Origin of the sequence: Bradyrhizobium sp. 6(2017) (assembly GCF_011058295.2) — a bacterium.
Taxonomy (GTDB): Bacteria; Pseudomonadota; Alphaproteobacteria; order Rhizobiales; family Xanthobacteraceae; genus Bradyrhizobium; species Bradyrhizobium septentrionale.
Window position 1 is genome coordinate 3249210 of sequence record NZ_CP049289.2, and the last position, 57671, is coordinate 3306880.

Here is a 57671-nt window from a genome sequence, read left to right on the forward strand (position 1 = left end):
GGATCGCTCGCGACCATATCGCAAATCCCGTGAAGGCGCCCGGTGGACAACGGCTCCGGGCTGCTTCCGGGGTTGCACCTCGACCTCTCACAACAACTGCTGCGGCGTATGGGTCCCGGCCTTCGCCGGGACGACGGTGTACATTTTGGCGCGACCGATGGCACCATTCAGATGCAAGCGACACTCACACCGGCAGCGCGGTCGAGTACTTCACCTGGCTCAGCGCAAAGCTCGACTCGATCGAGGCGATGCCGTCGAGCCGGGTCAGCTTGTTCTTCAAAAATGCTTCATAGGAGGAGAGGTCGGCGGCGACGACGCGCAGCAGATAGTCGCGGTTGCCGGTCATCAGGTAGCACTCGAGCACCTCGTCCCATTTCGAGATCGCGCGGGCGAAGCGGTTGAGATCTTCCTCCTTCTGCCGCGCCAGCTTGATTGAGATGAAGACCGAGACATGCAGCCCGATCGATTTCTGATCGACGGTTGCGATGTAGCGAGAGATCACGCCGCGTTGCTCGAGCAGCTTGACCCGGCGGTGGCAGGGCGACACCGACAGCCCGACCTTGTCGGCCAATTCCTGCATGGTCATGCGGCTGTCGGTCTGGAGCAGACTCAGGATCTTGCGGTCGATGGCGTCGAGGGCAGGCATTGAGATGAACTCGTTGGTTGCGGCCGGATCGTGGGAATTTATCCCAATTTTTTCTGTGTTGTCGCGTGGAATTGAGATTTTCGCCGGTCCCCGCGGCAGTAATATCGGAGATATCGCCCGGAGCATCGCCAGGAACATCGTCATGGGAATCGCGCCTGAACGCCTCGATATGCTCACAGCCCTGGCCCGCAAGGTGCTGTGGCTGTCGTCATGGACCATCCACCACGCCAACCATGTCAGGCAAAATAGCGACGGGTTGAAGGTCGGCGGTCACCAGGCGTCGTCGGCTTCGCTCGCCAACATCATGTCGGCGCTGTATTTCTCGGTGCTGCGGCCGCAGGACCGCGTCGCGGTGAAGCCGCATGCGAGCCCGGTGTTCCACGCGATCCAGTATCTGTTCGGCCACCAGACCCGCGACAAGCTGGAGAATTTCCGCGGCTACAAGGGCGCGCAGTCCTATCCGTCGCGCACCAAGGACGTCGACGACGTCGATTTCTCCACCGGCTCGGTCGGCCTCGGCGTGGCGCAGACTTTGTTCGCCTCGCTGGTGCAGGATTACGTCAAGGCGCATGGCTGGATGAAGGACCGGCCTGAGGGCCGCATGATCGCGCTGGTCGGCGACGCCGAGATGGACGAGGGCAATATCTTCGAGGCGCTGCTGGAAGGCTGGAAGCACGGCCTGCGCAACACCTGGTGGGTGGTCGACTATAACCGCCAGTCGCTCGATGCCGTGGTGCGCGAAGGGTTGTGGGCCAAGTTCGAAACCATGTTCCGCAATTTCGGCTGGGACGTGGTGATCGTGAAGTACGGCAGACTGATGCTCGAGGCGTTCGCCGAACCGGGCGGCGAGGCGTTGCGGCGCTGGATCGACAATTGCCCGAACCAGATGTACGCGGCGCTCTGCTTCCAGGGTGGTGCTGCGTTCCGCAAGCATCTGCACGACGATATCGGCGACCAGGGCGAGGTGACGGCCCTGATCGATCGCCGCAGCGACGACCAGTTGCTGGCGCTGATGTCGAACCTCGGCGGCCACGACATGGCGAGCATGATCGAGGCCTTCGAGGCTGTCGATCACGACCGCCCGGTCTGCTTCATCGCCTACACCATCAAGGGCGTCGGCCTGCCGATGCAGGGCCACAAGGACAACCACGCCGGCTTGATGACGGTGGCGCAGATGGAGAGGTGGCGCGCCGCGCAGAACATCCGCACCGGCCATGAGTGGGACAAGTTCGAGGGCCTGTCGCAGGAGCCGACGAAGCTCGAGGCTTTCCTGTCGGAAGCGCCGTTCAACCGCGAGGGGCGCCGCCGGCTGTCGGCACCTGAAATCGACTTGCCGGAGCGGCTGGCGTTCAAGGCCTCGGCGCAGATGTCGACGCAGCAGGGCTTTGGCCTCGTGCTTCACGAACTGGCCCGCGGCGACAGCGAGCTGGCCTCGCGCATCGTCACCGCGTCGCCCGACGTCACGGTGTCGACCAATCTCGGCGGCTGGGTCAACCGCCGCGGCCTGTTCGCGAAGGCGGAGAACCACGACCTGTTCCGGCAGGAGAAGATCCCATCCGCCTTCACCTGGGAATATTCGCCGAAGGGACAACATCTCGAGCTCGGCATCGCCGAGATGAATTTGTTCATCATGCTCTCGGCGCTTGGGTTGTCGCACCAGATCAATGGCGCGCGGCTATTGCCGGTCGGCACGCTGTACGATCCCTTCATCGAGCGCGGCCTCGATGCGTTGAACTATGCTTGCTACCAGGACGCCCGCTTCATGGTGGCGGCGACGCCGTCGGGCATCTCGCTGGCGCCGGAAGGCGGCGCGCATCAGTCGATCAAGACGCCGCTGATCGGTCTAGGGCAGGACGGACTCGCCTCGTTCGATCCGGCCTTTGTCGATGAACTTGCCGTGATCATGGGCTGGGGCTTCGGCCACATGCAGCGCGAGGGCGCCGAGGGCGGTTCGGTTTACTTGCGACTCTCGACGCGAACGCTGGAGCAGCCGCAACGGATCATGACGCCGGACCTGCAGCGCGACATCACCGACGGCGCCTACTGGATGCGCAAGCCGGGTCCGAACTGCGACATCGTCATTGCCTATACCGGCACCGTCGCGCCGGAGGCTATCGAGGCGGTCGGCCTGATCGGCGAGAGCCACCGCGACGTCGGTCTCCTGGCGGTAACCTCGGCCGACCGGCTCTATGGCGGATGGTCCGCCGCACGGAATTTGCGGCGCGACCGCCGCGGCGTGCAGCATTTGAGTCACATCGAGCGGATGCTGGCGCCGCTCGGCCGCGACTGCGGCATTGTGACCGCGATCGACGGCCATCCGGCCTCGCTCGGCTGGCTCGGCAGCGTGCGCGGCCACCGCCTCGAGGCGTTGGGTGTCGAGCAGTTCGGCCAGACCGGCACGATCGGCGACCTCTATCGCCACTACGGCATCGACGCCAACGCCATCATCGACGCGGCGGAAAGCCTCTCCGTCGGTGCGCCGGTGCGGCATCGCAAAATGGCGGTGTGAGGCGTTGCTGGCTCCCCATCGTCGTCCCGGCCTAGTGCGCAATTGCGCACGGGGAGCCGGGACCCATAACCACGAATGGGCGTTGTGAACGCGACTCGTTGCCCCAGCCTTCCACCGCATCAACATCGGTGGTTATGGGCCCCGGCTTTCGCCGGGGCGACGGTTGAAGCCTTGCCAGCCGCTTGCCTCGGACCTTATATCTCGCGGGCGCGCACGAGCCGCGTCCCGCATATGGCGGGTTCAATTCGCCGGGCTTTCGTGCAAGGATGCCTGCCGAACGCTTTCGTTCCCCATTCCATACGCCCCGTACAAGAGGTTTCCGATGGTCAATCGCATGCAATTCTACATCGACGGCGCCTGGGTCGATCCGGTCGTCAAAGGCAAGTCCACCCCTGTCGTCAATCCGGCGACCGAAGAAGCGATGTATGAGATTGCGCTCGGCTCCAAGGCCGATGTCGACAAGGCAGTCGCCGCCGCCAAGCGCGCGTTCGAGACGTTTTCCCAGACCAGCCGCGAAGAGCGCGTCGCGCTGCTCACCAAGGTCATCGAGGTCTACAAGGGCCGCATGAAGGAGATCGGCGCCGCCGTCTCCGACGAGATGGGCGCGCCGCTGCCGATGGCGGAGAAGCTGCAGGCCGGCGCCGGCCTCGGCCATCTCATGAACACCCTCGAAGTGCTCAAGAAGTACGAGTTCGAGGAGACCATGGGCACCGCCGTGATCGTGCGCGAGCCGGTCGGCGTGATCGGCATGATCACCCCCTGGAACTGGCCGCTCAACCAGATCGCCTGCAAGGTCGCGCCTGCGCTCGCCGCCGGCTGCACCATGATCCTCAAGCCGTCGGAGTTCACCCCGACTTCGGCGCTGATCTTCGCGGAAATCCTCCATGAAGCCGGCGTGCCGAAGGGCGTGTTCAACCTCCTCAACGGCCTCGGCCCGGAGGTTGGTGCTGCGATGAGCGAGCACCCGGACATCGACATGATCTCGTTCACCGGCTCGACCCGCGCCGGCGTCGACGTCGCCAAGCGTGCAGCACCGACCGTGAAGCGCGTCAGCCAGGAGCTCGGCGGCAAGTCGCCGAACGTGATCCTCGAGGGCGCCGACCTCGCCAAGGCGGTGACCGGCGGCGTGATGCACATGTTCAACAACTCGGGCCAGTCCTGCAACGCACCGTCGCGCATGATCGTGCCGCTCTCCAAGATGAAGGAAGTGGCCGCGATCGCGAAGGGCGTCGCCGACAAGACCAAGGCCGGCGATCCGCGTGCCGACGGCACCACGATCGGTCCGGTCGTGAACCGCGGCCAGTGGGACAAGATCCAGGCGCTGATCCAGAAGGGCATCGACGAGGGCGCAACGCTCGTCGCCGGCGGCCCGGGCCTGCCTGAGGGCGTCAACAAAGGCTTCTATGTCCGTCCGACCATCTTCGCCGACGTCACCAACGACATGACGATCGCCCGCGAGGAGATCTTCGGACCGGTGCTGACCATCCTCGGCGCCAAGGACGAAGCCGAGGCAGTGAAGATCGCCAACGACACGCCCTATGGTCTCGCCGGTTACGTCTCGGCCGACTCCGTGGAAACCGCGCGCCGCGTCGGCCGCCAGATCCGCGCCGGCAACGTCAACCTGCAGGGCGTGCCGAACGAGCGCTCTGCGCCGTTCGGTGGCTACAAGCAGTCCGGCAACGGCCGCGAGTGGGGCCGCTACGGTCTGGAAGAATATCTCGAGGCCAAGGCCGTCGCCGGCTACAACGCCGCGTAAGCCGATCCACGAGTGACACGATTTCTGGCGCCGGGGCGGATCACCGCTCCGGCGTCAGACGTTTTGGAAGGTAGAAGTTTTTATCGTCGTCCCGGCGAAGGACGGGACCCATTACCACAGGCCTTCGTTTTGCGAAGATTGCGGCCCCACCTGCCAATCCAAGATCCATCGGTGGTTATGGGTCCCGGCTCCGTTCGCAATCGCGCACTCGGCCGGGACGACGAAGGAGACTTAACCGCCGAGCGCGCCTTGGGTGTTGACGTAGAGCGCATAGATCGACTGGCTCGCCGCCATGAACAGGCGGTTGCGCTTGACGCCGCCGAAGCAGAGGTTGGCGCAGCGTTCCGGCAGCGCGATGCGGCCGATCATGACGCCGTCGGGCGCGAACACCACGACGCCGTCGAGCTCGGGATCACCCATGCCCCAGCCGCACCACAGATTGCCGTCGATGTCGCAGCGCATGCCGTCGGGCGTGCCGGGGCCGGCATCGATGAAGACGCGCTTGTTGGAAATCGTCGTGCCGTCGGCGGAGACGTCATAGGCTAGGATCTTGCGGTTCGGCTCGCCGCGGGATTCCACGACGTAGAGGATCTTCTCGTCCGGCGAGAAGCACAGCCCGTTCGGGCCGAGCACTCCCTCGGCGACGATGCTGGCCTTGCCGGTCGCGGGATCGAGCCGGTAGACGTTGGGCGCGATCTCGGGATCGGCCTTGTAGCCCTCGTAATTGCCGAGCAGGCCGAAGATCGGATCGGTAAACCAGATCGCACCGTCGGATTTCACCACGACGTCGTTCGGCGAGTTCAGCCGGTTGCCGCCGAAGGAGTCGATCAGCACCGTAATCGATCCGTCATATTCGGTGCGCACCACGCGGCGGCCGCCATGCTCGCAGGTGATGAGACGGCCCTGGCGGTCGCGGGTGTTGCCGTTGGCGAAGTTCGACGGCTTGCGGAAGATGCTGACCGCGCCGGTCTCTTCCTCCCATTTGAGGATGCGCTGGTTCGGGATGTCGCTGCACAACAGATAGCGGCCGTCGCCGAACCACACCGGGCCTTCGGCCCAGCGCAGGCCGGTGGCGATGCGCTCAATGGCGGAGAGTTTCAGCCAGTATTTCTCGAAGCGCGGATCGAGCGCATGGATCGCGGGATCGGGATAGTAGGTCGCAGGACGCCAGCCGGCGGAATGGACATCGGACATTTGCTGTTCTCGTTGTTGTGTTTCGATGGTGTTTCCTTGAGCGCATGGTTTGCTATCATTGTCGGCCTGCGACCGCAATTCGGTCCAATGAATCACTTGGGCGAACAGGAAAGACGAGGGACGAAATGCCACGCATATTGATGACCGGCGCATCCGGTGGAATCGGCAGGAGCCTGCGCAAGCTGCTGCCGCCGATCTATCCGGATCTGCTGTTGAGCGACATCAAGCCGCCGGCCGATCTCGGCAACAACGAAACATTCAAGGCGGCCGATCTCGCCGACCTCGCGCAGGTCGAGGCGATCTGCGAGGACGTCGACGGCATCCTGCATTTCGGCGGCTATTCGGTCGAAGGCCCCTGGGATGCGATCCTGCAGTCCAACATCATCGGCTGCTACAATCTGTTCGAAGCGGCGCGCAAGAAGGGGGTCAAGCGCGTGATTTTCGCCTCGTCCAATCACGCCGTCGGCTTCTACCCGCGCCATCACCGCATCGGCACCGAGGTCACCGCGCGGCCGGACAGCCGTTACGGGGTGAGCAAGGTGTTCGGCGAAGGCGTCGGTGCGCTTTATGCCGACAAGCACGGCATAAAGGTGACCTGCATCCGGATAGGCAATTTCGGCGAGGTGCCGCTAGATCACCGCAGGCTCTCGATCTGGCTCAAGCCGGAAGATCTGGTACAGCTCTGCCGCATCGGGCTCGAGCATCCCGACATCCATTTCGAGGTGCTGTACGGCGCGTCCTACAATGAGCGCTCCTGGTGGGACAATCACCGCGCCTACGATCTCGGCTATCGCCCGAGCGGTCGTGGCGAAGATTTCCGCGAGCACGCGATGGCCGAGCAGGCCAAGCTGCCGCCGGATCCCGTCGGCGACTATTACCAGGGCGGCGCGTTCTGCAGCATGGAGTTCGACGGCGACAGGGGCAGGGTGATCGACTGGAAGAAGTGATCAGTCCTCGCATTGCGGCAGCTGCTTCACCGCTTCGGTGTGCTCCCGCTGGCTCTCCTTCGAGCCCTGCCCGGATATCTTGGGCAGGCTCCCGGGCCCGTCGAAAGTCTCGGCGAAGTGGGTGAGGGGGAAGTTGAGGCTGATGGTCTGCCCGGTCAGGCTCTTGGCCTCGACGGCGATGGTTTGCGCATGCTTCAGCCGTTCGATCATCTCGCCGTCGGCTTCGAGCGCGCCACCGCAGCCGAGCGTGTAGCAATGCGGCCTGGCGATCTGGATCGGCTCGTCCTGATCGATCCGCAGGCTGATCGTGCCCTCCAGCATGGTCCGCGTTCCGACATTGGCGCTGACGATCGCGCGCTTGCTGGTCTGCGGCGAAACGCTGATGCTGCCACCCGACGGCGAACATTGGCCGCGGGCGGCGGCGCCGACGAAGCAGCTTGCCTGGGTCAGGCAGGTCTTGGTCCAGGGCTCGTAGCTGAGCTGCGTCGCGCGCGGGTCGGCCGCTTCACCGACAGTGCCAAGCGCAAGCAGCGCGGCGAACGATCCAATCAACAAAGCCACATAGCGCATCGCCGTCTCCTTCACGAGGAGGCCGCGTATCTTGCTATTGCGGCTTTTTGTCGTTTGAGATGCGGACGAGATAATCCGCCTTGCTGTATTGCATGTGATCGACGCAGAGCTGCGCCAGCGCCCAGCTGTCGCGGCCTTTCAGCAGCTCGATCATCAACTCGTGCTGGCGGCGCGACAATGCGAGCCCCTCGCTGTCGGCGAGATTCTTCGCGCGCATCGGCAACGTCAGGTTCATGTAGTCCTGCAGCGAGCGGACCAGATAGGGATTGCCGCAGGCGGAGAACAGCGCGAGGTGGAACGCATCGTTGGTTTCATGAATCCCGCGCATGTCCTGCGCGTCGGCCTTGATGCAGTAGTGCCGTTGCAGCTCGCTCAATTGGTCGATCAGGCTTTCCGGCGCGGGCAGCGCGATCATCAGCGCGGCCTGGCGCGTCAGCATCTCGCGCACCTGGTAGATCTGCCGCACTTCTTCGGCCGAATAGAATCGCACCGTGGCGCCGACATTCTTCTCGCGCAGCACGATGCCCTGGCGCTCGAGCTGGAACAGCGCCTGGCGGACGAAATGCCGGCTCGCGCCGTAGCGCTGCATCAGCGTATCCTCTACCAGCCGCAGGCCGGGGGCGAAACGGCCGAAGATGATGTCCTCCTCCAGCCGGCGGATCACCTCCGCCTGCTCCTCCTCGCGCGAGGGGGTCTGGATATCGGGCAATGTGGGCTCGGCTGTCATGCGCTCTGGGCTTCGGATCGATGCCTGAGGTCAGCATGGCGCAATGGTTATTGTCAATAATGGGGGTAATTTTGCCGCAGAGCAGCTAGGCTCGGTCGCCAGATTATCTCATATTGACAATAATTCCTGCCGCTCCTTAAGTGCGGGCGAACAACCACGGGACGAGAAGAAAATGGCCGACGGACTTCGCAAGGGACTGACAAGCTATGGTGACGCCGGCTTCTCGCTGTTCCTGCGCAAGGCCTTCATCAAGGCGATGGGCTATTCGGACGATGCGCTCAACCGCCCGATCGTCGGCATAACCAACACCTACAGCGACTACAATCCCTGCCACGGCAACGTGCCGCAAATCATCGAGGCGGTGAAGCGCGGCGTGATGCTGTCGGGCGCGATGCCGTTCGTGTTCCCGACCATCTCGATCGCCGAGAGCTTTGCGCATCCGACCTCGATGTATCTGCGCAATCTGATGGCGATGGATACCGAGGAGATGATCCGCGCCCAGCCGATGGATGCGGTGATCGTGATCGGCGGTTGCGACAAGACCTTGCCGGCGCAGCTCATGGCCGCCATCAGCGCCGATCTGCCGACGGTGGTGATCCCGGTCGGGCCGATGGTGGTTGGCCATCACAAGGGCGAGGTGCTTGGCGCCTGCACCGATTGCCGCAGGCTGTGGGGCAAATATCGCGCCGGCGAGATCGACGACAACGAGATCGAGGCGGTGAACGGCCGTCTCGCGCCGTCGGTCGGCACCTGCATGGTGATGGGCACGGCTTCCACCATGGCCTGCATCACCGAGGCGCTCGGCCTGTCGCTGCCGATGAGCGCGACGATCCCGGCGCCGCACGCCGAGCGCTTCCGCTCGGCGGAGGCCAGTGGCCGCGTCGCCGCCGAGATGGCGAAGACCAAGGGACCGAAGCCGAGCGAGATCCTGACGCCATCGTCGTTCCGCAACGCCCAGGTCGTGATGCAGGCGATCGGGGGCTCGACCAATGGCCTGATTCACCTCACCGCCATCGCCAACCGCTCGCCCTACAAGATCGACCTCGAGGCGTTCGACAAGCTGGGCCGCGAAGTGCCCGTGCTGGTCGACCTCAAGCCGTCGGGCGAGCATTACATGGAGCATTTCCATCACGCCGGCGGGGTGCCGAAGTTGATGGCGCAGCTCGGTGACCTCATCGACCTCGATGCCAGGACCATCACCGGCCAGACCTTGCGTGAGGTCGTTGCCGGCGCGGAAGAAGTACCCGGACAGGATGCGATCCGCTCCAAGGCGAACCCGATCAAGGCCGAAGGCGCGATGGCGATCCTGCACGGCAATCTCGCGCCGCGCGGCGCCGTGATCAAGCAGTCGGCGGCGAGCCCAAAACTGCTGCAGCACACCGGGCGCGCCGTGGTGTTCGAGTCGGTCGAGGACATGACGCTGCGGATCGACGATCCCGCGCTCGATGTGACCGCCGACGATGTGCTGGTGCTGCGCAATGCCGGCCCGAAGGGCGCCCCGGGCATGCCCGAGGCGGGCTACCTGCCGATCCCGAAGAAGCTCGCGCGCACCGGCGTGAAGGACATGGTGCGCATCTCGGATGCGCGGATGAGCGGCACCGCGTTCGGCACCATCGTGCTGCACATCACGCCGGAGTCCGCCGTCGGCGGTCCGCTTGGACTGGTGCGGAACGGCGACAAGATCCGGCTCGACGTTGCCAAGCGCAGCATCGATCTCCTCGTCGACGAAGCCGAGCTACAGAAGCGTCGCACGGCGCAGGCGCCGGCCGGCACGCCAGATTGGGCCAAGCGCGGCTACGCGCATCTGTTCAATGAGACGATCCTCCAGGCCGACGAAGGCTGCGATTTCGACTTCATGCGCGCCAAGGGGAAGTAACCGGCAAATAGCTGGCGTTGTTCGTCACAGCGGTCGTATTGTCGATAATTCCGGCGATGCGGCGCTCAATGGCGCCGGAAGCTGCCTGATTTCTCCTGTTTTATTGACAATCCCGCGGGACTGGTGGGATGATCGCGTCAATTAAGAACAGGGGGAACGTCACGATGGGCTATCCAGCCAGGATCGTCGGGATCGCCATGGCCGCGGCAGCGTTGCTGCTGCCGGCGAACGCTGGCGCGCAGGAGGTCAAGCACCTCCGCTTCGCCTATGACCAGCCGCGCAACACCGGCTACTCGGTCGCCGGCGATCTGTTCGCCGACAAGCTCAAGGAATTGAGCAAGGGGACGCTGATCGTCGATCAATATCCCGGCGCGCAGCTCGGCCAGGAGCCGCAGCTGCTGCAGCTCGTGAAATCAGGCGACATCGAGTTTGCCATCATCTCCTCCGCCAACACCGCGACGATCTCGCCACAGGCCGGCGTGATGTCGCTGCACTTCCTGTTCCGCAACGACGCCCATGTGATCAAGGCGCTGGCGGATCCGCAGGTGTTCGACGCCATCAGGACGATGATCGACGAGACCGCGCAGGGCCTGCATGTGATCGGTACCGGATCGCAGGGCGTGCGCCACATCTACAGCAAGAAGGAAATCCACAACGTCGGTGACCTCAAGGGGCTGAAGGTGCGGGTGCAGGCGACCGCGACCGAGGACACCATGTTCCCGGCCTACGGCGCGCAGACCGTGCACATGCCGTTCGGCAGCGTCTATACCTCGCTGCAAACCGGCGTGGTCGATGCCGCCGAGAACAGCATCAACGTCTATCTCGTCAACAAGCACTATGAGGTCGCGCCGGTGCTGTCCATCACCGAGCACGAGGCCAACAACGCGCTGCTGTTCGTCTCCGACAAGCTCTGGCAGAGCCTCTCCGCCGAGCAGAAGCAGTGGGTGCAGGCTGCCGCGAACGAGGTCAGCGCCAAGGAGCCGGGCAAAGCATTCGAGCTGGAGCGGAACGCGCTGACCAAGCTGAAATCGTTCGGCGTCAAGGTGGTCGAGGACGTGGACAAGAAGGGCTTCACCGCGATCGCCGATCCCTATCTCGACAAGCTCGCCAAGGACCTCGGCCCGCATGCGGAGAAGATCAAGAACCTGATCCGCGCGATCAACTAGACAAGCGTCGTCCCGGCCTAGTGCGCAATTGCGCACGGGGGCCGGGACCCATACGCCGCGGCCTTTCAGTTGAACGACTAAGGTCGCCGACTTTCTGCACGCAACTCGAGCCGGGGGGGTATGGGTCCTGGCCCCCCGTGCGCAATTGCGCACTAGGCCGTGACGATGAGGAACTTCGAGCCATGGCCATTGCCGACCGACTGGTGCTGCGACGGCAGCGGCATCTGAAGTGGCGGGCGCTGGATCGGCTCGAGCTGATCCTGATGATGCTGTGCGGCCTGTTGTGCCTCGGCTTCTCGCGCTCGGTGACCGCCGACATCGTCACCCGCACCATCGGTCACCCCTGGCTGTGGCTGCAGGAGGTGACCTCAACGCTGTTCATCTACGCGATCTTCATCGGTGCCGCGGTCGCGACAAGGCGCAACGATCATCTGTATCTGACGGCGATTTCGGAGGCGATGCACGGGACGCCGCGGCTGATTGTCGAGATCGTCATCCGCCTTGTCGTGCTGGGCGTCGCCTTCTGCCTGGTCTGGTATGGCTATCAGAACTACCTCCGCGGCTTCGGCAGTTTCCGCCTGCCGTCGGGCACGCCGATCGCGTCCCTCTACGCGGTGATCCCGCTGTCCGGCATCCTGATCGGCCTGTTCACGATCGAGCAGCTCGTCAACGGCGTCCGCAACGGCTTCGATCATCCGGAACCGCCGGATGACGACCTTCCGATTCCGGCGATCAACACCGGCGCGACCACGGGAGCGCAGCCGTGAGCGCACCGGTCGTGCTTGTGCTGATGTCGTCCTGCTTCCTGTTCTTCGGCTATCTCGGCGTGCCCGTGCCGTTCTCGCTGATGGCCGGCGTGTTCGTCGGCGCGCTGCTGTCTGACGTCTCGCTGGCGGCGATCATCCAGAAGATCTTCGACGGCGTCGATTCCGAGGCGCTGCTCGCGATCCCGTTCTTTCTTTTGGTCGGCGAGCTCATGAGCTCAGCGAACGTCGTGGTCCGCATCGCCAATCTGTCGGTCTCGCTGGTCGGCCACATCAGGGGCGGGTTGTCGCAGGTCGTGGTCGTCTTCAGCATGTTCTTCTCGGAGATGTCGGGCTCGACCACCGCCGACGTCGCGGTGATGAGCCGGGCGCTGGCCGGGCCGATGAAGCGGGAGGGTTATGAGCCGGCATTCATCGCCGCGATCATCGCCTCGGCATCGACCATCGCGGCGCTGGTGCCGCCGAGCATCACGGCGGTGGTCTATGGCGCGGTCGGCAACGTCTCGATCGCCGGCCTGTTCATGGCGGGCGTGGTGCCGGGGCTGATGATCGGCTTCGGGCTGATGATCTACTGCTATTTCTTCGGGCCCTCGGGCCTGCGAAAGCCGCGCGCGCCGCTGCGCCAGATCGCCTTCGCCGCCGGCGATGCCGCGCTGCCGCTGATGATTCCGGTGATCCTGCTCGGCGGCATCCTGACCGGCTGGTTCACGCCGACCGAGGCCGGCGTGGTCGCGGTCGTGTACATCATCGTGGTCGTGATCCCGGCGCTGAACCGCGGGCACCTGAAGAAGATCCCATATGACTTCTGCCTCGCCGGCCTGATCTTCTCGCTGCCGCTGATCACGATCGGGGCGGCGAACGCATTCGGCTGGATGCTGGCCTATCTGCGCGGCGCGATCTACATCGCCGACTGGATTACTTCCATCGCCGGCAATGATCCGCACCTCATCATGCTCTTGATGGTGCTGCTGTTCACCGTGGTCGGCGACTTCATCGAGCCGGTGCCGACCATCATCATCTTCATGCCGCTGGTCAACGCACTGACCCAGGCCGGCGACATCAACGGCGTGCATATGGGCGTGGTGCTGATCGCAACCCTCGCCTTCGGCCTGATCACGCCGCCCTACGGGCTGGTGCTGCTGATGGCCTCGAAATTCGTCGGCATCAGCTTTGCAAAAGCGCTGCGGGCGGCGCTGCCGATCTACGTCGTGTTCCTGGTCACGATCTGCTTCACGATCTATTTCCCGAAGGTCGTGCTGTGGCTGCCCAAGCAGGTGATCCCGGAATCGGTCGGCTGCTTCAAGGCACCCGGCGGCACCGGCTACATCTGCCCGAATTAGCCTCTATTTCGACTTGCTGGTGAACTTCTTCACCGCGACTTGGAAGTCCTCGGTATGCATCGCCGTGATGATCTTGTGTTCCTCGGCATCGAGCTGCTGCTTGGTAGGCGTGGTCGCAGCCTGATAGACCAGTGACTTGGTCCCCGCGATCGCGGCGGGCGGATTTTTCGCCAGGCGTTCGGCAAGTTGCCGGGTGGCCGCTTTCAGTTCGGTCGCGGGCACCGTCTTGACGACCAGTCCCCATTCATAGGCTTGCTGCGCGGTGAAGCCATCCTCCGCAAGGAAGATCTGCAGCGCGCGACGGGTACCTACGGTGCCGACGATACCGACCGTGCTGCCGCCATCCGGCGACACGCCGATCTTGGCGTAGGCGGGAGTGAAGCGGGTATCGTCCGCGGCGATGCAGAGGTCGGTCACGAATGCGAGGCCCATGCCGGCGCCGGCCGCCGAACCGTGCACGCTCGACAGCACGACCTTTGGCATCCGCCGAACCGTCTCGATGAAGGCGTGGTAGTGATGAAGCATCTCGCTGACCACGGGGGTGATATTGTTGGCTTCGGCCGCGGCGCCGATGGTCTGCAAATCGCCGCCGGCGCAGAAGGCCCGGCCTTCGCCCTCGATGACCAGCACGCGGACGTCCCTGTTGGCCTCGACCTCGGCACTGAGCTGTTCAAGCTTTTTGGCAATCGTCAGGTCGATCGCATTGAACGCGGCCGGCCGGTTCAGCGTGATGGTCGCGATGGCGCCGTCGATCCGGAGCAAAGCGGGGTCGTTGGGGGAGGTGGGTTCTGGCATATTGAAGACCTCAGGCTTGTTGTTCCCGGCATTTAAGGCCCTGCCGGGAGAGGTGGCAATCCACCCCCTGACGCGAGGAACGTTTCTGCGCCCGGATTCGCCCAGAGACCCCCTTGCATCGGCGCGAGCCATGAGGCCAAATAGCCCCGCCTTCGGTACGCAGACACGAGCGCTGTGGGGACGGAGGCAAGCAAGCTAACATCGACAAGAGGAAACGGCATGGGTCACTCCTGCTCGCGCGCATTTGGGTTGTTCCGATGACAGGTGGGGTCATCATCGTCGGCGCCGGACATGCCGGCTTCCAGCTCGCGGCGTCACTGCGCCAGGCCGGATTTTCCGAGCGCATCGCGCTGCTCAATGACGAAGGCCATTTGCCGTATCAGCGGCCGCCTTTGTCGAAGGCCTATCTGAAGGGGACCGGCGGGCCCGAGACCCTGATGTTCCGGCCCGAGAAATTCTACCAGGACAACAAGATCGAGCTGATCACCGATCGCGCCCATGCGATCGACCGCAATGCGCGGAAGGTGACGCTGGCCTCCGGCGCATCGCTCGACTACGGCCATCTGGTGTTCGCGACCGGCGCGCGGAACCGGCTGCTCGACATCCCCAACGCGAAGCTCGACGCCGTCCGCTACCTGCGCATCCTCGACGAGAGCGAGGCGCTGCGCCATTTGATCGCACCCGGCATGCGCGTCGTGGTGATCGGCGCCGGCTTCATCGGGCTCGAATTCGCGGCGACCGCGCGTGGCAAGGGCCTCGAGGTCGACGTGGTCGAGCTCGCCTCCCGTGTGATGGCGCGGGCGGTGACCGCGGAGATCTCCGAGTTCTCGCAATCCCGCCACAGCGCGGCCGGCATCCGGATTCATCTCGGCGTGCAGGTCACGGCGATCGAGGCCGACGGCGCCAAGGTCACCGGAGTCAGCCTGAGCAATGGCACGCATATCCCGGCCGATCTCGTCGTGGTCGGCGTCGGCGTGCTGCCGAATGTCGAGCTTGCCGCGGAGGCCGGGCTGCCGGTGGCATCCGGCATCATCGTCGACGAGCATCTGTTGACCGCCGATCCTGATATCTCCGCGATCGGCGATTGCGCGCTCTATACCAGCAAGCGCTTCGGCGGGTCGCTGCGGCTTGAGTCGGTGCAGAACGCGACCGATCATGCGCGCTGTGTGGCGGCGCGGCTGACCGGCAAGACCGAGGTCTATGACGGGCTGCCGTGGTTCTGGAGCGACCAGGGCCCCGACAAGCTGCAGATGGCGGGCCTCACCACCGGCTACGATCGCGTCGTGCTGCGTGGCGACCGCGCGCAGGGGGCGTTCTCGGCGTTCTGCTATCGCGGCGACAGACTGCTCGGCATCGAGTCGGTCAACCGCGCCGGTGATCACATGTTCGGCCGCAGGCTGCTCGGCGCCGGCGGTTCAATCAGGCCGGAGCAGGCGGCGGACCCGGGGTTTGATCTCAAGAGCGCGCTGACCTAACAACATCGTCGTCCCTGCGAAAGCAGGGACCCATACTCCGCGGCCTGTGTTGTGAACCGTCGTTCCAGCGCTGCACAACAATTGACATTCGTGGTTATGGGTCCCGGCCTTCGCCGGGACGACGGGTGGAGAGAGCGTCCTCTACGTCCTGCGCCGTCGGCATTGATGGCGCAGCGCCCATCCGTTGCACGCAAATCGAGGCGGCGACGTTGGCGTAGGCCAGCGCGTCGCCGAGCTGCTTGCCGACGGCGAGCTGGGAGGCGAGGACGCCGACGAAGCAGTCGCCGGCGCCGGTGGTGTCGACGGCCTTGACCTCGCGCCCCGGCACCAGCAGCGGCTGGCCCTCGACCAGCGCCAGCACGCCGCGCTTGCCGAGCGTGACGCAGACGATCTTGCCGTGCCCCAAGGTCCGCGCCGCCTCGGAGAAGCGCTCCGGCGTGTCGCTGTCCCGCAGCTCCGCTCCGGTCAGGAAGCCGAGTTCGGTCTCGTTGAGAACAAGGATGTCGACGAGATCGAGCAGCGCCCTGTCGGCCCGTTTCGCCGGCGCCGGATTGAGGATCGTGGTGGCGCCGGCGGCGCGGGCGCGCCGGAAAAACACCGTGATCGTCGGCAGCGGGATCTCGAACTGGCTGACCGCGACGTCACCCTTGGCAAGCACGGGTGCCGCGACATCGTCGGCATCGACCAGCCCGTTGGCGCCCGGCACGACGACGATCGTGTTGTCGGCATTGGCAAGCGTGATGATCGCGGTGCCCGAATGCGTGCCGGCCGTGTCCTTGACGAAAGCGAGATCGACGCCTTGCGCGGCAAGGAAGGTTCGCAGCTCCTTCCCGAACGCATCGGTGCCGAGCCGGCCGATCAGCGTGGTCGGTATGCCCTGCTTGGCCGATGCCACGGCCTGGTTGGCACCCTTGCCGCCGGGAAAATAGAGTACGGCCTCGCCGGCGACGGTTTCGCCGACCCGCGGATGGCGCTCGGCGGTCGCCACCACGTCCATATTGATGCTGCCGGCGACGAAGACCCGCCCCATGGCCTAATCTCGATCGACCCGGTCAGGCCTCGGTGCGAAACTCCTGCTTGACCGCCGCGATATCGGCGAGCGTCGGCAGGCCGGCCTCGTTGCCGAGCTTCTGGATCTTGAAGGTCGAAGCGGCGCGCGCGAACTTGAAATGCTCATGCCAGCCTTTGCTCGGGTTCGAAAGGTAAGAGTAGATGTAGGCGCCGTGGAAGACGTCGCCCGCGCCGTTGGTGTCGATCACGCGCTCGCGTGGGATCGGAAACGCCGGCAGCGTGCGCACCGTGCCCGCCTCGTCATACCAGAGCAGGCCGCGCTCGCCCATGGTGATGCCGCCGACCCGGCAGCCGCGGCTCTTCAGATACTCGAGCATCTGCTCCGGCGTCTTGTCCATCTGCTCGCACAGGCGCTCGGCGACGATCGCAACGTCGATGAATTCGAGCAACTCATGGGTGTTGGTGCGCAGGCCGCCGCCGTCGAGCGAGGTCATGATGCCGTCCTCGCGGCAGAGCTTTGCGTAGTGGATCGCGGCGTCCGGCTGATGGCCGTCGATATGCAGCGCACGGCAGCCCTTGATGTTCAGCAACGGAAAGGGATGGATGTGCTGGTCGTCGCGGCAGCGGACAATTGCGCGCTTGCCATCGTTGGGCATGATGAAGGACAACGAGGAGGAGTTGACCTTACGGGGATGGAACGAGATGCCGTACCTGTCGGCCATGTCCCAGAACATCCGCCCCAGCCAGTCATTGGCCATGGTGGCGATCAGGTCCGGCTGGATGCCGAGCTTGGCGCAGCAGAACGCCGCGGTCACCGCGTTGCCGCCGAACGATACCGCATAGGCGTCGGCGACGTGTTTTTCGTCGCCAACGGGCATGTGGTCGGTGATGAAGGTGACGTCGATATAGGTCTGTCCGATGAAGAGAGCCTGCATTCGCTTTCCGTCGTGGCTTGCTGTGGTCCCGGCCACCATCCAGACTAGAGCATTTTCGGTTCTGATTGAAATCAGAACCGAAGCTCTAGATTCAGGCATTTGCGCGTTTTCTTCACGCGAACCGGTGTCCACTTCGCTCGAAAACGCCTTGGCACCGCTGGTCGGCCGGTATCGCTGAAATTATTCGCATCCCTGCTTGGTTTGCGGGTAGAGATGTGGCGGGCGAGCGGATCGAGGGCCGCTCTGGCATGCGGCATAACGGCCGGTCGCGGTCCACGGTTCCTGGTTGCACAGGGGAGAGCACAATGACGGCAGATTCGGGGAGGCCGCTTCCATGATCACCGGCCTCGATCACGTCGTCGTCCTGACCGGCGACATCGCCTCGGCCAGCGCTGCCTATGAGACGCTGTTCGCGCGGACGCCGGCCTGGCGCAACAGTGGCGACGGCGCGGACCGCGTGCTGTTCACGCTCGACAACACCACGCTGGAATTGATGGCGCCGCATGGCGATGATGCCGCCGCGCAGCGTGTCCGCGGCGCGCTCGTGACCCAGGGCGAGGGGCTCGCGAGCCTCTGCTTCCGCACCAGCGATATCGCGAAAACACACCGCCGGCTCGAGCGGCTGACGCTGAAGCCCGAGCCGGTCGCCGAGGTCGAGAGCCGCGACGAGACCACCGGCGCCACGCTGTCATGGAAGCGCACGCGCGCTGCGACCGATACGACGCGGGGCGTGCGCATGTTCTTCCTGGAACGGGAGCAGGAACGGCCGCTGTCGGTGCGCACCACGCCCGGCTCGATCACCGCGATGGATCATGTGGTGGTCTCGACCGCCGATCCCGAGCGCGCCGCCGCGCTCTATGGCGCGCGGCTCGGGCTCGACATGGCGCTCGACCGATCGCATCCCGAATGGGGCCGGCTGATGTTCTTCCGCTGCGGCGACCTCGTGGTCGAGGTCACGCACCGGCCGGGCAAGGAAAACAACAAGGTGGAGGCGGACGCGCCGGACCGGCTGCGCGGCATCTGCTGGCGCGTTACTGACATCGACGCCACGCGTGCGCGGCTGATTGCCACGGGCGTCGACGTCTCCGAGATTCGCACCGGCCGCAAGCCGGGCACGCGCGTGATGACGGTGCGCAACGGCACGTGCGGCGTGCCGACGCTTCTGGTGCAGCCTTCGCAGGGAAAACCAGACTAGGCCGCATTGCATCCGCGCGTCGTCCCGGCAACGGGCGCGGCGGGCAAAATGAGTTCGTCATTCCGGGGCTCGCGAAGCGAGAGCCCGGAATCCATTCATCAACGGAGCGTGCGGCTCGATGGATTCCGGGCTCGTGCTGCGCACGCCCCGGAATGACGAAAGTCGCAACTGCGAGGTATATTCCCGCACGGCCATCACAACAACATTCGTTCTCAAACGTCGCGTGTCATGCTACATTCATCAACCCAGCATCACGGGCGATCGATTTGGCCAAGGCAAAGCGAATACAGCGATGGCAGCGCGACCCCGCGGGGATGCGGCTGCGGATTCTCGAGGCGGCCAAGCAGGAATTCGCCGCCCATGGCCTCGCCGGCGCGCGGGTCGACCGCATCGCGGCCAATGCCGACGCCAACAAGCGCATGTTGTACTACCACGTCGGCAACAAGGAGGATCTTTATCTCGAGGTGCTGGAAGGCGCCTATGAGAAGATCCGCGCCGAAGAACGCACGCTCGATCTCGAACATCTCGATCCGCCCGAGGCGATCGGGCGCCTGATCGACTTCACGTGGAACTATTTCCTGCGCAATCCCGAGTTCCTGGCGTTGCTCAACACGGAAAACCTTGCCAAGGCAAAGCACCTGAAGCGCTCGACCAAGGTCAAGTCGATGCACTCGCCCTTTGTCGAGATGATCCGCACCGTGGTGACGCGCGGGGTCGAAAGCGGCGATTTCCGCGTCGCGGTCGATCCGGTGCAACTCTATATCTCGATCGCCGGGCTGGCGTTCTTCTATCTCTCCAACAGCGCCACGCTGAGCGTGATCTTCGGCCGCGACCTGCTCAAGAAGGACGCCCGCGACGAGCGCCTCGAGCACATGACCGCGCTGGTGTTGGCGGCGCTGACCGGCAAGTCGACGGCCGCCTTTAGCGGCGCGATGCCGGTGCTGCGCGCGGCGGAACACCGGGTGGTGTGAACGCTGGCAGCCCGCAGCCCGGATGAGCGAAGCGACATCCGGGGAGCTGCATCCGCGGATAATCCGGTCCCGGATTTCGCTTCGCTCATCCGGGCTACAGAGCATTCAAGCCCAAAAAATCTCGCCTGACGAAAGTAACGTGCTTCACCGCGATTTTGCCGCGCGCGAGGGGCTGGACAGTATTTATCCAACGGGTTAATTTCGTCGCGAACAGAAAGACTGCAGGGGAGCGTGACGTGGCGGAGGCAAAAAGCCCTTCGGGCGTGTCGAAGGTGCTGAACGCAGCGTGGCTGCGTCCGTTCCTGTTCCTGGTCGTCATCGTGGCGGCCTGGGATCTCGCGATCCGCCTGTTCCACATACCCGCCTATCAGATCCCGTCGCCCGGCGACGTCGTCGCGGTGCTCTGGAGCGACTGGCCGGAGCTGTTGCGGCAGTCCTGGCCGACCACCTATGCGACGATCTGCGGCTTCCTGCTCTCGGCGCTGTTCGGCATTCCCACAGCGATGCTGATCGCGGGCTCAAAGACGGTCGAGAGCTACGTCTATCCGCTGCTGGTGTTCTCCCAATCGGTACCGAAGATCGCGATCGCGCCGCTGTTCGTGGTGTGGTTCGGCTTCGGCATCATCCCCAAAGTGATCTCCGCCTTCTTGCTCGGCTTCTTCCCGGTCGTGGTCTCGGCGGTGCAGGGCTTCAAGTCGGTCGACCCCGACATGGTCGATCTGGCGCGCGCGATGCAGGGCAGCCGCTTCCAGGTGTTCCGCGCGGTCAACCTGCCGCACGCGATGCCCGCGATCTTCTCCGGCCTGAAGGTTTCGGTGACGCTCGCCGTGGTCGGCGCCGTCGTCGGCGAGTTCGTCGGCTCCAATTCCGGCATCGGCTATGTGATGCAGCGCTCGATCGGGACATTCGACCTGCCGACGATGTTCGCCGCACTGGTGATCCTGGCGCTGCTCGGCGTCATCCTGTTCTGGATCGTCGACCGCATCGAGCGGCTGGTGATCCCCTGGCATGTCAGCCAGCGCGACGACATCAGCTTCGCTTCCTAGCGCAGCAACCGGACAAGCGGCCCACGCAAGGGTCGCGGACAATAAAGGGAGAACAACCATGAAGCGTTTGATTGCGGTCGCTGGCGCCGCATTGGCCTGGACCGCGCTTGCGGTGGCGCCGGCAGCGGCGGCCGACAAGGTCGTGCTGATGCTGAACTGGTACGTCTATGGCGAGCACGCGCCGTTCTATTACGGCAAGGCCAAGGGCATCTATGCCGCCGAAGGCATCGACCTCGAGATCCAGGAAGGCCGCGGCTCGGCCGCGACCACGCAGGCGGTGGCGGCCAAGACCGCGGATTTCGGCTATGTCGACGTGCCGACGATGATGCGCGCGGCGGTGAAGGGCGCGCCTGTCATCGCCACCGGCGTGCTGCTGCAGACCAGCCCGATGTCGGCGATGAGCCTTGCCGACAAGAACATCCGGAAGCCGGAGGACATCAAGGGCAAGACGGTTGCGATCACGCCGGCGGATTCGATGACGCAGATCTGGCCGCTGTTCCTGAAGAAGACCGGCCTGAAGGAGAGCGACTTCCAGACCGTCGCCGGCGACGGCCAGACCAAGCTCAACGCGGTCATCAACGGCCAGGCCGATCTGCTGCTCGGCTACGTCATGGACCAGTCGATGAAGATCAAGGACGCCACGGGCAAGGACGTCTATCCGATCAAGTTCGCCGACTACGGCATCAACATGGTGTCCTCGGGCATCATCGCGAACTCCGACTATGTGAAGGCCCACGCCGATCTGGTCCGCCGCTTCATGTCGGCGACGACAAAGGCGGTGGAAGCCGCGGAGAAGGAGCCGAAGGCCGCCGCGCAGTCGATCCTCGACGCCAATCCGAAGGGCGGCAAGATCGACACGCTGACGCAAGGTTTCGAGCTCACGATCCCGCTCTATCGCACGCCGGAGACCAAGGCCAGGCGGCCGTTCCAGGTCACCGACCAGAACATGACCGAATCGGTCAACCTGATGGTCGAGTATGGCGGCCTCGACGCCAAGGCCAAGGCCAATCCGAAGGCGTTCTACACCAACGACTATCTACCGAAGGGTGACTCGTGAATCACCGCCACCGATTGTCGTCCCTGCCGAGTGCGCTGTTGCGCACGGAGCAGGGACCCATAACCACCGACCTTAATTGTTGCGGAAGGTCTCTACCCGCGTGCCCGAACGCGAGGGCACGGCGTATGGGTCCCTGCTTTCGCAGGGACGACGGGTGGAGAGGACTGCGATGAACCCTGCAACCAAGCCAGCCGATATCACCCAACCGGGGGCGCATCTGCGCCTGGTGTCGGACCGCGCTGCCGGCGCCATGCCGGGCATCAAACTGTCAGGCGTGTCGAAAACCTACCGGTCGCGCGACGGTGATGTGCCGTCGCTGCGGCCGCTCGACTTCACCATCAATGACGGCGAGTTCTTTGTCGTGGTCGGGCCGTCCGGCTGCGGCAAGTCCACGCTGCTCAAGATGATCTCGGGCCTGTTGCCGCCGACGACGGGCGAGGTGCTGGTTGACGGCGAGCCGGTGACCAGGCCGCACGGCAATGTCGGCATCGTGTTCCAGAACGCGCTGCTGCTGCCGTGGCGCAACATCCTCTCCAACGTGATGCTGCCGATCGACATGAAGCAGCTGCCGCGGGACAAATACCGCGCCCGCGCCAGGGAGCTGTTGAAGCTGGTCGGGCTCGAAGGTTTTGAGAAGAAGCTGCCCTGGCAGCTGTCCGGCGGCATGCAGCAGCGCGCCTCGATCTGCCGTGCGCTGGTGCATGATCCCAAGATCATGCTGATGGACGAGCCGTTCGGCGCGCTCGACGCCATGACGCGGGAGCGGATGAATGTCGAGCTGATGCGGATCCAGCGCGAGACCGGCAAGACCGTGCTCCTGATCACGCACTCGATTCCCGAGGCCGTGTTCCTCGCCGACCGCGTGCTTGTCATGACTGAGCGGCCCGGCGGGATCGCCGCGATCTACGACGTGCCGATGCCGCGGCCGCGCTCGCTTGACACGATGTCCGATCCTGTCTTCACCGAACTGGTGCAGCGGATCCGGAAGCATTTCTTCACACAGGGGTCGCTGGACTAACGCTTGAGCCTCCGATGACGCTTCGCCTCAGAGTCAACGATATCGCCTTCTTCGAACGACCGCTGGTGTTCGCGCGGCCGTTCCGCTTTGGCGCCGTGACGATCACGGCGTCGACGCAGCTGTTCGTGCGGGTCGAGATCGAGGTGGAGGGCAGAGGACGTGCAACGGGCGCCAGCGCCGAAATGCTGGCGCCAAAGTGGTTCGACAAGCGGCCGCATTTGACGGAAGCGCAGTCGCTCGACGGACTTCGCCGCTCGCTGGCGGTTGCGCGCGAGCTCTATCTGGCGAACAGGGGTTTTGAGACGGCGTTCGGCCTGCACGCCTCGTGTATCGGCCCGCAACTTGCGGCCTGCGCCGCGGAAGACATTCCGCCGCTCGCTGCCGGCTTTGGCCCGGTCGAGATCGACAAGGCGATCCTGGATGCGCTGCTGCGCGCGGCCGGTGTTAATTTTTTCGACGGCATGACCGGCAACATCGCCGGCATCGACGCGCGGTTGACGCCCGATCTCGATGATCGGACAATCACGGGCTTCCTTTCGGCGCGCAATCGGCTCGATCGCGTCGCCGTCAGGCACACCGTCGGGATGGACGACAAGGTTGAAGGCGAGGGCGGCGTCGCCGACCCCAACGAGAATGCCGGCGCGCGCTATTTCAAGCTCAAGCTGAACGGCGATCCCGCGCACGACGCCGCGCGGCTCGCGCGGATCGGCAATGAGCTCGCACGGCTGCCCTACGGCATCAAGGTCACGCTCGACGCTAACGAGCAGTATGCCGATCTCACCGCGCTGAACGCGCTGGTCGACCGGCTCGACCATGACGTGGCGCTTCAACCCATCGCCGCAAACCTGCTCTACATCGAGCAGCCGATGCCGCGCGATATCACAAAGACGTCGCCGCTCGGGAAACTGGCTGCACGCAGCTTCATCATCGACGAAGCCGACGATTCCTATGACGCGTTTCCGGCGGCGCGGGCGCTCGGCTATCGCGGCATCTCCTCGAAATCGTGCAAAGGCATCTACAAGTCGATCATCAACGCCACGCGCGCCGCTGCGTGGAGCGCCGACGACGCCGGGTATTTCATCAGCGGCGAGGACTTGACCTGCCAGGCTGGACTCGGCGTGCAGCAGGACCTCGCGCTCGGCGCGCTGATCGGCGTTACCCACGCCGAACGCAACGGACACCATTATGTCGACGGCTTTGCCGACACGCCGGCGAACGAAGCGGATGCCTTCCTCTCCGCGCATCCCGATCTCTACACCCGCGCGGGCGGCAAGGTCCGCCTCGCGATCCATGACGGCGATCTCCTGACGGGATCGATCGCCGCCGCGCCGGGCTTTGCCAGTTCGGTCCATCCGGACTGGTCCATCATGCAGCCGCTCAAGCGGCCAACACCACGTGTTTCGCAGGAGCAGACAGTATGACGACCAAACGCCTCGGCCTGATCATGAACGGCGTTACCGGCCGGATGGGGCTCAACCAGCATCTGATCCGCTCGATCGTCGCGATCCGCGAGCAGGGCGGCGTCCTCTTGGCGAACGGCGACCGCATCATGCCCGATCCGATCCTGGTCGGCCGCGACGCCGAGAAGGTCGCCGCATTGGCAAAACGCTTCAACATCGAGCGCCACACCACCGATCTTGATCGCGCGCTGGCTGACAAGAATGACACGGTGTTCTTCGACGCCGCGACCACGCAGGCGCGGCCGTCGCTGCTGACCAAGGCGATCGATGCCGGCAAGCACGTCTATTGCGAGAAGCCGATAGCGACCAACCTCGAGGAAGCCGTTGCGGTCGTGAAGCTTGCGAACGCCAAGGGGCTCAAGCACGGCACGGTGCAGGACAAGCTGTTCCTGCCGGGCCTGAAGAAGCTCGCCGTCCTGCGCGACTCCGGCTTCTTCGGCCGCATGCTCTCGGTGCGCGGCGAGTTCGGCTATTGGGTGTTCGAGGGTGGCTGGCAGGAAGCGCAGCGGCCGTCCTGGAACTACCGTGCCGAGGACGGCGGCGGCATCATCCTGGATATGGTCTGCCACTGGCGCTACGTGCTGGACAATCTGTTCGGCGAAGTCGAGAGCGTGGTCTGCATCGGCACCACCGACATTCCCGAGCGTTATGATGAGAAGGGCAAGAAGTATCAGGCGACGGCCGACGATTCCGCCTACGCGACCTTCCGCCTGAAGGGCGGCGTGATCGCGCATATCAATATGAGCTGGGTGACGCGGGTCTACCGCGACGACCTCGTCACCTTTCAGGTCGACGGCACCCATGGCTCTGCGGTGGCGGGCCTGACCGACTGCGTGATCCAGGCCCGCCAGGCAACGCCCCGGCCGGTATGGAATCCGGACGAGAAGCGGCTGCACGATTTCTATGCCGACTGGCAGAAGCTGCCTGAGAACGTCGTCTACGACAACGGCTTCAAGGAGCAGTGGGAGATGTTCATCCGCCACGTCTGCGAGGATGCGCCCTACAAATACACGCTGCTCGAAGGTGCCAAGGGCGTGCAACTCGCCGAATGCGCGCTGAAGAGCTGGAAGGAACGGCGCTGGATCGACGTTGCGCCGATCGTGGTCTGAGAAAGGACTTTGCCATGAACAAGCCAGTCCTGCCGAGGTTATCGCTGTCGCTGAAGCTGCCAACCGCCGATGGCGGCCTCGAGACTTATCGCCTGGCGGCGTCGCGGACCTTTCCGGCGAAGCTCGCGGGCACACTGAACCGCGTCGCATTCTCGGCGGCGCATGTGGTGGCCGATCCGCGCGCCGACGTCGATCCGTGGCTGATGGCTGCGATCGACTGGGACAGGACCATCGCGTTCCGCGAGCACGTCTGGGATCTCGGCCTCGGCGTTGCCGAAGCCATGGACACCGCGCAGCGCGGCATGGGGCTGGACTGGGCGACCTCGCTCGAACTGATCCAGCGCTCGGTGAAGGCGGCGAAGGCCAAGGGCAACGCACTGGTGTTTTCCGGCGCCGGCACGGATCACCTCGTGGTGGAGAATGCAAAATCGATCGACGATGTGATCCGCGCCTATGAGGAGCAGATCGAGGCGGTGGAAAAGGCCGGCGGCCGCATCATCCTGATGGCGTCGCGGGCGCTGGCAAAGCTTGGGAAGAGCGCGGAGGACTACGCGAAGGTCTATGACCGGGTGCTGTCGCAGGTCCGCGAGCCCGTGATCATCCACTGGCTCGGCGACATGTTCGATCCGGCGCTGACGGGCTATTGGGGCACGGCCGATCTCGACAGAGCAATGGATACGGCGGTCAAAATCATCAACGCCAACGAGGCCAAGGTTGATGGCGTGAAAGTGTCGCTGCTCGACAAGCAGCGCGAGATCGACATGCGGCGGCGGCTCGACAGCAGCGTGAAAATGTACACCGGCGACGACTTCAACTATGCCGAACTGATCGCCGGCGATGACAGGGGATTTTCCCACGCGCTGCTCGGTATCTTCGATGCGATCGCGCCGGCTGCGTCCTACGCGCTGTCGCGGCTGGCTGCGGGCGATGAGGCCGGCTTCCACGATGTGCTGGGGACGACGGTGCCGCTGTCGCGCCACATCTTCAAGGCGCCGACGCGTTTCTACAAGACCGGCATCGTGTTCATGGCCTACCTCAACGGCCACCAGGATCACTTCACGATGGTCGGCGGACAGGAGAGCGCGCGCTCGACCTTGCATCTCGCCGAGCTGTTCCGGCTCGCCGACCGGGCGGGGCTGCTCGCCAATCCGGAAGCCGCGACGCGTCGGATGGCGACGATCCTGGCCACACGCGGCGTTGAGCCCTGATGCGCGATTTTTCCAACGACCATCGCTGGCTCTCGCTGAACACGGCGACGGTCCGCAAGCAGGGCGACCTCCTCGCCATCATTGAGGCCTGCGCGCGGCATGGCATCCGCGCCATCGATCCCTGGCGCGACCAGGTCGCTAGCGTCGGCCTCGATCGCGCCGTGCGCGCGGTCAAGGACGCCGGGCTCGATCTGTCAGGCTATTGCCGCGGCGGCATGTTCACGGCTGACGGCGCGCATCGCGGCGAGGCGCGCGACGACAACCGCCGCGCGGTCGATGAGGCGATAGCGCTGGGCGCGCCCTGCATTGTGCTCGTCGCCGGCGGCCTGCCGCAATATTCACGGCCGGGCAGTACCGCGTCCAGGGACATCGCGGCGGCACGCAACCTGGTGCATGACGGCATTGCCGAGATGCTGGAATATGCCAAACAGGCAAAGCTGCCGCTCGCGATTGAGCCGCTGCATCCGGCCTATGCCGCCGACCGCGCCTGCGTGAACACTACAAGGCACGCGCTCGATATCTGCGACGCGCTCGACCCCGGCCGCACCGGCGCGCTCGGCGTCGCGCTCGACGTCTATCACATCTGGTGGGATCCCGAGCTGATGAGCCAGATCGCGCGCGCCGGCAAGGACCGCCTGCTCGCGTTCCACGTCTGCGACTGGCTGGTACCGACCAGGGACATCCTCAACGACCGCGGCATGATGGGCGACGGTGTGATCGACATCAGATCGGTGCGGGCAGCGGTCGAGGCGCAGGGCTTTGCCGGCTATTCGGAAATAGAGATCTTTTCGAATGACTGGTGGACGAAGCCGATGGATGTGGTCCTGACGACATGCATCGAGCGGCATCGCTCGGTGGTTTGACCCAACGAGAGGTTCAGTGGACAAGGCGAAGCGTGCCCGTTATTCCGGGTGCTGCGGGTGTGAACCGCACTGGGGCCGTTGAACTCCGCGGTCCGGACCTTCGGAGCACGACATGCGTTTGAGCGATTGCCACAATTTTCATGACTTCCGCGAACTGGCGAGGCGGCGCCTTCCGGGGCCGATCTTCGATTATATCGACGGCGGGGCAGATGATGAGGCGACGCTTCGGCAGAACACCGCAAGCTTTGAGCGTTGCGATCTGGTGCCCAATGTCCTGCGCGGCGTGGAGAACGTCGATCTCTCGGTCACCGTGATGGGACAGAAGCTTGCGACGCCGTTCTATTGTTCGCCAACCGCGCTGCAGCGTCTGTTTCATCATCAGGGTGAACGGGCCGTCGCTGCCGCGGCGGCGAAATACGGTACGATGTTTGGCGTGTCCTCGCTCGGCACCGTGAGCCTGGAGGAATTGCGCAAGGCCTACGCGACGCCGCAGGTCTATCAGTTCTATTTCCACCGGGATCGGGGCCTGAACACGGCGATGATGCAGCGCGCCAAGCAGGCCGGCGTCGACGTGATGATGTTGACCGTTGACAGCATCACCGGCGGCAACCGCGAACGCGACCTGCGCACCGGGTTTTCGATTCCTTTCAGGCTCACGCTTGGCGGCATGCTGCAATTCGCCATCAAGCCGGCGTGGGCCATCAACTACGTCACCCATGAAAGCTTCAAGCTGCCGCAACTCGACGAGCATGTCGACATGAGCGGCGGTGCCATGTCGATCGGGCGTTATTTCACGGAAATGCTCGATCCCGCGATGACATGGGACGACGTCGCGCAAATGGTCCGGCAGTGGAACGGCCAGTTCTGCCTGAAGGGCGTCATGTCGGTTGAGGATGCCAAACGCGCGGTCGAGATCGGCTGCACCGGCATCATTCTGTCCAACCACGGCGGACGGCAGCTCGATGGCTCGCGGGCGGCGTTCGATCAGCTGGCCGAGATCGTCGATGCCGTCGGTGACCGGATCGATGTGATGATGGACGGCGGCATCAAGCGGGGCAGCCATGTGCTGAAAGCATTGTCGCTGGGTGCCAAGGCCGTCGGCCTCGGACGCTTCTATCTCTATCCGCTGGCATCGGCCGGCCAGGCCGGCGTCGAGCGGGCGCTTGGTCTGCTGCAGGCGGAGCTGGTGCGGGACATGCGGCTGATGGGGTGTTCCTCGATCAGCCAGCTCTCCCGCGCTAACCTGCGGTTCAGATAGCCGCTGATCCTGCCGACCTCGCGGTCACGAGAGGTCCTGCGTCAACGCGCCGCCGATCTGCTCCAGTGCCCAATCGACCTGATCGGGCGTAATCACCAGCGGCGGGGCGATGCGGATGGTGTGGTCATGGGTGTCCTTGGCAAGGATGCCTTTCTCCCGTAGCAGCTCGCAATAGCGGCGGGCGGGGCCGGCTTCCGGGTGCAGCTCGACCGCGAGCATCAGCCCGCGTCCGCGCACCTCCCGGACAGTATTGGCACGGATGCTCCGCAGGCCCTCGAGGAAACGCGCACCTTCGACAGCCGCGTTCTCGATCATGCCTTCGTCGACCAGCGCGCGCAGCGCCGCGCGTGCCACCGCGCAAGCGAGCGGATTGCCGCCGAAGGTCGAGCCGTGCTGGCCGGGCTTCAGCGTGCCGAGGACTTCGTTGTTCGAGAGCACTGCCGAGACCGGGTAGAAGCCGCCGGACAGCGCCTTGCCGAGCAGCGTCACGTCGGCCTCGATGCCCTCGTGCTGTTCCGCCAGCAGTTTGCCGGTGCGGCCGAGTCCGGTCTGAATCTCGTCGAGGATCAGCATGATGTTATGGCGGGTGCAGAGTTCGCGGACGAGGGTGAAATAGCCTGACGGTGGGATGATGACGCCGGCTTCGCCCTGGATCGGCTCGACCAGGAAAGCAACCGTGTTCGGCGTGATCGCGTCCTCCAGCGCCTTGGCGTCGCCGAAGGGAATGATCTTGAAGCCCGGTGCGAACGGGCCGAAATGCGCGCGGGTGTCCGGATCGGTGCTGAAGCCGACAATCGCAAGCGTCCGCCCATGGAAATTGTCGGCGCACACGATGATCTCGGCCTGGCCGTCAGGCACGCCCTTGACCTCGTAGCCCCATTTGCGCACCGACTTGATCGCGCTCTCGACCGCCTCCGCGCCGCTGTTCATCGGCAGCACCTTGTGGGAGCCGGTCAGCTCGGCGAGTTCCTCGTAGAACGGGGCGAGCTGGTCGTTGTGGAAGGCCCGCGAAGTCAGTGTCAGCCGGCCGGCCTGTTCCACCATGGCGGCAAGGATTTTTGGATGGCAATGGCCTTGATTGACTGCCGAATAGGCCGACAGGCAATCGAGGTAGCGCCTGCCGTCGGTATCCCAAACCCAGACGCCTTCGCCGCGCGACAGCACGACGCCGAGCGGCGCGTAGTTCTGGGCGCCAAACTGCGCCTCCCTTGCGATGAAATCGGTGACTGGCGGACGCATGTTTCGTCGCTCCAGTTGTGCCGGCACCATGGAGGTGCCGTCCTGCATCCTATCACTGATTTGGGCATCGGCTGGCGCAGCTTAAAGGATTGCTGTGGACCAAATTCGGTCCACCCCGGCAGCGTTGCGTCAGTCCTGATCGCGGTGCGCGATCTCGAGCGTGACGAGCCGCGCCAGCAGCGTCGCGGGGTAGAGCTGGCCGAAGATCGCCTCGACATTGCAGAGGCTGCGCGCAATCGGGTGCAACGGCGCGACGTCGCCATAGCCGGTCGTCGTCAGCGTGGCAAAGGAGAAATAGATCAGCTGGCTCGCGAGCGACGGACGGTCCTCGACCTTCATGCCGGCAAACGCATTCGGCACCAGCGTGCCGATGAAGGTGTAGAGCGCCGCGAAGATCACCGCGACCGCGAGGTAGAGCAGCACCGCGCCGATCACCCGGTGATAGGTGACGCGTCCCGGCGCGAAGGTTGCCTGCGCGACCGTCACCGCCATCGTGATGCCGACCAAAAGCCAGGCGCCGGCGAACAGATTGAGGTCGAGGATCGAAGGCGAGCGCAGACGGAGGATCGCGCCGGTCACGATCATCGCAAGCGCGATCAGCATCGTGACGACGGCAAGCGCGCTGCCCGACATCACGAACACGCCGCCGACCAGGAAGATGGCGAGCAGCAGCTCGAACACCTGAAACTCGAACAGGCCGAGCGCTTGCAGCGGCGCCACCACGAACATCATGACCAGCAGCAGCACGGTCAGCACCGTCAGCAGCGAATCGCCCCAGCGTTCGCGTATTTGCCTTGTGGTCATCGGATCACGCGTCGCGCCGGCATGGCACGCTGAGGAAGCCGCGGAAGCGGACCCGTCCGCCACGCACCGGCTCGCCGTCGAGCACATAGTTCGGGAAGCGGTTGAGGAATCGCGAAATCGCGATGGCGCCTTCGAGCCGCGCCAGCGCCATGCCCGCGCATTGATGCGCGCCGGTGCCGAAGGCGAGGTGTCGGTTCGGGGTGCGCGCGACGTCGAAGCGTTCAGGGTCGGGGAACTGCGCGGGGTCGCGGTTGGCTGCGCCGATGCACAGCGTGACCAGCGTGCCGGCCGGCAGCCTGATGCCGCTGAGTTCGGTCTCCTCCACGATCATGCGGTTGCCGAGCTGGTTCGAGCTTTCGTAACGCAGCATCTCCTCGACCGCGGTCTTGATCAGCTCAGGCTGCGCGATCAGCCGCTGCTTCTCCTCGGAGTATTGGGTCAGCGTCACCAGCCCATTGCCGATCAGATTGGTCGTGGTCTCGTGGCCGGCGTTGAGCAGGAAGATGCAATTGTGCAGCAATTCCTTCGCGGTCAGCCGCTCGCCATTGTCCTCACCCTGAATCAGCCGGGTCAGCACGTCGCGCTCGGGATTGCCCGGTTTGGCACGGCGGCGTTCGACCAGGGTTTCGAGATAGGCGAGGAAATCCTTGACCGCATTATTGCCGCGGTCGAACGCCTCCTTGCCGATCACCGGCTCCAGCGCACCCAAGATCGCCAGCGACCAGTCGCGCAGCGGCTCGCGTTCGTCGTGCGGCACGTCGAGCAGATTGCCGATCACCTCAACCGGAATGGCGGAGGCGAAGTCACCGATCAGTTCGAAGCGCTCTTTGCTCTCGATCCGGTCGAGCAGGCTGTCGACCAGCGCGATCAGGTCCGGCTCCATCCCGGCGATCGCCCGCGGCGACAATGCGCCCATGATCAGCCGCCGCACCCGGGTGTGCGCCGGCGGATCGTTGAAGACGAGGCTCGTCGTGTGGTGCTCGTAGAGCAGCGAGTTGCCGTATTTCGGCAAGAACTCCTTCTTCTTGTCGGAGGAGAACGCCTTGGTGTTCTTGTAGGCGGCGATCAGGTCATCATAGCGGGTGAGAAAATAGCAGCCGTTCGGCAGCCGCTTGACCGGCGAAGTCTCCCGCAGCGCCCGATAGGTCGGGTAGGGGTTGGCGTAGAAGTCCGGCGTCAGCTTCTCGAGGTCGAAACCGTCAGCCAGCTCTCGCGCGTGCCCGTCCATGGCGGAAATCCAACCCTGATTAGTTTCATTTGCAACTATCGTAAGCCGCAGGCGGCGGCCACGCAACACAATTTGCAGGTCGCGGGAACAGCGCGGCGCACGCGATCCGATGCGAGTAAATCGCAGAGCCATATGCGGTTTTGCGCTTTGATGAAGCGCGCGCACCCCACTACAGTCGCAGCCAAACAACAGAGACCGGAAACGCCGATGCATGCCCGTGCCGAGACCGCGGCCTCCTGGCCCGAGGAGATCTTCTCGATATTGCAGCGCTTCGAGGTGCGCCAGGTGCCTTACGTGCCGGACGCCGGGCACTCAGAGCTGATCGAGCGCGTGCTGGGCTCATCCTCGATGCGCGGCATTGCGCTGACCACCGAGGAGGAGGGCGTGGCGCTGCTGGCGGGCGCCTGGGCCGGCGGCCAGCGCGGCGTGCTGCTGATGCAGTCGAGCGGAGTCGGCAATTGCATCAACATGCTGTCGCTGGTGCAGATCTTTCGCTTGCCGTTCCTCACGCTGGTGACGATGCGCGGCGAATGGGGCGAGTTCAATCCGTGGCAGGTGCCGATGGGTTCGAACACGCAAGGCATTCTCGAATTGTCGGGGATCAAGGTGCTCCGCGCCTCGCATCCGGATGAGGTGCGCGAAGTTGTCGAGGCCGGCGCAGCGCAAGCCTACAACGCCTGCACGCCGACCGCCGTGTTGCTGTCGCAGCGCCTGATCGGGGCAAAGGTTTTCACCAAATGAGCAAAGCCAATCTCCTCGATCGCCGCGCGGTCGTTTCCGAACTGCTTAGGAATCGCAACGGCGCCTTCGCCGTCGGCGGCCTCGGCGCCTCCACCTATGACATCGCCGCCGCCGGCGACGATGACCGCAACTTCTATCTCTGGGGCGGCATGGGCGGCGCCGTGATGATCGGGCTCGGCCTAGCGCTGGCCCAGCCGACGCTGCCGGTCGTCGTGATCACCGGCGATGGCGAGATGCTGATGGGGATCGGGAGCCTCGCGACGGTCGGGCTGCAGCAGCCCAAAAACCTCTCGATCATCGTGCTGGACAACGAGGCCTATGGTGAGACCGGCGGCCAGTCCAGCCACACCGGCGGGCCCGCCGACCTCGTGGGTGTTGCCAAAGCGTGCGGAATCTGGGATAGCCGCTCGATCAGCACGATGGCCGAGGTCGAGGCTTTTGCTTCGTCTTTGCAAGACGTTACCGCGGGGCCGCGGTTCGCCAGCGCGAAGATCGACGGGGCCAATCTGGAACGCGTGCTGTCCAGCCGCGACGGCACCTACATCGTCAACCGCATCCGCGGGTCTGTCGGCCACACTCCAATTTAAAGTGGCTTTCGCGGTGCAATAGAACCTTGACTTTCGGTAAAGTGAGTGATTACTCACGACCCAAATGTCTACTTTACGCATGACGAGTGACTTGCGGCGTCAGTTGATCCTGAGCGCTGCAAAGCGATGCTTCGCCCGCAACGGCTTTGCCGGCACCACGACAAAGAGCGTGGCGGCCGCGGCTGCCATTTCGGAAGGGCTGTTGTTCAAGCACTTCCCGTCGAAGGCGGCGCTCTACGCCGAAATCCTTGCCGAAGAGTGCGAGGCCGATCCTGACCTCGCGCATCTGCTCGGCCAGGAGCCCTCGACCGCGACGCTGGTCGAGCTGGTGCAGGGCATGGTCGGCCACTTCATGCAACTGCGGGATGCGCCGGACCAGGAAGAGGCGCAGCGGATGCGGCTGATGGTGACGAGCCATCTCGATGACGGCGAGTTCGCGCGCCTGCTCTACGACAAGGTCGGCAAGCTGATCGGTCCGGCCTTCGCCGCCTCGCTCGAGCGGGCGATCGCTGCCGGCGAGGCCACGCAGATCGGCGACCAGCCGCTCAACCTGTTCTGGTTTGCGCACCACACCGTGCTTATGAGCGCGTTGACGCAGCTGCCTGCGACACCGTGTCTCCCCTACGGCGATGCCGCAGCGGCCGAGCGGCAGCTTTGCCAATTCATCCTTCGCGGCATCGGACTTACCGAGGCCGCAATCTCAACTCATTTGGGCCGCCAGCCGTCGCCGATCGCAGGACCGTCGGTAACTGCAGAAAGTGCATGACATGAATATCCAGACCGAAAGTCACATCTCGGGACAACCGCTCAAGGAAAAACAGGCCAAGCGCCCCGTCCGCATGGTGCGCTGGTTCATCATCGTAGGCCTGTTGCTGGCTCTGCTGGTCGGCGCACTGGTCGGCTTCAACGCCTTCCGCAGCCACATGATCGCGCAGTTCTTCGCCAACAATAAGCCGCCGCCGTCGAACGTGACCGCCGTCGAGGCGAAGTCCGAGGTGATTCCGAACCTGTTGAGTGCGGTCGGCGATCTCGTCGCCGTGCACCAGGTCAACGTCACCACCGACGTGTCGGGCCGCATCACCGAGATTCTGTTCACCGCCGGCAGCCATGTGAAGGCGGGGACGCCGCTGGTGCAGCTGTTCGATGCGCCTGAGCAGGGCGACCTCGCCAGCTTCAAGGCGCAGGCGACCGTCGGCGAGCAGCAGCTCGACCGCGCCAAGCAACTCGCGTCACGCCAGTTCGGACCGCAGTCGACCGTCGACACCGCGCAGGCGACCTACGACCAGGCCAAGGCGGGCATCGCCAGGACCGAAGCGCTGATCTCGCAGAAGCTGGTGCGCGCGCCGTTCGAAGGCGATCTCGGCGTTCGCCAGGTCGAAGTCGGCCAGTATCTGACGGCCGGCACGCAGATCGTGTCGCTCACCGATCTGTCGGTGCTGTACGCCAACCTGACCGTGACCGAGAAGCAGAGCTCGCAGATCAAGGTCGGCCAGACCGTGCGCATCGCGGTCGATGCCTATCCGGGCCGTACCTTCGAGGGCAAGCTCACCACCATCGAGCCGCAGATCTCGACCGACACCCGCAACATCCGGGTCCAGGCCACGATCCAGAATCCGGACAGCATCCTCAAGCCCGGCATGTTCGCGACCACCACGATCGTGTTGCCCGAGAAGCCGCCGGTCGTCACCGTCCCTGAAACGGCGGTCGACTACACGCTGTACGGCGACTCGGTGTTCCTGATCACCGAGAAGAAGGGCGACGACGGCAAGACCACGCTGACCGCGGACCGCACATTCGTGAAGACCGGCAATCGCGTCGAGGGACGTGTCGAGATCCTCAAGGGCCTCAAGCCCGGGGCCAAGGTCGTCGCCGTCGGACAGATCAAGTTGCAGTCGGGCATGGCGGTCGCGATCTCGACCGATCCGCCGCCGCCGATTCCGGCCGAGGCGCCGCGTTACTGATCTCCATTATCTGAACTCGGAGGGCCGATTGGCCCTCCGCCACCTGCCGCAAACCGGCAGACAACACGAATCGAGTTGGCGATGGCCTTCACTGATATTTTCATCAAGCGCCCGGTGCTGTCGGTCGTCGTCAGCCTGCTGATCCTGCTGATCGGCTTGCGCGCGGCGATGGTGCTGCCGATCCGGCAATATCCGAATCTCTCGAACACCGTCGTGACGATCACCACGTCATATCCCGGTGCGTCGCCGGAGCTGATCAACGGCTTCATCACGACGCCGATCGAGCAGGCGGTCGCGTCGGCTGAAGGCGTCGACTACATGACGTCGAACTCGGTGCTCGGCACCTCGACGATCCAGGTCTACGTCAAGCTCAACCACGATCCGAACCAGGCGCTGACCGAGGTGCTCGCCAAGGTCAACTCGGTCAAATATTTGATCCCGAAGGAAGCGTTCGATCCGGTCGTGAGCAAGGCGACCGGTGACACCATCGCGGTGATGTATCTCGGATTCTCCAGCGAAGAGCTGACCGGATCGGCGATCTCCGACTATCTGACCCGCGTCGTGCAGCCGGTGCTCTCGACGGTCGACGGCGTCGCCTCGGCCGACATCCTGGGCGGCCAGACCTTCGCGATGCGCGTCTGGCTCGATCCGACCCGCATGGCCGGACGCGGCGTGTCGCCCAACGACGTTGCCGCCGCAATCGCCGCCAACAACTTCCAGGCGGCTGCCGGCCAGACCAAGGGCTTCTTCATCGTCTCTAACGTCTCGGCCAATACCGACCTTCAGAACATCGATCAGTTCAAGCGCATGATCGTGAAGTCGAAGGACGGCGGGTTCGTGCGCATCGAGGACATCGCGACGGTGGAGCTCGCGGCGCAGAGCACGGATGCCAGCGTCGCCTTCAACGGCGAGCATGCGATCTTCATCGGCATCAAGGCGACGCCGCAGGGCAACCCGCTGACCCTGGTGCAGGGCGTGCGGGCGCTGTTTCCCAGCCTCGAGCGCAACCTGCCGCCGTCGATGAAGATGAAGGTGGCCTATGACTCCACCAAGTTCATCCAATCGTCGATCGACGAGGTCGAGAAGACGCTCACCGAAGCGGTCCTGATCGTCGTCGTCGTCATCTTCTTGTTCCTTGCGTCGCTCCGCTCGGTGATCATCCCCGTCGTCACCATTCCGCTGTCGCTGATCGGCGTCTGCATCCTGATGCTGGCCGCAGGCTTCAGCTTCAACCTGCTGACGCTGCTGGCGATGGTGCTGGCAATCGGCCTCGTGGTCGACGACGCCATCGTGGTGGTGGAGAACATCCATCGACATCTCGAGGAGGGCCTGCCACCAGTGCAGGCATCGCTGAAAGGTGCGCGCGAGATCGTCGGTCCGGTCGTCTCGATGACGATCACGCTGGCGGCGGTGTACGCGCCGATCGGCTTCCTTGGCGGCGTCACCGGCACGTTGTTCCGCGAATTCGCCTTCACGCTGGCGGGCTCCGTGATCGTGTCGGGCGTGATCGCGCTGACGCTGTCGCCGATGATGTGCTCGGTGTTCCTCAAGAGTGCGGAAGAGGGGCGTTTCGCCAGGCTGGTCAATCGCGTGTTCGGCGCGATCACCCGCGGCTATGGCCGTCTGCTCGACCGCTCGCTCGACTATCGCCCGATCACGGCGCTGTTCGCCCTCACCATCCTCGGCCTGGTCGGCTTCCTCTATATGCACATCCAGAAGGAGCTGGCGCCGCAGGAAGACCAGGGCATCGTGTTTGCGATCACCAAGGCGCCGAAATACGCCAACATCGACTACATCGATTTCTACAGCGACAAGATGGACAAGGAGTTCCAGAAGTTCCCCGAGACCGACCTGCGGTTCATCCTGAACGGCATCACCGGTCCGCAGGGCGGCTTCGCCGGCGCACTGCTTAAGCCGTGGGACGAGCGCAAGCGGAGTGCGCAGGCGCTACAGCCGTTAATGCAGGCCGAGCTGTCCAAGATCGAGGGTGTCAGCGCGTTCGCGTTCAGTCTGCCGCCGCTACCCGGCGGACCCGGCGGTCTGCCGGTGCAGATGGTGATCAGCTCGACGGCCGGCTTCCAGCAGGTGTTCGACCAGATGAACAAGCTCAAGGATGCCGCGCGCAAGAGCGGCCTGTTCATCGTCACCGACAGCGATCTCGACTTCAACCAGCCGGTGGTCCGGGTGAAGGTCGATCGTTCCAAGGCGAGCGACCTCGGCATCACCATGCAGTCGATCGGCGGCGCGCTGGCGACGCTGCTCGGCGGCAACTACGTCAACCGCTTCAACCTGGAAGGACGCTCCTATCAGGTGATCCCGCAGGTGCCGCGCGCCAGCCGGCTCGCGCCGGAATCGTTCGACAACTACTATGTCCCGACCGCGACCGGGCAGCTGGTGCGGCTGTCGACCGTGGTTACGGTCGAGACCGGTGTCGATCCGAACGCGCTGACCCACTACAACCAGCTCAACTCGTCGACCTTCCAGGCCGTGCCGATGCCCGGCGTCTCGATGGGGCAGGCGGTGGAGTTCCTGCAGGGTGAAGCCAAGAAGCTGCCGTCCGGCTTCACCTACGACTTCCTGGCCGACTCCCGGCAATACGTCCATGAAGGCAACCAGCTGCTGGTCACCTTCGCGTTCGCCATCATCATCATCTTCCTGGTGCTGGCGGCGCAGTTCGAGAGCCTGCGCGATCCGTTCGTGATCATGATCTCCGTGCCGATGGCGATCGTCGGCGCCTTGATCCCGCTGTTCTTCGGCGTCGCCACCATGAACATCTACACCCAGGTGGGCCTGCTGACGCTGGTCGGACTGATCACCAAGCACGGCATTCTGATGGTGGAGTTCGCCAACGAGCTGCAGCTCAACGAGGGACTCGACCGTCGCTCGGCGATCGAGATGGCGGCCCGAATTCGTCTGCGTCCGATCCTGATGACGACGGCGGCCATGGTCACCGGCCTGCTGCCGCTGCTCACCGCCTCGGGCGCCGGCGCCGCCAGCCGCTTCTCGATCGGGCTCGTGGTCGTCACCGGCATGACGATTGGCACGCTGTTTACCCTGTTCGTGCTGCCGATGGTCTACACGGTGATCGCGACCGACCACCAGGCCGCGGCCCGTTCCGACCGCGCCAAGCAGATCGCCGACTACGAGCTCGGCGGTGGCGGTGCGCTCAAACCGACCTGAGTCCTCCAAGCTCATGCTCGCAGGAGAGGCGGCACTGGCGAAAGCCACTGCCGCCTTTTCTTTGTCCGGTGACGGGCATTGCCGACGGGGGCGCAGAGGCCTCTTTGGTTTGACGCGCTTTCCTCCCGCGAACCGGGAGACCACTTCGCTCGAAAACGCTATGCTCCGCACAAGATCTGGAGAAAACAGGCGAGGAAACAGGCATGGCGAGCGAGTTTGCGGCGGGCAATTACCGGTTCATTCCGGCCGTGTTTCAGTATTCAAGCGGCGCGCAGGCGAACGCGGGCTATGAGATCGAGCGGGTCCGCTTCGATCGATTGCTGCCGCTTGCGGAAGGTTTTGCGCGGATCGCGGCCTACATCCGGGATGCCGGCCGCCCGCTGACCTCGTTCTGCGCCTGCGAGTTGCGCTCGCCGGCCGCCTTCACCGAGGACGGTTTCCGCGCCTTCAACCAGCACTATGTCAAGACGCTCGCCGAATGGGGCCTGTTCGACGGCACCATCAACCCGGTGGCCCGCAGCAATGTCTGTCCCGAGATCGATCCGCCGGCCGAGCCGTCGTTCCATGCGTTCTCGTTCACGCGGCCGAGCACGAGCGCGTCCCCGTCCTTCGTAATCGCAGGTGGCGCCGAGGCACGCGGCGGCGCCGGCAGCTATCCCGAGCGCATCGTTTGCTATCGCGATCTCAGTCCCGGCGCGTGGCGGGAGAAGGTCCGCTTCACCACGGGCGAGATGGAGCGGCGTCTTGCCGAGTTCAGCTTCGGCTGGCCGGAGACGACAGCGGTGCAGGCCTACACCGTGCACGATGTCCATCCCGTGATCGTCGACGAGCTGGTCCGCCGCGGCGCCATGCGCTCGGGCCTGACCTGGCACTTCTGCCGCCCGCCGGTGGTCGATCTCGAATACGAGATGGATTGTCGGCGCGTACTGCGGGAAGTGGTGATTTAGCCGGATATCGCTCACCGACTCGCGCCATCGGTCCCGTCATCCTGAGGCGCTCGCGTAGCGAGCCTCGAAGGATCGACGGCCACCAGCGGGGCCGTGCATCCTTCGCGACGCCGCGCAAGCGCGGCTCCTCAGGATGACGGGGACGGAGTGGATGGCCCCCTAACTACATTACCGCGCCTTCGGGTCCAGCGCGTCGCGCAGGCCGTCGCCGACCAGGTTGAACGACAGCACGATCAGGAAGATCGCGAGCCCGGGCCAGATTGCCATCCATGGCGCGCTGGTGAGGAAGCGCTGCGCGGCGTTGAGCATGCTGCCCCAGGACGGCGCCGGCGGCTGCTGGCCGAGGCCGAGGAAGGAGAGTGCGGCTTCCGCAATGATCGCAGCCGCGATCGACAGCGTCGCCTGCACCAAGAGCGCCGGCAGGATGTTCGGCAGGATGTGGACCAGCGCGATGCGCCAGCGCGGATTGCCCATGGCGCGCGCCGCCTCGACATAGTCCTCGACCTTGACGCTCATGACCTGGCCGCGGGTCAGGCGGATGAAGATCGGGGTCGCCGAGACGCCGATCGCAATCATTGCGTTGCCGAGGCTTGGGCCGAGGAAGGCGGCCAGCGCGATCGCCAGGATCAGGAATGGGCAGGCCAGCATCGCATCGGTGATGCGGCCGATCAGCGCGTCGATGAAGCCGCCGCGATAGCCGGCGAGCAACCCAAGCGGCACGCCGACCGCAAGCGCGATGCTGACCGCGATGACGCCCGCGAGCAGCGAGGCGCGGGCGCCGAACATGACGCGGACGAGCACGTCGCGGCCGAGGTCGTCAGTGCCGAACCAGTGCTGCGCCGAAGGTGGCTTTCGCACCAAAGACCAGCTCGTCGCGACCGGATCATAGGGCGCGATCAGTGGCGCGAAGATTGCGAGCAGAATGAAGACTGCGATCACGGCAAGGCCGAGCACGGCGCCCTTGCGCCTGACCAGTCGCCGCCACGCGCGCCGCGCCGGGCTCTCCAGCGTCTCGGAGGCGGCAAGCGAAGCTGATGTGACGAGTGTGGCGTCGGTCATCCGATCAGCCCCGCAGCCGCGGATTGACGAGAATGTAGGCGATGTCGGCGATCAGGTTGAGCGTGATGTAGATCGTCGCGGTGGTCAGCACCACGCCCTGGACGACCGCGTAATCGCGATTGAATACGGCATCGACGATCAGCTTGCCGAAGCCGGGGATCGAGAAGATCTGCTCGGTGAGGACCGCCCCCGACAGCAGCGTGCCGAGCTCGAGCGCGCCGAGCGTGATGATCGGCGTCAGCGCGTTGCGCATCGCATGCTTGAGGATCACCGTGCGTTCAGACAGGCCCTTGGCGCGTGCGGTGCGGACATAGTCGCTCTCCAGCACCTGCAGCATGGCGCTGCGGGTATGACGCATCAGGATCGCCGCGATCGCGTTGCCGAGCACGAACGCCGGCATGATGGATGCGGCGAGGCTGGCGCGCCAGTTCTCGCTCAAAGGTACGTATCCGGAGGCCGGCAGCCAGCCCAGTTCAACGGAGAACAGGAAGATCAGCATGATGCCGAGCCAGAAATTCGGCGTCGAGATGCCCCACAGCGCGAACAAATTGGCGCCATAGTCCCAGGCGGTGCCCTTTTTCACCGCAGAGATAATGCCGGCGGGAATCCCGATCAGGAAGGCGATCACGATCGCCATGCCGGCGATCTGCATCGTCACCGGCAGCTTCTGCGTGATCAGGCTCAGCACCGGCATCTTGTTGCGCAGGGACTCGCCGAAGTCGCCTGTGAGCACGCCCTTGACCCAGTAGGCATATTGCACCGGGATCGGCCGATCGAGATGGTACTGCTGGCGGATCTGTTCGATGACGGCGGGATCGCGCTCCTCTCCCGCCATGACCAGTGCCGGATCGCCGGGCAGCAGATGCTGCAGCGAGAAGATCAGGAGCGAGACAAAGAACAGCGTCGGGACCAGCTGAACCAGCCGCTTGGCGAGGAAGTTCAGCATCGTCGGCTCCGCATCCCCTGCGCTGCGGCGGTCATTTCAATTTCAGCCCGACCACGCGCACCAATCCATCCGGCATCTGCCGGTAACCCTCGACCTTGGTGGTGTGTGCGATCAGAAGTGTGCGGTGATAGATGTAGATGATGGGTTCGTCATTGAGCACGATCTTGGCCATCTTCTCGTAGATCGCCTTGCGTTGGGCGGGATCGTTGACCAGCCGCGCCTCTTCCATCAGCCTGTCGGCTTCCGGATTGGAATAGCCGCCGTCGTTCTGCGGCGCCTTGGTGTGCAGGAAGACGTAGGAATTGCCGTCAGGATCGATACGGCCGCTCCAGTTGATCTGAAACACCTGGAATTCACCGGCCTGGGCCTGCTTGAAGGTCGTCGCAAATTCGACCACGCGGATCTTGATGTCGAAGCCCGCTTCGGCGGCCATCGACTGCACGACCTGAGCCACCGCCTCGTTCTCGGCCCCCTTGGGGATCATGTAGTCGACGGCGACGGGCAGCGTGACACCGGCTTCCTTCAGCAGCGCCTTGGCCTTGGCGACATCGCGTCCGCGGACCGGAAACGCCTTCTGGTAATAGGGATGCGTCGGGCTGACCCATTGATTGCCCGGCGTGAACTCGCCGTTGAAGACGACCTGATTGAGCGCCTCGCGATCGATCGACAGGTCGAGCGCCTGGCGCACCTTCTCCGACTGGCTGAGCGGCCCCTTGTTCTTGTCGTTCGCAACGTTGATCGTAAGGCCGAGATAGCCGAGTTCGGGCGCAGTCGACAGCACGAGCCGCTTGTCGGCGCGCACGTCCTTGATGTCGGTGGCGAGCACGCGCTCGATCAGATCGAGCCCACCGGATTTCAGGTTGGCGAGCCGCACCGTGGCGTCGACGATCGGCAGGAACACGACGCGATCGATGAAGACGTTGTCCTTGTTCCAGTAATCCTGGAATTTCTCGAACACCATGCGGTCCTGCTGCACGCGTTCAACGAACTTGTAGGGTCCCGCGCAGACCGGATGCAGGCCGAACTTGTCGCCCGCTTCCTTGACCGCCTTGGGCGAGACCATCATGCCGGCGCGGTCGGTCAGCTGCGCGATCAGCGGCGAGTAGGGCGTCTTGAGCACCAGCTTGATGGTCAGGGGATCGACGACGTCGACATGGTCGAGCGCGGCCAATTCCGGCTTGCGGAACGAGGTCGGCAGCGTGAGATGACGTTCCAGGGAGAACTTGGCGGCCTCGGCATCGAACGGCTCGCCGTCGTGGAACTTGACGCCGGGCCGGAGCTTGATCGTCATCTCCTTGCCGTCAGCGGAGGTCTCATACGACAGCGCGAGCTGTGGCACGATGTTAAGCTTCTCGTCGATGTCGAACAGCTTGTCGCAGAAGGCGGAAAAGACGATGCGGCCGACATAGGTGCGCCCGATCGAGGGATCGAGGATGTCGGGATCCTCGGCAAGGCCGATGCGCAGCGTGGTCTGGGCTTGAGCCTGGGTTTGGGCGCCCGCGCCGAGCGCGAGCAACAGCGCGGCCGCCGCCGCCAAACGAAACATCTTCATCACACCGTTCCCCATGTTCACGCGCCGACCTTAAGTCCCGACTGTACCAACCCCGGGACGTCCGGCTCCTTCCGCCGCGCCAAAGGCTGCCAGCAGTTTTTCCAGCGTCGGCGAGAAGCTGCCGTCAGACGGGACGATGGCGTCGTCCCGCGGCAGCTCTGCCGTCCGATGACACGCCGTTGCATGTCCGGTGCCATCTTCAACGAGCTGTGGCACTTCGCTGCGGCAGCGCTCGATCGCATAGGGACATCTTGTGTGGAATCGGCAGCCCGGGGGCGGATGCAGCGCACTCGGCAGCTCGCCCTGCAGCACAATCCGGCTGCGCTTTGCCTTCGGTTTAGGCACCGGGATCGCCGACAACAGCGCGCGGCTGTAAGGATGGCGCGGCGCAGCGAACAGCGCCTGCGCATCCGCGGTCTCGACGATGGTGCCGAGATTCATCACGGCGACACGGTCGGCGATGTGCTTCACGACCGCGAGATCATGCGACACGAAGACGTAGGCGAGCTTCAGGCGATCCTGCAGGTCGCGCAGCAGGTTCAGGATCTGCGAGCGGATCGAGACGTCGAGTGCCGACACCGGCTCGTCGCAGATGATCAGCTTCGGCTCGACCGCGAGCGCCCGCGCAATCGCGATGCGCTGGCGCTGGCCGCCGGAGAATTCATGCGGATAGCGGCGCGCGAAGCGTGGCTCGAGGCCGACCAGGCGCAGCAGCTCCTCGACCCGCTCGCGGCGGCGCGCCGCTGGTACCAGATCGTGCAGCGCCAGCGGCTCGGTCAGGATCTGGCTCACCGTCATGCGCGGGTTGAGCGAGGCGTAGGGGTCCTGGAAGATCAGCTGCGCGTCGCGGCGGAACGCGCGCAACTGCTCGGCATTGAGCGCGCCGAGGTCGCGGCCCTCGAAGCTGATGCGTCCGGCATCCGGCTCGATCAGCCGCAGCACCAGGCGGCTGACGGTGGATTTGCCGCAGCCGGATTCGCCGACCAGTGCCAGCGTCTTGCCGGCCTCGACCGTGAAGCTGACGCCGTCGACCGCCTTTACATGGGCGGTCGGCCGGCCGAACACCGACCGTTCCGCGACGAAATGCTTCACCAGCCCTTCGACCTCGAGCAGCACGGTCATGACACCAGCTGCTCCAACGGCGCCCTGATGCAGCGCGAGGCGTGGGTCGCGCTCAGCATCGCGAGCGGCGGCGGCGACTTGGTGCAGGCATTCTCCACGAACGGGCAGCGCGCGGCAAAGCGACAGCCCGCGGGCGGGTTCGCCATGTTCGGCACCATGCCCTCGATGGTGGCGAGATGGCTGGTGCGGCGGTCGAGCCGCGGGATCGAGCCGAGCAGGCCGACCGTGTAGGGATGCTGGGGATTGGCGAACAGCTCGTCGACCGGCGCGCGCTCGACGATCTCGCCGGCATACATCACCGCGACTTCGTCGCAGACTTCGGCCACGACACCGAGATCGTGGGTGATCAGGATGATCGCGGCGCGGCTCGCGGCCTTCAGCTCGCGCATCAGATCGAGGATCTGCGCCTGCAGCGTGACGTCGAGCGCGGTGGTCGGCTCGTCGGCGATCAGGAGCTGCGGATCGCAGGCCAGCGCCATCGCGATCATCACGCGCTGGCGCATGCCGCCGGACAGTTTGTGCGGGAACTCGTCGATGCGTTTCTCGGGCGAGGGGATATGCACGCGGCGGAGCAGCTCGATGGTGCGTTCGCGCGCCGCGCGCCGCGAGCCGCCGCGGTGGCGCAAGATGGTCTCGGCGATCTGGTCGCCGATGGTGAAGCTCGGGTTGAGCGAGGTCATCGGCTCCTGGAAGATCATCGCGAGACGATTGCCGCGCAGGTCGCGCAACGTCGCGTCCGGCACGTCGAGCAGGTCGAAGCCGTCGAAGCGGATCGCGCCGGAGACTTCGGCGGATTGTTTCGGCAACAACCCCATGATTGCAAGCGAGGTCACGCTCTTGCCGCAGCCGGACTCGCCGACCAGGCCGAGCGTGGCGCCGTTGGCGACGGAAAGATCCACGCTGTCGACGGCATGCGTCACGCGACCGTCGTCGCCGTGGAAGGCGACGCGCAGGCCCTCGATCTCGATCAGCGGACCTGCCGTCATTCGCGGCTCGCAGTTGCCGCTGCGATACCGGCGTCGATCTTGGCGCGGTCGCTGGTTCCACCCGGATTGCTCCGGGTCGGCATGAAGTTCCGGAACGGCACCCAGTGCTCGCGGCTGACCGCTTCCAGCCGCTCCAGCTCGCGCAAGGGATCGGCGTGGTCGTCGACCCGCAGGTCGAGCAGCGGCCATTCCTCTGCGCCGTGGATCAGGAGTGCCGCCGATTGCTTGCCGCGCTTGTCGCCGCCCGCCGCTTCGCCGGCGAACATCGCCGTGATCAGCCGCTCGGCGAACGGAAGCCTTTCGTTTGCAGAATACACACGCGCGGTCTCGTCAAGCACTGCGGGGCCGGCCAGCATGTTGCCGGCGATCGAGAAGCCGTCGCCCGCGATGTGGCCAAACCAGTCGATGCAGTCCTTGCCGGAATGTGCGGCGATGCGCCCCTTGCTGTCCATGACATGCACCTGCCGGCTCTCGCGGCCGCCGTCGGTCGCAAGCAGCGCCGCGATCACCTCATGCGGGCTCTTGCCCTCGCGCAGCAGCGCGAGACCGTCGATGCCGTAATAGGGATTGACCAGCGCCTGCGTCGCGACGGCGCCGATCCCGGGCGCCATGTGCGGCACCAGCGCGCCAACCGCGAAGAACCGGGTCGCGACGGCGATGCCGAGCTGGCCGGTGGCGCTGTCGCGGGCGATGATCGACCAGGTCATCCCAAACCCCTAGCGGCCGGCCGCATAACCTTGCATGCCGCGCGGGTTGGCCGCGGCGCGGCGGCGTGGGCCGACCTTCGAGGCCGCAGTGAGGCGGCCTTCCGACCAATCGGGGCCAATCTCCACCACATGGCCGCGGCGTTTCAATTCGTCGACGGTCGATTTCGGCACGCGATTTTCCAGCACCAGCACGCCGGGCCGCGAAGTGCGCGGCCAGAACGAGATCGGGAAATGCTCGGAGTGCCAGGCCGGCGCATCGATCGCCTCCTGCAGATTGAGTTTGGCGTGGACGTGGCGCAGGAAGAACTGCGTGATCCACTGGTCTTGCTGGTCGCCGCCGGGCGAGCCCCAGGAGAGATACGGCTCGCCGTCGCGCAGCGCCATGGTCGGTGACAGCGTGGTGCGGGGCCGCTTGCCCGGCGCGAGCGCGGCAGGGTGGTTCTCCTCCAGCCAGAACATCTGGGCGCGGCTGCCGAGGCAGAATCCGATCTCGGGAATCACGGGCGAGGATTGCAGCCAGCCGCCGGACGGTGTCGCCGAGATCATGTTGCCGGCCTTGTCGATGATGTCGAAATGCACGGTGTCGCCGCGCACCTCGCCGAACCGGCCGACCGTCGGCTCGCCCGCGCCCATGGCGCCGACGGCCTCGCGATGCCCCTCGGCGCGCCGCAATTTCACGACGCCGCCGAAACCTTCGAGCGAGCCGGGGCGGAAATCGAGCGAGGCATGCTCCTTCGAGATCAGCTTGCGCCGTTCGTTGTTATAGGCATCGGACAGCAGCGTTTCGATCGGGATATCGGTGAACTTGGGATCGCCATAGAATGTCTCGCGATCGGCATAAGCGAGCTTGGCGGCTTCGATCTGCAGATGGATGAAGTCGGCGCCAGCCGGATCGAGCCCGTCGAGCTCAAATCCCTTGAGTAGCGCGAGCTGCTGCAGCATCACCGGACCCTGGCTCCAAACGCCGCACTTCTGCACGGTGTAACGGCCGTAATCGTAGGTCACCGGCGCCTCGATGGTCGGCTGCCAGCGCGCCATGTCGTCGGCCGACAGCACGCCGCGATGCGGCGAGCCGGAGACGTCCATCACCTCCTGGGTGCGGCAGAACTTTTCGATCGCCTCGGCGACGAAGCCCTTCGACCAGGCCTGCCGCGCGCGCTCGATCTGCGCGACACGGTCGTGGCCTGCGCTCTCGGCCTCCTCAAGGATGCGTGTGTAGGTCTCGGCGAGCTTCTTGTTGGTGAAGATGGTGCCGGGCTTCGGCACCTCGCCGTTCGGCAAGTACACGTCGGCTGACGTGGTCCAGTATTTCCGGAACAGCTGCTCGACGGTCTGGATGGTCGCGGATGCACGCTCGACCAGCGGATAGCCGTCGCGGGCATAAGCGATCGCGGGCTCCAGCACGTCGCGAAGTTTCATCGTGCCATAGTCGCGCAGCAGCAGCATCCAGGTTTCGAACGTACCGGGCACGCAGGCGGCGAGCAGGCCGGTGCCGGGCACCATATCGAGGCCCTCGCTACGGTAGTGCGCGATGGTTGCCTTCGCCGGCGCCGGGCCCTGGCCGCAGATCACTTCGGCTTTGCCGCGCTTGACGTCGTGCACGATAACAGGCACGTCGCCGCCGGGCCCGTTCAAATGCGGTTCGACGACCTGCAGCGTGAAGGCGGTCGCGACCCCCGCATCAAAGGCGTTGCCGCCTTTCTCCAGCGCCGCCATGCCGACCGCGGTGGCGATCCAGTGCGTCGAGGTGACGACGCCGAAAGTGCCTTCGATCTCGGGCCTTGTAGTGAACGGATCGGGGTTGACGTTGCTCATGACGATTGACCGTTTGGCGGCTTGTTGGGTTTCTTGTGCGCGCGCACTTGATCACAGGCGAGCTGGTATGCCAACCGCTTGGTAGACATGGCCGCTCCCATCCGCGTGATCATGCCGGAACGGCGGCGGTGGCATTGTTGACGGCGTGGCAGGCGACGCCATCGATCAGTTCCGGCGTCCTCTCACGGCAGAGATCGAAGGCGAGGGGACAGCGCGGGTTGAACGAGCAACCCGGCGGTGGATCGATCGGGTTGGGAATCTCGCCCTTGACGGGGATGCGCTGGCGCCCGGACATCGCAAGATCGGGAACCGCGCCGAGCAGCATCCTGGTGTAGGGCATAAGCGGGGTCTCGAACAGTTTTCGGCCCTCGGCGATCTCGACGATGCGGCCGAGATACATCACGCCGATCCGGCTCGCCATATGACGGACCACCGCGAGATTGTGACTGATGAAGAGATAGGTCAGGCCGAACTTGTCCTGCAAATCGCGCATCAGATTGAGGATCTGTGCCTGCACGGAGACGTCGAGCGCCGAGGTCGGCTCGTCGCAGACGATGAACTCGGCCTCCGACGCCAGCGCGCGGGCGATCGCGATGCGCTGGCGCTGGCCGCCGGAAAATTCGTGCGGGAATTTTTGGCCGTCGTCGGGGTGCAGGCCGACCAGCGAGAGCAATTCGCCGACCCGGGCCTTGATGTCGCGCTCGCCCTGGATCAGGTCGAAGGCGCGGATCGGCTCGGCGACGATGGCGGCGACCCGGTAACGCGGATTGAGGCTCGCATAGGGGTCCTGAAAAACCATCTGGATGCGCCGGCGCAGCCGACGGCGCGCCTGGGCCTGCCGCGGATCGGTCATCGAGACGCCGTCGATAATGACTTCGCCCGAACTCGGCGGCAGCAGGCCGACAACCATGCGCGCAACCGTAGTCTTGCCGGAGCCGGACTCGCCGACCAGCGCAAACGTCTCGCCGCGCTTGATGTCGAAGCTGACGCCGTCGACGGCCTTCAGGAATTCGAGATGACCACCCTCGATCACGCGATTGAGCCACGGCTTCGAGACGTCGAAGACACGGCGCAGGTTCTTGACCTCGATCAGCGCCGTGCTCATGCCGCCGTCTCCTTGGCGGGCTCGAACAGATGGCAGGCGACGGATTGTGTGCCTTGGCGGATCGGCTCGGGCCGCTCGACGCGGCAGCGATCGAAGGCAAACGCACAGCGCGGATTGAATGGGCAGCCCGGCGGGATCGCCGACAACCGCGGCATCGAGCCGGGAATCTGCACCAGCCGCTTGTCCTCGCCCGCGAGCGTCGGGATCGCGCCCATCAGGCCCTTGGCGTAGGGATGCAGCGGATTGCGCACCACCTCCTGCACCGGGCCGATCTCGGCGATGCGGCCGGAATACATCACCGCGACGCGGTCGCAGGTCTCGGCGATCACGCCCATGTCGTGGGTCACCAGCATCACGGCGGTGCCATGGTCGCGGCCGAGCCGCTTGATCAGCGCGATGATCTGCGCCTGCACGGAAACATCGAGTGCGGTGGTCGGCTCGTCGGCGATGATCAGCTCGGGCTCGGCGCAGATCGCCAGCGCAATGACGACGCGCTGGCGCATGCCGCCGGAGAATTCGTGCGGGTAGCCGTCGATGCGCTTCTCCGGCGCGGGAATGCCGACCTCGGCCAATAGATCGATGGCGCGCTTGCGCGCGGCGCTTTCGGTGAGATTGCTGTGGGTGCGGATGGTCTCGATGATCTGGTCGCCGATCCGGTAGAGCGGATTGAGGCTGGTCAGCGGATCCTGGAAGATCATGCCGATCCGCTTGCCCCTGACGCGGCGGATCTCCTCCGGCGGAAGATGGTCGATCCTTGTGCCCGACAGCTCGATCTCGCCAGCGGAGATGCGGCCGGGCGGATCGATCAGCCCGATCACCGCCAGGCCCGTGACCGATTTGCCGGCGCCGGATTCGCCGACCACGCCAAGCACCTCGCCCTTGGCGATGTCGAACGACACGCCGTTGATGGCGCGCAACGTCGCGCGGCGGGTGACGAATTCCACCTCGAGGTTGCGTACGGAGAGGACAGGTTTGCTCATCGGAGCTTCGGATTGAGGGCGTCGCGCAGCCAGTCGCCGACGAGGTTGATGGAGAGGATCAGGCCTGCCAGCGCAATGCCCGGGAAGGCGACGATCCACCATTCGCCGGCAAACAAATAGTTGTTGCCGATCCGGATCAGGGTGCCGAGCGAGGGCATGGTATCGGGCATGCCGGCGCCGAGGAATGACAGCGTCGCCTCGGTGATGATCGCGAGCGCCAGATTGATAGTGGCGATGACGAGGATGGGACCCATCGTGTTCGGCAGCACGTGCCGCAGCATGATCGTCGGCGCCGGCAGCCCGATCAGCTGCGCCGCCGCTACATAATCCCTGTTCTTCTCGACCATCACCGAACCGCGCACGGTGCGGGCATATTGCACCCAGAAACTGAGTCCGATCGCGATGATCAGCACGCCGAGCGTGCTCATCTCGTCGAGCCGGTTGCCGAGCAGCGATTTGGCGACGCCATTGACCAACAGCGCGATCAGGATCGCCGGGAAGGTGAGCTGCACGTCGGCGATCCGCATGATCACACTGTCGACCGCGCCGCCGAAATATCCGGCGACCAGCCCGAGCGCGATGCCGAGCGCGCCGGCGAAGATCACGCCGGCTATGCCGACCGCAAGCGAGATGCGCAGGCCGTAGAGGATCGCCGAGAGCACGTCGCGGCCCTGCTCGTCGGTGCCCAGCAGGAACGGGCTCTGACCGTCGGCGGTCCACAGCGGCGCGATTCGCGAGTTGATCAGCTGCAGCTGCGCCGGATCGAACGGGTTCTGCACCGCCAGCCACGACGCGAAGAGCGCCAGCAGGAAGAACAGCAGCGTGATCACGGCGGCGACCATCGTCAGCCGGGAACGGCGGAACGAATAGAAGATGTCGCTGTCAAGCGCGCGCCTGAACCAGCCGGCAGGTACGTGCGCCTGGTCTTCGGAGCGATGGGGGACGACGGCGTCGGACATCGGTCAGCCTCTCACGCCGCACGGCCGACAGTCGACCGCAAGCGCGGATCGACCACGGTATAGAGGATGTCGACCACGAGATTGATGGTGACGAAGATCAGTGAGACCATCAACAGATACGCAGCCATGATCGGGATATCGACATTTTGCACGGCCTGCACGAACAGAAGTCCCATGCCCGGCCATTGGAACACGGTTTCGGTGATGATCGAGAAAGCAATAACCGAGCCAAACTGCAGGCCGGCGACCGTGATCACCGGGACCAGGGTATTCTTGAGCGCATGGCCGAAATGGATCGCGCGCGTGGTCAGACCGCGGGCGCGGGCGAAGCGGATATAGTCGGTCCGCAGCACTTCCAGCATTTCGGCGCGCACCAGCCGCATGATCAGGGTCATCTGGAACAGCCCGAGCGTGATCGACGGCATGATCAGCGCTTTCAGGCCGGAAACGGTCAGCAGCCCGGTGGTCCACCAGCCGAGCTTCACCACCTCGCCGCGGCCGAAGGAGGGCAGCCAGCCCAGCGTCACAGCGAACAGATAGATCAGCAGGATGCCGATCAGGAAGGTCGGCAGTGAAATGCCAATCAGCGATATCGCCTGGAATAATTTGGCGAGCACGGTGTCACGGCGCAGCGCCGAATAGACCCCCATCAGGATGCCGGCGATCATGGCGAACAGCGTCGCGCAGATCGCAAGCTCCAGCGTCGCCGGCAGCCGCTCCGCCAGCAGTGAGGAGACCGGCAGGCGGAACTGGTAGGACACGCCGAACTTGAACTGCACGGCATTGATGAAGTAGCGGCCGAACTGCACCAGCACGGGGTCGTCGAGGCCGAGCGATTGCCGGATCTCGGCGCGCTGCGCGGCCGAGGTGTCGATCGAGACGATCTGGTTCACCGGGTCGCCGGCAAAGCGGAACATCGAGAACGCAATGACGCCCACGGCGAGCATGACGCCGATCGCCTGCAGCACGCGGCGAAGAGTGAAAGCCAGCATCTCTACCTTTCACTGCTCTTGGCACTTGTCAGCACACTTGGCACGCGGCATTGCGCGCCCGGAAAGCAAGAGGTCCCGGAAGCAGGGGCTTCCGGGACCCAATTCGCCAAAACCACTATTCACCCTGTTTGGTCGCCCAGTAAAGCAGGACCTGGTTGTCCGCACGCTGGGTCAGCTTGACCTTTTTGGATACGCCCCATGCCAGCGACTGCTGGTGCAGCGGGATGTAGCCGTAGTCCTTGATGACGATCTCGTAGGCCTGCTTGATCAGCTGGTTGCGCTTGGCATCGTCGGGCTCGACCAGAACCTTGTCGGTCAGCGCGTCGACCTCCTTGCTGCAATAGCCGCCCAGATTGGCTTCACCCCTTGTGGAATCCTTCGGGTCGGGGCGGCAGCCGAAAATATCGTGCAGCACGTTGTGGGAATCCGAGGTCGCCGGCGTCCAGCCCAGCATGAATAACGAGGTCTGGTAGCCGCCGGGCTTCAGCACCTTGGCGAAATACTGCGCCTTCGGCTGCGCCAGCAGGTTCACCTTGATGCCGATGCGCGCCAGCATGCCGACCACCGCCTGGCAGATCGCGGCGTCGTTGACGTAGCGGTCGTTCGGGCAATCCATCGTGACTTCGAAGCCGTTCGGATAGCCGGCGTCGGCCAGCAGCTTCTTGGCGCCGTCCGGATCGAGCTTGGGCCGGGTGAACTCCTTCGACAGCGGATAGAGCTCGGGCGCGATCATCAGCGTCGAGGGGGTCGACATGCCGCGCATGACGCGGGTCTTGATCAGGTCGACGTCGATCGTCTTGTAGAAGGCCTCGCGGACGCGGATGTCCTTGAACGGGTTCTTGCCCTTGATGTTGGAGAACAGCAGCTCATCGCGCGCCATGTCCATGCCGATGAAGATGGTGCGGATCTCCGGCCCGGTCAGGACGGTTGCGGTGCCGCTCGAATTGACCCGCTGGATGTCCTGGATCGGAACCGGCTCGATGACGTCGACTTCGCCCGAGAGCAGCGCGGCGACGCGGGTGGCGTCGGATGCGATCGGGGTGAAGATAATTTCCTTGAGATTGTGCTCCGGCTTGCGCCAGTAGTCCGGGTAGACCTTGAAGACGGTCTTGACGCCGGGCTGGTGGCTCTCGATCGTGAAGGGGCCAGTGCCGTTCTCGTGCAGCGTCGCGTAGCTCGGCGTGGTCGCGGAGGCCGGCGTCGGTGCGACGGTGTTGTTCTCCTCGCACCATTTCTTGTCCATGATGTACCAGCCATCCCACTGCGCGGTCAGGATGGGATTGGGCGAGTCCAGCGTCACGTCGACCGTGTAGTCGTCGACCTTGGTGAACTTGGCGTCGGCCGGGACGTTGCTGAGGAAGTTGGAGCCCTTGGCGCGGACGCGTTCGGCGGAGAACAGCACGTCGTCGGCGGTGAAGGGGTCGCCATTGTGGAATTTCACGCCCTTGCGCAGATGAAAGCGCCATTGAGTCGGGCTCAGCGCCTCCCAGCTTTCCGCCAGTGCCGGAATGATCTTCAGGTCCTTGTCGCGCGCAACCAGTCCCTCATAGACATGGCCATGATGCGCGATCGTCGTGGTTTCCTTCAGTGTGTAGGGATCCAGTGACTTGAGCTCGCCCTGGTTGGCATATTTCAACGTCTGGGCCGATGCCGGCAAAGCAAAGGCAACGAGTGCGACGGCAGCCGCCGCAAACAAACTCCAACGTACCGACATGTGATCCCGCGTCCCCGTTATTGTCCGCCGGCTGCTTTGTCCGGCTGTATTATTGGCCATGTTGCCAGAGTTTGCAGGCCACGCAAGCGCGATTTCCCAAAGGGTTAACCGGTTTGCGCGGGTGCAGCGCAATGAACAGGATGTGAGAGTAGGCGGTTGGTGCGAACGCCTGACATTCGACTTTCGGACTGCCACTTGTCGGTCATGGCATTGATCGCCGGCGAGCGCCGTTCTTGCCGGTCGCTCCAAGACAGTTTGGTTGACCATAACGGATGATTGAGGCCGACTGCACCTTTGGGCAGGTACGGCTCGCTTGCGCGACGCACCGAGTCCCGGCGATACTGAGGCGGGCCAGGCGCATTGAGGAGGCGGATATGAAAGTCAACGTCGAGATAGATTGTACGCCCCTTGAAGCGCGGCAGTTCTTCGGCCTGCCGGATGTGGCGCCGATGCAGAACGCGGTGATGGACAAGCTGCAGCAGCAGATGCTGTCGAACATCGACAAGATTTCACCGGAATCGCTGATGCAGAGCTGGTTCACCTTCGATCCCAAGCTCGCGGAGCGCTTCCAGGATATGTTCGTGGCGATGGCCGGCTTCGGCGGCACGGCCAAGAAGAAGTCGTGACTGACATGGACAGGAGCGTCGATGGGACCGGACGCCGGCTGCGTGCGCCAAGCCTGTTCCTGATGCTGGCGGAGGGGCGCGGCGTGCTCGAGCTCAATTCGAGCCTGCTGCTCTCGCCGCTGCTGATGCAGGCGCCGAAGGGCGACGGTCATCCGGTGCTGGCGCTGCCGGGCTTCCTCGCCAGCGACCTTTCGATGGCGCCGATGCGGCGCTATTTGAAGGAGCTCGGCTACGACGCCTACGCCTGGAACATGGGCCGCAATTTCGGCGGCATCGCCTCCAGGCGCGATGCGCTGCGCGACCTCCTGAAGCGGATTCACGAGGCTTCCGGGCGCAAGGTCTCGATCATCGGCTGGAGCCTCGGCGGCGTCTACGCACGCGACCTGGCGTCGCAGATGCCGGAGCTGGTGCGTTCCATCATCACGTTGGGCAGCCCGTTCGCCGACGACATCCGCGCCACCAATGCGACACGGCTCTATGAGCTGTTGTCCGGCGAGGGGGTGGACGACATCCCCGAGATCCGCGCCGCGATCGCCGGCGACATGCCGGTGCCGACAACTTCGATCTATTCCCGCACCGACGGCATCGTGAACTGGCGGACCTCGCGGCTGCGGCCTTCGGCCACCGCCGAGAACATCGAGGTGCATTTCGCCAGCCATCTCGGCCTCGGCGTCAACCCCGCGGCCTTGTGGGCGATCGCGAACCGGCTGGCGCAGCCGGAAGGGGAGTTCCGGCATTTTGACCGGTCGGGCCCCTTTGCCATTGCCTACGGGGCGGCAGAACAGGCACTATCCTAAACCAGACGACGAGAAGCGCCGCCAAGGCGCCCGCGTCAATTTGCTCTCGGGAGGAGATCATGAGCGACGCCAAGAAGCTGTCCTCGCTGGACGCATCGTTTCTCTATCTGGAAACGCCGGAAATGCCGATGCATGTCGGCAGCATGGCGATCTTCCGCCTGCCCGACGGCTACAAGGGCGACTTCTTCGAGGAGTTCAAGGCGATGATCGCCTCGCGGCTGCACGTTGCGCCGATCCTCAAGGCGCGCCTGCAGAAGGCGCCGCTCGATATCGATCATCCGTCCTGGGTCGAGGACGACCAGTTCGACATCGACCGCCACATCTTCCGCGCCAGCCTGCCGGCGCCGCGCGACCGCGCCACGCTGGAGCGCATCGTCGGCTGGATGCACGCCAAGCTGTTGAACCGTGCCCGCCCGCTCTGGGAGTTCTACGTCTTCGAGGGCATGAAGGACAACGAGATCGGGCTCTATTCCAAGATGCACCATGCCTGCATCGACGGCGGCGCCGGCGCGGCGCTGACCAGCATGATCTACGACCTGACGCCGGTGCCGCGGCAGATCGAGCCGCCGAGCGCGAAAAAGGTCGCGCAGGAGCCGCGCGACATCGCGGCCAATTTGATCGACGCCTATCAGCAGCTCTGGACCCAGCCGTTCGAGGCGGCCGCCGCCGCGCAGAAGAGCCTGGAGCTGCCGCGCTCGGGCAAGAGCGATCTTGGCTCGATCCTGTTCGACAACGCCATGTTCCAGATCGAGAGCGCGGTGAAGTTTGCCGGCTCGATGCCGACCGTGCTCAAGAGCCTGTCCGACGTCGTCGCCAAGGTCGCCGATCCGAGGTCGCGCGAGAGCCTGCAGGCGATGGCCTCGCCGCCGACCATCCTCAACAAGGCGATCTCGTCCGAGCGCAGCTTTGCCGGCACCTCGATCTCGCTGTCGCGCGCCAAGGCGCTGGCCAAGGCCTCGGGCGGCAAGCTCAACGACGTCGTGCTGGCGCTCGCCTCCGGCGTGGTGCGGCGCTATCTGATCGGCCAGGGCGCGCTGCCGAACAAGTCGCTGACGGCCGGCGTTCCGATCTCGCTGCGCGAGGAGGGCAATGCCGAATCCAACAACCAGGTGTTCGGCATGATCTGCTCGATCGCGACCGACGTCGAGGACCCCAAGAAGCGGCTCGAGACCATCATCGCGCAATCCACCAAGTCCAAGGAGATGTCGCATCCGCTGCGCGCCCTGGTGCCGCAGGTCTCCAACATCTCGCTGCTGGGTGCGCCGATCGTGGTGCAGGTCTTGGCGCTGCTCTACAGCCGTTCCGACCTCTCCAACGTGCTGCCGCCGGCGACCAACATCACGGTGTCGAACGTGCCGGGGCCGCGGCAGACGCTGTACGCCGCGGGCGCCGAGCTGCTGCACATCTTCCCGGTTTCGATCTCGACCCATGGCGTGGCGCTCAACATCACGGTGCAGAGCTATCGCGATCAGCTTGATTTCGGCTTCATTGTCGGTGCCAACATCATTCCTCATGTGCAGGTGATGTGCGACATGCTGCCGCTCGAATTCGATGCACTCGAGGCGGCGTTCGCGCCCCCGCCTGCTGACATCAAGGGCGCAGCCGAATAGGAATTTCACAATGATCGAGATGCCACCGCTGCAGTTCGCCGAGACGAACGGCATCCGCATGGGGTTTTACGAAGCTGGCCCCAAGACCGACACGCCGCCGGTGGTGTTGTGCCATGGCTGGCCCGAACTGGCGTTCTCCTGGCGCCACCAGATCAAGGCGCTGGGCGAGGCCGGCATCCGGGTGATTGCGCCGGACCAGCGCGGCTACGGCGCGACCGACCGGCCGGAGCCGGTCGAAGCCTACGACATGGAGCAGCTGACCGGCGATCTCGTCGGCCTGCTCGATCATCTCAAGATCGACAAGGCGATCTTCGTCGGTCACGACTGGGGCGGCTTTGTCGTCTGGCAGATGCCGCTCAGGCATCCTTCGTGGGTCGCCGGTGTCGTCGGCGTCAACACGCCGCATTGGGACCGTGCGCCGATGGACCCGATCGCGCTGTTCCGCCAGCGCTTCGGCGACCATATGTACATCGTCCAGTTCCAGGATCCGGCGCGCGAGCCCGACCGTATCTTCGGCAGCCGCGTCGAGCAGACTTTCGACGCCTTCATGCGCAAGCCGGTGGCGCGCCCGCCCGGGACGCCGGAGGAACAGCCGATCGCCGGCGTCGGGGCGTCGGCCCGACTTAATCTGGCGTTTCCGCAGATGATCGCGAACTACGACGCCAAGCACGACCCGCGCACGCCGATCCTGTCGGCGGACGAGAAGAAAGTGTTCGTCGACACGTTCTCGAAAACCGGCTTCACCGGAGGCATCAACTGGTACCGCAATTTCACCCGCAATTGGGAACGCTCGGCTGGGCTGGACCATCATGTGCGGGTGCCGTCGCTGATGATCATGGCGGAGAACGACGCGGTGCTGCCGCCGTCGGCCGCCGACGGCATGGAGCGGCTGGTGCCGGACCTCGAAAAGTATCTGGTCCACGACAGCGGCCATTGGACGCAGCAGGAAAAGCCTGACGAAGTCAGCGCCAAGCTGATTGAGTGGCGTAAGCGAAAATTCGGCTGACGACGAAGTCGTCATTCCGGGGCGATGCGCAGCATCGAACTACGGCGCGCAATTGCGCGCCTGAGAATCTCGAGATTCCCCGATGCGCAATTGCGCGTCTGCGGTCTGGTCC

At 64.6% G+C, this 57671-nt stretch carries 50 protein-coding genes; 28 read left to right on the forward strand and 22 right to left on the reverse strand.

Annotated features, from left to right (window positions below; all coding sequences use genetic code 11):
• Positions 1-184: 184 nt before the first annotated feature.
• Positions 185-646: an Lrp/AsnC family transcriptional regulator gene (locus G6P99_RS15190; protein ID WP_029078130.1), complete on the reverse strand. Its 462-nt coding sequence runs from the start codon at positions 644-646 to the stop codon at positions 185-187.
• Between the two features lie 142 nt (positions 647-788).
• Between G6P99_RS15190 and G6P99_RS15195 the strand changes: the two genes are divergently transcribed.
• A complete protein-coding gene (locus tag G6P99_RS15195; protein WP_029078129.1) occupies positions 789-3155 on the forward strand; it encodes a transketolase in 2367 nt (788 codons plus the stop codon).
• A 322-nt stretch (positions 3156-3477) separates the two neighbouring features.
• Positions 3478-4911, forward strand: coding sequence for an aldehyde dehydrogenase family protein (locus tag G6P99_RS15200; protein ID WP_029078128.1), 1434 nt, complete (start codon positions 3478-3480; stop codon positions 4909-4911).
• Positions 4912-5142: 231 nt separating this feature from the next.
• On the opposite strand, the gene G6P99_RS15205 is transcribed toward G6P99_RS15200, so the two are convergent.
• Entirely contained in the window at positions 5143-6105 is a 963-nt protein-coding gene (locus G6P99_RS15205) for an SMP-30/gluconolactonase/LRE family protein (RefSeq protein WP_029078127.1), read from the reverse strand.
• 125 nt (positions 6106-6230) lie between these two features.
• Between G6P99_RS15205 and G6P99_RS15210 the strand changes: the two genes are divergently transcribed.
• Positions 6231-7052 (forward strand): NAD-dependent epimerase/dehydratase family protein, encoded by an 822-nt coding sequence (locus G6P99_RS15210; RefSeq protein WP_029078126.1) that lies wholly within the window; start codon positions 6231-6233, stop codon positions 7050-7052.
• Here the strand turns inward: G6P99_RS15210 and G6P99_RS15215 are convergent, their stop codons facing one another.
• Together G6P99_RS15215 and G6P99_RS15220 are read right to left on the reverse strand one after the other, a co-directional pair.
• Positions 7053-7622, reverse strand: coding sequence for an invasion associated locus B family protein (locus G6P99_RS15215; RefSeq protein WP_156928338.1), 570 nt, complete (start codon positions 7620-7622; stop codon positions 7053-7055).
• 34 nt (positions 7623-7656) lie between these two features.
• Positions 7657-8349, reverse strand: coding sequence for a GntR family transcriptional regulator (locus G6P99_RS15220; protein WP_035975986.1), 693 nt, complete (start codon positions 8347-8349; stop codon positions 7657-7659).
• A gap of 172 nt (positions 8350-8521) precedes the next feature.
• On the opposite strand from G6P99_RS15220, the gene G6P99_RS15225 reads away from it, so the two are divergent.
• The 4 genes from G6P99_RS15225 (at position 8522) to G6P99_RS15240 (ending at position 13495) form a co-directional block, all read left to right on the forward strand.
• Positions 8522-10225, forward strand: coding sequence for an IlvD/Edd family dehydratase (locus G6P99_RS15225; RefSeq protein ID WP_029078123.1), 1704 nt, complete (start codon positions 8522-8524; stop codon positions 10223-10225).
• 164 nt (positions 10226-10389) lie between these two features.
• On the forward strand, positions 10390-11391 hold the full coding sequence (locus tag G6P99_RS15230) for a TRAP transporter substrate-binding protein (RefSeq protein WP_029078122.1): 1002 nt from the start codon (positions 10390-10392) through the stop codon (positions 11389-11391).
• A gap of 182 nt (positions 11392-11573) precedes the next feature.
• Positions 11574-12158, forward strand: coding sequence for a TRAP transporter small permease (locus tag G6P99_RS15235; RefSeq protein ID WP_165128665.1), 585 nt, complete (start codon positions 11574-11576; stop codon positions 12156-12158).
• A complete protein-coding gene (locus G6P99_RS15240; protein ID WP_029078120.1) occupies positions 12155-13495 on the forward strand; it encodes a TRAP transporter large permease in 1341 nt (446 codons plus the stop codon). Before G6P99_RS15235 ends, G6P99_RS15240 begins: the two co-directional genes overlap by 4 nt.
• 3 nt (positions 13496-13498) lie before the next feature.
• On the opposite strand, the gene G6P99_RS15245 is transcribed toward G6P99_RS15240, so the two are convergent.
• Positions 13499-14290 (reverse strand): enoyl-CoA hydratase/isomerase family protein, encoded by a 792-nt coding sequence (locus tag G6P99_RS15245; RefSeq protein WP_029078119.1) that lies wholly within the window; start codon positions 14288-14290, stop codon positions 13499-13501.
• 257 nt (positions 14291-14547) lie between these two features.
• On the opposite strand from G6P99_RS15245, the gene G6P99_RS15250 reads away from it, so the two are divergent.
• Entirely contained in the window at positions 14548-15765 is a 1218-nt protein-coding gene (locus G6P99_RS15250) for an NAD(P)/FAD-dependent oxidoreductase (RefSeq protein WP_029078118.1), read from the forward strand.
• 94 nt (positions 15766-15859) lie between these two features.
• Here the strand turns inward: G6P99_RS15250 and G6P99_RS15255 are convergent, their stop codons facing one another.
• Both G6P99_RS15255 and G6P99_RS15260 read right to left on the reverse strand, forming a co-directional pair.
• A complete protein-coding gene (locus G6P99_RS15255) occupies positions 15860-16795 on the reverse strand; it encodes a ribokinase (protein ID WP_029078117.1) in 936 nt (311 codons plus the stop codon).
• Between the two features lie 22 nt (positions 16796-16817).
• Positions 16818-17711, reverse strand: coding sequence for a sugar kinase (locus G6P99_RS15260; protein WP_029078116.1), 894 nt, complete (start codon positions 17709-17711; stop codon positions 16818-16820).
• A gap of 334 nt (positions 17712-18045) precedes the next feature.
• Between G6P99_RS15260 and G6P99_RS15265 the strand changes: the two genes are divergently transcribed.
• From G6P99_RS15265 to G6P99_RS15310, 10 genes are all read left to right on the forward strand, one after another.
• Entirely contained in the window at positions 18046-18906 is an 861-nt protein-coding gene (locus tag G6P99_RS15265; RefSeq protein WP_165128667.1) for a VOC family protein, read from the forward strand.
• Positions 18907-19220: 314 nt separating this feature from the next.
• Positions 19221-19877, forward strand: a complete 657-nt coding sequence (locus G6P99_RS15270; protein WP_035975980.1) for a TetR/AcrR family transcriptional regulator — start codon at positions 19221-19223, stop codon at positions 19875-19877.
• Positions 19878-20113: 236 nt separating this feature from the next.
• Entirely contained in the window at positions 20114-20923 is an 810-nt protein-coding gene (locus tag G6P99_RS15275; protein ID WP_029078113.1) for an ABC transporter permease, read from the forward strand.
• A 58-nt stretch (positions 20924-20981) separates the two neighbouring features.
• Positions 20982-21980: an ABC transporter substrate-binding protein gene (locus G6P99_RS15280; RefSeq protein WP_029078112.1), complete on the forward strand. Its 999-nt coding sequence runs from the start codon at positions 20982-20984 to the stop codon at positions 21978-21980.
• A gap of 169 nt (positions 21981-22149) precedes the next feature.
• Positions 22150-22998, forward strand: a complete 849-nt coding sequence (locus tag G6P99_RS15285) for an ABC transporter ATP-binding protein (protein WP_029078111.1) — start codon at positions 22150-22152, stop codon at positions 22996-22998.
• Positions 22999-23012: 14 nt separating this feature from the next.
• Positions 23013-24419, forward strand: coding sequence for a hypothetical protein (locus tag G6P99_RS15290; protein ID WP_165128669.1), 1407 nt, complete (start codon positions 23013-23015; stop codon positions 24417-24419).
• Positions 24416-25567 carry a Gfo/Idh/MocA family protein gene (locus G6P99_RS15295; RefSeq protein WP_165128671.1) on the forward strand — a complete coding sequence of 384 codons (1152 nt, stop codon included), beginning with the start codon at positions 24416-24418 and terminating at the stop codon, positions 25565-25567. The genes G6P99_RS15290 and G6P99_RS15295 overlap by 4 nt, the downstream gene beginning before the upstream one ends.
• Before the next feature lie 14 nt (positions 25568-25581).
• Positions 25582-26775 carry a dihydrodipicolinate synthase family protein gene (locus G6P99_RS15300; protein ID WP_029078108.1) on the forward strand — a complete coding sequence of 398 codons (1194 nt, stop codon included), beginning with the start codon at positions 25582-25584 and terminating at the stop codon, positions 26773-26775.
• Positions 26775-27638, forward strand: coding sequence for a sugar phosphate isomerase/epimerase family protein (locus G6P99_RS15305; protein WP_029078107.1), 864 nt, complete (start codon positions 26775-26777; stop codon positions 27636-27638). Before G6P99_RS15300 ends, G6P99_RS15305 begins: the two co-directional genes overlap by 1 nt.
• A 112-nt stretch (positions 27639-27750) precedes the next feature.
• Positions 27751-28896: an alpha-hydroxy acid oxidase gene (locus G6P99_RS15310; RefSeq protein WP_029078106.1), complete on the forward strand. Its 1146-nt coding sequence runs from the start codon at positions 27751-27753 to the stop codon at positions 28894-28896.
• Positions 28897-28920: 24 nt separating this feature from the next.
• On the opposite strand, the gene rocD is transcribed toward G6P99_RS15310, so the two are convergent.
• The 3 genes from rocD to G6P99_RS15325 form a co-directional block, all read right to left on the reverse strand.
• Entirely contained in the window at positions 28921-30135 is a 1215-nt protein-coding gene (rocD, locus tag G6P99_RS15315; RefSeq protein ID WP_029078105.1) for an ornithine--oxo-acid transaminase, read from the reverse strand.
• A 129-nt stretch (positions 30136-30264) separates the two neighbouring features.
• Entirely contained in the window at positions 30265-30939 is a 675-nt protein-coding gene (locus G6P99_RS15320) for a potassium channel family protein (protein ID WP_029078104.1), read from the reverse strand.
• A gap of 4 nt (positions 30940-30943) precedes the next feature.
• The gene (locus G6P99_RS15325; protein WP_029078103.1) at positions 30944-32167 is read right to left on the reverse strand and encodes a cytochrome P450; all 1224 of its coding nucleotides are present in this window, start codon (positions 32165-32167) and stop codon (positions 30944-30946) included.
• A gap of 207 nt (positions 32168-32374) precedes the next feature.
• Between G6P99_RS15325 and G6P99_RS15330 the strand changes: the two genes are divergently transcribed.
• The 6 genes from G6P99_RS15330 (at position 32375) to cnbZ (ending at position 39583) form a co-directional block, all read left to right on the forward strand.
• Positions 32375-32908, forward strand: coding sequence for a thiamine pyrophosphate-binding protein (locus tag G6P99_RS15330; protein WP_029078102.1), 534 nt, complete (start codon positions 32375-32377; stop codon positions 32906-32908).
• Positions 32905-33495: a thiamine pyrophosphate-dependent enzyme gene (locus G6P99_RS15335; RefSeq protein WP_165128673.1), complete on the forward strand. Its 591-nt coding sequence runs from the start codon at positions 32905-32907 to the stop codon at positions 33493-33495. The genes G6P99_RS15330 and G6P99_RS15335 overlap by 4 nt, the downstream gene beginning before the upstream one ends.
• 64 nt (positions 33496-33559) lie before the next feature.
• Positions 33560-34261, forward strand: coding sequence for a TetR/AcrR family transcriptional regulator (locus G6P99_RS15340; RefSeq protein WP_029078100.1), 702 nt, complete (start codon positions 33560-33562; stop codon positions 34259-34261).
• Position 34262: 1 nt separating this feature from the next.
• Positions 34263-35456 (forward strand): efflux RND transporter periplasmic adaptor subunit, encoded by a 1194-nt coding sequence (locus tag G6P99_RS15345; protein WP_029078099.1) that lies wholly within the window; start codon positions 34263-34265, stop codon positions 35454-35456.
• Positions 35457-35537: 81 nt separating this feature from the next.
• Positions 35538-38636: a multidrug efflux RND transporter permease subunit gene (locus tag G6P99_RS15350; protein ID WP_029078098.1), complete on the forward strand. Its 3099-nt coding sequence runs from the start codon at positions 35538-35540 to the stop codon at positions 38634-38636.
• Between the two features lie 203 nt (positions 38637-38839).
• Positions 38840-39583, forward strand: a complete 744-nt coding sequence (cnbZ, locus tag G6P99_RS15355) for a 2-amino-5-chloromuconate deaminase CnbZ (protein WP_029078097.1) — start codon at positions 38840-38842, stop codon at positions 39581-39583.
• 168 nt (positions 39584-39751) lie between these two features.
• Here cnbZ and G6P99_RS15360 read toward each other — a convergent pair whose 3' ends face one another.
• From G6P99_RS15360 to G6P99_RS15415, 12 genes are all read right to left on the reverse strand, one after another.
• A complete protein-coding gene (locus tag G6P99_RS15360; protein ID WP_029078096.1) occupies positions 39752-40642 on the reverse strand; it encodes an ABC transporter permease in 891 nt (296 codons plus the stop codon).
• A gap of 4 nt (positions 40643-40646) precedes the next feature.
• The gene (locus tag G6P99_RS15365; protein ID WP_029078095.1) at positions 40647-41588 is read right to left on the reverse strand and encodes an ABC transporter permease; all 942 of its coding nucleotides are present in this window, start codon (positions 41586-41588) and stop codon (positions 40647-40649) included.
• A 31-nt stretch (positions 41589-41619) separates the two neighbouring features.
• Positions 41620-43140, reverse strand: a complete 1521-nt coding sequence (locus G6P99_RS15370; RefSeq protein WP_246709546.1) for an ABC transporter substrate-binding protein — start codon at positions 43138-43140, stop codon at positions 41620-41622.
• Positions 43141-43170: 30 nt separating this feature from the next.
• Positions 43171-44262, reverse strand: a complete 1092-nt coding sequence (locus G6P99_RS15375; protein WP_165128675.1) for an ABC transporter ATP-binding protein — start codon at positions 44260-44262, stop codon at positions 43171-43173.
• Positions 44259-45248 carry an ABC transporter ATP-binding protein gene (locus tag G6P99_RS15380; RefSeq protein ID WP_029078092.1) on the reverse strand — a complete coding sequence of 330 codons (990 nt, stop codon included), beginning with the start codon at positions 45246-45248 and terminating at the stop codon, positions 44259-44261. Before G6P99_RS15380 ends, G6P99_RS15375 begins: the two co-directional genes overlap by 4 nt.
• Positions 45245-45955 (reverse strand): DUF1028 domain-containing protein, encoded by a 711-nt coding sequence (locus tag G6P99_RS15385; protein WP_029078091.1) that lies wholly within the window; start codon positions 45953-45955, stop codon positions 45245-45247. The genes G6P99_RS15380 and G6P99_RS15385 overlap by 4 nt, the downstream gene beginning before the upstream one ends.
• A gap of 9 nt (positions 45956-45964) precedes the next feature.
• Positions 45965-47770 (reverse strand): gamma-glutamyltransferase family protein, encoded by a 1806-nt coding sequence (locus G6P99_RS15390; protein ID WP_029078090.1) that lies wholly within the window; start codon positions 47768-47770, stop codon positions 45965-45967.
• Positions 47771-47879: 109 nt separating this feature from the next.
• Complete coding sequence (locus G6P99_RS15395) at positions 47880-48875, reverse strand: ABC transporter ATP-binding protein (RefSeq protein WP_029078089.1); 996 nt, start codon at positions 48873-48875, stop codon at positions 47880-47882.
• A complete protein-coding gene (locus G6P99_RS15400; protein WP_029078088.1) occupies positions 48872-49855 on the reverse strand; it encodes an ABC transporter ATP-binding protein in 984 nt (327 codons plus the stop codon). The genes G6P99_RS15395 and G6P99_RS15400 overlap by 4 nt, the downstream gene beginning before the upstream one ends.
• Complete coding sequence (locus G6P99_RS15405) at positions 49852-50814, reverse strand: ABC transporter permease (protein WP_165128677.1); 963 nt, start codon at positions 50812-50814, stop codon at positions 49852-49854. Before G6P99_RS15405 ends, G6P99_RS15400 begins: the two co-directional genes overlap by 4 nt.
• Positions 50815-50825: 11 nt before the next feature.
• On the reverse strand, positions 50826-51806 hold the full coding sequence (locus G6P99_RS15410) for an ABC transporter permease (RefSeq protein ID WP_029078086.1): 981 nt from the start codon (positions 51804-51806) through the stop codon (positions 50826-50828).
• A gap of 115 nt (positions 51807-51921) precedes the next feature.
• Positions 51922-53520 carry an ABC transporter substrate-binding protein gene (locus G6P99_RS15415; RefSeq protein WP_029078085.1) on the reverse strand — a complete coding sequence of 533 codons (1599 nt, stop codon included), beginning with the start codon at positions 53518-53520 and terminating at the stop codon, positions 51922-51924.
• 374 nt (positions 53521-53894) lie between these two features.
• On the opposite strand from G6P99_RS15415, the gene G6P99_RS15420 reads away from it, so the two are divergent.
• The 4 genes from G6P99_RS15420 to G6P99_RS15435 are packed head-to-tail and all read left to right on the forward strand — an operon-like array spanning position 53895 to position 57559.
• Entirely contained in the window at positions 53895-54146 is a 252-nt protein-coding gene (locus tag G6P99_RS15420; protein ID WP_029078084.1) for a DUF6489 family protein, read from the forward strand.
• 5 nt (positions 54147-54151) lie between these two features.
• Positions 54152-54943: an alpha/beta fold hydrolase gene (locus G6P99_RS15425; protein WP_029078083.1), complete on the forward strand. Its 792-nt coding sequence runs from the start codon at positions 54152-54154 to the stop codon at positions 54941-54943.
• Between the two features lie 59 nt (positions 54944-55002).
• Entirely contained in the window at positions 55003-56553 is a 1551-nt protein-coding gene (locus G6P99_RS15430) for a WS/DGAT/MGAT family O-acyltransferase (protein WP_029078082.1), read from the forward strand.
• 10 nt (positions 56554-56563) lie between these two features.
• Positions 56564-57559, forward strand: coding sequence for an alpha/beta fold hydrolase (locus tag G6P99_RS15435; RefSeq protein ID WP_029078081.1), 996 nt, complete (start codon positions 56564-56566; stop codon positions 57557-57559).
• Positions 57560-57671 lie beyond the last annotated feature (112 nt).

What these genes read in the sequence shown, in the direction of transcription:
- G6P99_RS15190 (WP_029078130.1), bottom strand. Translation starts at nt 646, where the DNA reads ATGCCTGCCCTCGACGCCATCGACCGCAAGATCCTGAGTCTGCTCCAG.
- G6P99_RS15195 (WP_029078129.1), top strand. Translation starts at nt 789, where the DNA reads ATGGGAATCGCGCCTGAACGCCTCGATATGCTCACAGCCCTGGCCCGC.
- G6P99_RS15200 (WP_029078128.1), top strand. Translation starts at nt 3,478, where the DNA reads ATGGTCAATCGCATGCAATTCTACATCGACGGCGCCTGGGTCGATCCG.
- G6P99_RS15205 (WP_029078127.1), bottom strand. Translation starts at nt 6,105, where the DNA reads ATGTCCGATGTCCATTCCGCCGGCTGGCGTCCTGCGACCTACTATCCC.
- G6P99_RS15210 (WP_029078126.1), top strand. Translation starts at nt 6,231, where the DNA reads ATGCCACGCATATTGATGACCGGCGCATCCGGTGGAATCGGCAGGAGC.
- G6P99_RS15215 (WP_156928338.1), bottom strand. Translation starts at nt 7,622, where the DNA reads ATGCGCTATGTGGCTTTGTTGATTGGATCGTTCGCCGCGCTGCTTGCG.
- G6P99_RS15220 (WP_035975986.1), bottom strand. Translation starts at nt 8,349, where the DNA reads ATGACAGCCGAGCCCACATTGCCCGATATCCAGACCCCCTCGCGCGAG.
- G6P99_RS15225 (WP_029078123.1), top strand. Translation starts at nt 8,522, where the DNA reads ATGGCCGACGGACTTCGCAAGGGACTGACAAGCTATGGTGACGCCGGC.
- G6P99_RS15230 (WP_029078122.1), top strand. Translation starts at nt 10,390, where the DNA reads ATGGGCTATCCAGCCAGGATCGTCGGGATCGCCATGGCCGCGGCAGCG.
- G6P99_RS15235 (WP_165128665.1), top strand. Translation starts at nt 11,574, where the DNA reads ATGGCCATTGCCGACCGACTGGTGCTGCGACGGCAGCGGCATCTGAAG.
- G6P99_RS15245 (WP_029078119.1), bottom strand. Translation starts at nt 14,290, where the DNA reads ATGCCAGAACCCACCTCCCCCAACGACCCCGCTTTGCTCCGGATCGAC.
- G6P99_RS15250 (WP_029078118.1), top strand. Translation starts at nt 14,548, where the DNA reads ATGACAGGTGGGGTCATCATCGTCGGCGCCGGACATGCCGGCTTCCAG.
- G6P99_RS15255 (WP_029078117.1), bottom strand. Translation starts at nt 16,795, where the DNA reads ATGGGGCGGGTCTTCGTCGCCGGCAGCATCAATATGGACGTGGTGGCG.
- G6P99_RS15260 (WP_029078116.1), bottom strand. Translation starts at nt 17,711, where the DNA reads ATGCAGGCTCTCTTCATCGGACAGACCTATATCGACGTCACCTTCATC.
- G6P99_RS15265 (WP_165128667.1), top strand. Translation starts at nt 18,046, where the DNA reads ATGATCACCGGCCTCGATCACGTCGTCGTCCTGACCGGCGACATCGCC.
- G6P99_RS15270 (WP_035975980.1), top strand. Translation starts at nt 19,221, where the DNA reads ATGCGGCTGCGGATTCTCGAGGCGGCCAAGCAGGAATTCGCCGCCCAT.
- G6P99_RS15280 (WP_029078112.1), top strand. Translation starts at nt 20,982, where the DNA reads ATGAAGCGTTTGATTGCGGTCGCTGGCGCCGCATTGGCCTGGACCGCG.
- G6P99_RS15285 (WP_029078111.1), top strand. Translation starts at nt 22,150, where the DNA reads ATGAACCCTGCAACCAAGCCAGCCGATATCACCCAACCGGGGGCGCAT.
- G6P99_RS15290 (WP_165128669.1), top strand. Translation starts at nt 23,013, where the DNA reads ATGACGCTTCGCCTCAGAGTCAACGATATCGCCTTCTTCGAACGACCG.
- G6P99_RS15295 (WP_165128671.1), top strand. Translation starts at nt 24,416, where the DNA reads ATGACGACCAAACGCCTCGGCCTGATCATGAACGGCGTTACCGGCCGG.
- G6P99_RS15300 (WP_029078108.1), top strand. Translation starts at nt 25,582, where the DNA reads ATGAACAAGCCAGTCCTGCCGAGGTTATCGCTGTCGCTGAAGCTGCCA.
- G6P99_RS15305 (WP_029078107.1), top strand. Translation starts at nt 26,775, where the DNA reads ATGCGCGATTTTTCCAACGACCATCGCTGGCTCTCGCTGAACACGGCG.
- G6P99_RS15310 (WP_029078106.1), top strand. Translation starts at nt 27,751, where the DNA reads ATGCGTTTGAGCGATTGCCACAATTTTCATGACTTCCGCGAACTGGCG.
- rocD (WP_029078105.1), bottom strand. Translation starts at nt 30,135, where the DNA reads ATGCGTCCGCCAGTCACCGATTTCATCGCAAGGGAGGCGCAGTTTGGC.
- G6P99_RS15320 (WP_029078104.1), bottom strand. Translation starts at nt 30,939, where the DNA reads ATGACCACAAGGCAAATACGCGAACGCTGGGGCGATTCGCTGCTGACG.
- G6P99_RS15325 (WP_029078103.1), bottom strand. Translation starts at nt 32,167, where the DNA reads ATGGACGGGCACGCGCGAGAGCTGGCTGACGGTTTCGACCTCGAGAAG.
- G6P99_RS15330 (WP_029078102.1), top strand. Translation starts at nt 32,375, where the DNA reads ATGCATGCCCGTGCCGAGACCGCGGCCTCCTGGCCCGAGGAGATCTTC.
- G6P99_RS15335 (WP_165128673.1), top strand. Translation starts at nt 32,905, where the DNA reads ATGAGCAAAGCCAATCTCCTCGATCGCCGCGCGGTCGTTTCCGAACTG.
- G6P99_RS15340 (WP_029078100.1), top strand. Translation starts at nt 33,560, where the DNA reads ATGTCTACTTTACGCATGACGAGTGACTTGCGGCGTCAGTTGATCCTG.
- G6P99_RS15345 (WP_029078099.1), top strand. Translation starts at nt 34,263, where the DNA reads ATGAATATCCAGACCGAAAGTCACATCTCGGGACAACCGCTCAAGGAA.
- G6P99_RS15350 (WP_029078098.1), top strand. Translation starts at nt 35,538, where the DNA reads ATGGCCTTCACTGATATTTTCATCAAGCGCCCGGTGCTGTCGGTCGTC.
- cnbZ (WP_029078097.1), top strand. Translation starts at nt 38,840, where the DNA reads ATGGCGAGCGAGTTTGCGGCGGGCAATTACCGGTTCATTCCGGCCGTG.
- G6P99_RS15360 (WP_029078096.1), bottom strand. Translation starts at nt 40,642, where the DNA reads ATGACCGACGCCACACTCGTCACATCAGCTTCGCTTGCCGCCTCCGAG.
- G6P99_RS15365 (WP_029078095.1), bottom strand. Translation starts at nt 41,588, where the DNA reads ATGCTGAACTTCCTCGCCAAGCGGCTGGTTCAGCTGGTCCCGACGCTG.
- G6P99_RS15370 (WP_246709546.1), bottom strand. Translation starts at nt 43,140, where the DNA reads ATGAAGATGTTTCGTTTGGCGGCGGCGGCCGCGCTGTTGCTCGCGCTC.
- G6P99_RS15375 (WP_165128675.1), bottom strand. Translation starts at nt 44,262, where the DNA reads ATGACCGTGCTGCTCGAGGTCGAAGGGCTGGTGAAGCATTTCGTCGCG.
- G6P99_RS15380 (WP_029078092.1), bottom strand. Translation starts at nt 45,248, where the DNA reads ATGACGGCAGGTCCGCTGATCGAGATCGAGGGCCTGCGCGTCGCCTTC.
- G6P99_RS15385 (WP_029078091.1), bottom strand. Translation starts at nt 45,955, where the DNA reads ATGACCTGGTCGATCATCGCCCGCGACAGCGCCACCGGCCAGCTCGGC.
- G6P99_RS15390 (WP_029078090.1), bottom strand. Translation starts at nt 47,770, where the DNA reads ATGAGCAACGTCAACCCCGATCCGTTCACTACAAGGCCCGAGATCGAA.
- G6P99_RS15395 (WP_029078089.1), bottom strand. Translation starts at nt 48,875, where the DNA reads ATGAGCACGGCGCTGATCGAGGTCAAGAACCTGCGCCGTGTCTTCGAC.
- G6P99_RS15400 (WP_029078088.1), bottom strand. Translation starts at nt 49,855, where the DNA reads ATGAGCAAACCTGTCCTCTCCGTACGCAACCTCGAGGTGGAATTCGTC.
- G6P99_RS15405 (WP_165128677.1), bottom strand. Translation starts at nt 50,814, where the DNA reads ATGTCCGACGCCGTCGTCCCCCATCGCTCCGAAGACCAGGCGCACGTA.
- G6P99_RS15410 (WP_029078086.1), bottom strand. Translation starts at nt 51,806, where the DNA reads ATGCTGGCTTTCACTCTTCGCCGCGTGCTGCAGGCGATCGGCGTCATG.
- G6P99_RS15415 (WP_029078085.1), bottom strand. Translation starts at nt 53,520, where the DNA reads ATGTCGGTACGTTGGAGTTTGTTTGCGGCGGCTGCCGTCGCACTCGTT.
- G6P99_RS15420 (WP_029078084.1), top strand. Translation starts at nt 53,895, where the DNA reads ATGAAAGTCAACGTCGAGATAGATTGTACGCCCCTTGAAGCGCGGCAG.
- G6P99_RS15425 (WP_029078083.1), top strand. Translation starts at nt 54,152, where the DNA reads ATGGACAGGAGCGTCGATGGGACCGGACGCCGGCTGCGTGCGCCAAGC.
- G6P99_RS15430 (WP_029078082.1), top strand. Translation starts at nt 55,003, where the DNA reads ATGAGCGACGCCAAGAAGCTGTCCTCGCTGGACGCATCGTTTCTCTAT.
- G6P99_RS15435 (WP_029078081.1), top strand. Translation starts at nt 56,564, where the DNA reads ATGATCGAGATGCCACCGCTGCAGTTCGCCGAGACGAACGGCATCCGC.